Here is a 50040-nt window from a genome sequence, read left to right as displayed (position 1 = left end):
GTTTACGCAGCAAGGGAATCATCCAGCGAGCGCCTCAGATTTCACCCAGGAACGCTCTACAGCGTCGCCCGGACCCGCTGGACCGTATTTGTTGAGCAGCCCAAGAGGCTCGCGACCGCCCGGATCGACTTCCCTTCATCGAGTAGCGTCCGAATGCGCCTGTGAAGGCCCTCGTCCGTTTTCCTTCCTCGATACGCCCCATCGGCCTTGGCCTTCTCGATTCCCTGGGCCTGCCTTCTACGTCGATCTTCGTAATCTTTGCGGGCAACTGCGGCCAGCATGTCAAGTAGCATCGTATTGATAGCCGCCAGCATTCTCCCGGTGAAGTCATCCGGTGCCGCTCGGTTGGCGCTCATGGCTTGGTGGGATGTCGGCAGATCGAGTGCGACCACAAGAACGCCCTTCCCCTGGAGTTCGGCCCGCAGCTTGGACCAGTCAGATTCATTCAGGCGGGCCAGCCGATCCACTTGCTCAACCAGCAGAACATCCCCAGGTTCGCTATCAGCCAGCAGGCGGAACAACTCGGGACGCTTGAGGGTGGCCCCGGATTCATTCTCGATGTAGTAGCCAGCCACTCGATGCCCGAAGCCCTGGGCGAACTCGCGAAGCTGGTCCTTTGCACGGGTGGCGTCTTGTTCAGTAGTGGAAGCTCGGAGGTAAGCGCGGATCAGCATGGAGGGATGCCCTGTAGCGATTTGGATGTAGCTACATTATGTGCATCGAAAAGAATAGTCAACGGGCATTATCGCTACACCCAAGAGCCACGGTTTCGGTTGGGTCCCGGTGTGGCCTTTGATGTATACCGAAATCGACACCTCAGTCGTGCTTGTTCTACGCACTGTAACCACTCCACCCCTTCAGGCCTCGCTACTCGTAGATAACAACAGCTCACAGACGCTCTGCAAGACACAACCCAAGCGCAGCGCTCTTAGAGATTCGTTAGAAATAGCCGAAAATCTCCATATCTAATCAATCTCTATTGACTCTCTACGTAGAAATGCTATTGTGAGGAGGAATAAATCCATCTTAGGAGCCGAAAAAAATGAAAAGTATCACAGCCACTTCCGACGTTACCCCGTGCCTCGTCGTCTATACCTGCAGAGGAATCGAACGAATCTTGAGAGAAGGCGGCAGCCAAGCGTGGCGCATTTCGTCGAGCCATGCCGGAAAAATGCGCTATATCGTATGCATCCAGAACCGAAACCTCGATTGGGGAAATGCGTCCCACCCACACGGGTCGGCATTCCTTATCGGAAAGATATCTGAAATCCGGAAGGTCAGCGTTTCGCCAAAAGGCGTTATTAGAAAGATTGTAGAAATAAGCGAGTACGCCGAGGTTAACATCCCTTGCGGATGGCAAAACGGACGAAATCCCATTGCTTATATGAAGCTCGGCGAGCTCGGATTGACATTGGACGAACTTGAATTCAAACCGGTGTGCTCAGCGCAAGAAACCATGAGGATTGACGGCCGTTACGAAGACGATGATGAGAACGAGGCACAATTGAATGCCTTAGAAGACGATGAGGAAGGGCTGACGATTGACCAAGCCAAAAGAAGGCTGGCTATCGGCCTCGGGGTTGGCGTCGATAAAATCGAGATCCTTATTCGCGCTTGATAGTGAACACTGTATCGGCCAATGAGATAATCGTGAACGGTCACACATGAGGCTGGCTTAAGCTTACAATCCACGCCGAAACCCAGGGGACAGCTTCCTACCTCAGTGTCGGCGGTTCGATTCCGCTCTTGGCCCCGTAAGCCGGAAGCTCAAACTCCGAAGCCGAGTATAAAGCTGGTGGCCGCTTTCACACAGCACGCAGGGGGCCTCATGGTCCCTCCGTTGCTTCACCGTTCAAGGGCCGTCTCCAGCGCCTCCTTCATCTTCTCCACTCCGACCTGTTGCCCTCCTCCGTAGAGGTCAAAGGTGATCGACTGCGAGCTGTGCCCCAGGATCGCCTGGGCAATCACAGCCGAGACCCCATAAGCCTTCAGCAGTGAAGCAATGGAATGTCTCAGCGAGTGAAACGAAAGATTCCCGCGCGCTTCGTAACCGGCAGCAGACTGGAGGGCACCATTTAGGACCGCCGAGAATTGCCCTGTACCGACATTGAAAAGCCGCATCGGAACAGCCTTTGTGGTGTCGGCAGGCTCAAGTAAACCTGGGTGTGACTTGCTCTGGACAAACCCCAGGAAAGCCTCAAGGTCAAACCCAAGGGCACCGTCTACCAGCGGGACCACTCGGACCGAATGACGATTCTTGATGCTCTTTCCGTCCCCCTCGTTGATGTCAATAACCCAGGCATTGCCAACCTGCTTAACGTCACCACTGGTCAACTGGCGTAGCTCCTCAATGCGCGGCCCAGCGATAACCCCAAGAGATAGCGCCCATCGCTCCCAGGAAGCCGCTGGAAGGCCGTTCGCATAGGCCATGATCGACTGTATCTGGTCTGGGGAAAACGCCTTGCGCTTGCTCTGGGACGCCTTGCCGGTGATCTTCAAGCCCTTGTCATAAGTTCGCTCAAGGTGCCCCGTGTTGACTGCCCAAAGCAGGACAGTAGATAGGCGAGCCAGGAGCTTGTTAACCGTAGATGGCGCTCTGCCCTCCAGTAGCTTCTCCTTGAGCCCCACAAGGTCCGACCGGGTGTGAGCCTTGATGTCCAAGCTCCCCAGAGCATCCCCCAGGACGCCGCAGGACGACTTTATGTCGCGCATGGTGCTGGGCTGTAAGTTGCCAGTCTGCTCGGCGATGTAGAGCGCCGCCAGGGCCTCGAAGGTGAGTGGCTGGTGGACGGCTTGAGGTTGTCCCTGAGGTGGACTTACAGATAGGGAAACGGACGATGCTCTGGGGCTATCAGAGACTTCCTGGCTATCTATTTCGTCTATTAACTTCACCAACTGCCTTGGGTCACCTCCCAGCCTCCTCTCAGCCGCCTGCATGATCTGCCTCGCCATGGATACGCCTTTAGCCTGAGGGACAGTCAGGGCGGCAGTCGATGCGATTCGCCCCAGGTCATCATTGAGGTCCGAGTAAGTCAGGCCCATGACATCCAACAGCTCCCACTCCGTAGGAGTCGCCAGAAGGTCCTCAGCGATGGACCGGAGGTGGTCGCGTAGCTCAGGCCATGTTGAGTCGGGATTGTCGAGGTGGAAGGCCCTGAGAGCCGTCTGGAGCTGCTTACTGGTGGTCATTGCGGTAGGTCGGTCGGTAGTGCGGAGCGAGACGGTACAGGATGCCACAGAGCCCTGAGGACGGACCCGAAGGTAATACACACCGGATCGGCGGTAGTGCCACGGTTTGGCGAGGGATGTTTCTAACAGTTTTCTAACAGTAGCGGCTTCGTGTTGCTGGCTCATCGGCTGAAACCCTTGATTCCAGTGGGTTTGAGCCTCTTCGAGGGTGGTTCTACAGCAACTACAAGGTCAGCCGCGACCTGCTAGAACTGCGGAACCTGGCGCTGGTGGCGGATTTGATGATCCGCTCGGCAATGGAGCGCAAGGAAAGTCGTGGGCTGCACTACACCCTCAATTATCCCGAGCTGCTCGCCCACGCCGCAGACACTATCCTGGTACCGCCCACCTACGCCGACTGAATTTAAGACGCACCCTCAGGCGACGATGCTGATCCTGCCGCAGCGCGTCGCAGGGCACGCAGACACTGCCGGCAAAACGGCGTCCCGGCACACGAAAACGCAGCACTATGATCAGCGGCAGCGCCAGGCTGTCCGGCAGCAGTTGTATTGGCTGCCATCCCTGCCCAGCACTCCATAACTGCCAACCGTGTTCGTCGTGGCGCAGGCCACGCCAGGCCCCTTCCGCCGACAGCAAAATGGCCTTTGGCAGCACGTACCAGGCATGTACGCCGCACAACAGCCAGCAACCCAGCGACGCCCAGCCAGGCAGGCCGGACAGGGCGATGGCCATCAGTGCGAACGACTGAACAAGCAGGTAGAAGGCGAACAGCAGCCGCGACGGCCGCCAGTGACATTCGAAGTGCTGGCTACTTGGGCTGGACACGATCGAGAATCATGCGGACCATGCGACGCAGGTCCTCGTCTTCTGGTTCGCCTCGCTGCATGAACCAGCCGAACATGTCCTGGTCCTCACAACTCAACAGCTTGCGGTAGCGACGCTGATCCTCTTCATCGAGTCCCGGATAGACTTCCTTGACGAAAGGCACCAGCAGCACATCCAGCTCCAGCATGCCGCGGCGACTTTGCCAGAACAGACGATTGAGTTCGGATTGCTCGGCCATACAACGGCTCCTTTTGAGAAGGCCGGCATTATAACGGCTGTCTCGCACTCATCAGCCGCTTTTTTCACCCGCCAGCAACGGCCACTGCGCAACCGTTTTCAGCGGCCTGCTATGATGTCCGCCCGGATTCAGACGGCGACCGATCATGACCGACACTGCTTATTTCTGCGTTCTGTCGCATGAAGGCGTCCTTGCCGTGCGCGGCCCGGATGCCAGCAAATTTCTCCAGGGTCAACTGACCTGCAATCTCAACTATCTGAATGCCGAAACATCCAGCCTGGGCGCACGCTGCACTCCCAAAGGCCGGATGCAATCGAGCTTCCGCATCGTATCGGACGACGATGGCTTTCTTCTGGCCATGGCCAGCGAGCTGCTGCAGTCGCAACAGGCGGACCTGAGCAAATACGCCGTTTTCTCCAAGTCGCGACTCAGCGATGAGTCATCCCGATGGTGTCGTTACGGGCTGTTTGGAGGCGACGGTGCGCTGGTCAGCCTGGGCCTGGACTTGCCGCAAAGTCCCGACAGCGTGGTACGAGGCACCGGCCTGATCGCTATCCGACTGCATGACGGCCGTGCAGAACTCTGGGCCTCTGATGAGGCTGAACAGGTCCGGTCCCGCCTGAGTGCGCAGCTGAAAGAGGCAGCACTTGATCGCTGGCTGCTCGACCAGATTCGCGCCGGCATCGGCCAGGTCTTCGCCAGCACCCGCGACTTGTTCATCCCGCAGATGATCAACCTGCAGGCACTTGGCGGCGTGAGCTTCAAGAAAGGTTGCTATACCGGCCAAGAAATCGTGGCGCGCATGCAGTACCTCGGCAAGCTGAAGCGCCGCCTTTACCGTCTTGCGACCCGCGGCGAGCCAGACGAACTGCCAGCGCCAGGCATCGAGCTGTTCTCCCCCGTTCACGGCTCGAGCGTTGGCGAAGTGGTGCTGGCCGCCACCAGCACAGACAGAATCGAATTGCTTGCCGTAGTGCAGGAGGATGCTGTCGCGGATGGGCGGCTGTACCTCGGCTCGCCGGACGGATTGCCTTTGGAACTGCTAGAGCTTCCTTACAACCTCGATCCTGATCGGGAAATTCAGCGTTAGTGCGAACCGGAGCCGGCACGCACGAGCCAAGAGGCGCACCATAGGGACTGTATGCAGCAGTATCTGGACAAGCGCCCGAGCGACACCGACCGACACCTAAAGGAATGACATGAGCACCCTTGCAGAGAAAGTCCAGCGTGAACTGACAGATGCGATCGAGAATGATGAGCTGGTTCTGCCCACGCTCCCGGAGGTCGCGTTGCGCGTACGCGAAGCCGCGGAAGACCCGGACATCAGCATACCGGCACTGAGCAAGGTCATCGGCAACGATGCAGCGCTCACCGCGCGCATCATCAAGGTCGTCAACAGCCCGCTGTTGCGCACCAGCCGGGAAATCGACGACCTGCAGATGGCGGTCAGCCGCCTCGGCATCAACTACACCTGCAACCTGGCGACTGGCCTGGCCATGGAGCAGATGTTCCAGGCCACCACCGATATCGTCGACCGCAAGATGCGTGAGGTCTGGAACAAGAGCACCGAAGTGGCCGCCATCAGCCATGTGCTGTGCCGTCATTACACGCGCCTGATGCCAGACCAGGCGACTCTTGCGGGGCTGGTTCATCAGATTGGTATCCTGCCGATACTGACCTATGCCGAAGAGCACGGCGCACTGCTTGCCGATTCGTTCAGCCTCAACCACGTCATCGACCGGATCCACCCCCTGGTTGGCGAAAAGATCCTGCGTACCTGGGACTTCCCCGACTCGATCGCGTCGGTGGCCGGCCAGTACACCGATTTCCAACGCAACTCCGATAGCGTCGATTACGTGGACATCGTCCAGGTCGCCACCCTGCAGAGCCACCTCGGCAGCCAGCACCCCTATACCCAGCTTGACTGGAACAACATCCCCGCCTTCAGCAAGCTGGGGCTCGACCCGAATACGCTCCTCCAGGAAGACGAAGACCTGTCAGCTGCGATGGACGCAGCGATGACGATGCTTCATTAACCCGGCCCACTCGCTCACCGTTCGCCGAGCACGAGGAACCGTCCCTGTGGCGCCTAGTCACAAAAAGGGACGGCAATCTCGCCGCATCGTGCCTCGCACCCCACTGCGCCGACACGAATCAGGTAGAAAGGACGCAATGAGCAGAACAACAACCAAGACCTTCTTCTCGGGCGCCCTTGCCCTGCTGTTCGGCTTCGCCGCGAATATCGCGCTGGCTGCCGAAGGAGATAACTTCGTCGACGAGGCCTCGGCCAAGGGCATCGCCGAAATCGAAACGGCAAAGATGGCGCTGGACAAAGGCACGTCCGAGGATGTGAAGCAGTTCGCCCAGAAGATGATCGACGACCATACCCAGGCCAATCAAAAACTTGCGCAACTGGCCCAACAGAAGAACCTCGAGATGTCCGACGAGGCCACACTGATGGACAAGGCGAAGGCGATGATTCTCCAGCTGCGTGACGGCGAGAACTTCGACGAGGCTTATGCCAACAATCAGGTCGTCGCGCATGAACAAACCATTGAGCTGTACCGGGATTATGTCGAGGGCGGCGACAACCCGGACCTCAAGCAGTTCGCCCAACAGACCCTGCCCAAGCTGGAAGAACACCTCAAGCAAGCGAAGGAACTACAGGCCAAGCACGGCCAGCAGAACTGAGGCCCGAACCCGATGCCGCAAGCCGGCATCGGGTCATACCCGGTCAGGCAGTTGCCAGTCGATCGGCTCAAGACCTTGCTGTCTCAGAAACTGATTGGCACGACTGAAGTGCCCGTTACCCAGAAAACCACGATGCGCCGACAGTGGCGAAGGATGCGCCGACTTGAGCATCAAATGCCGCGTCGGATCGATCAGTCGCGCCTTCGACTGTGCGTGCGCCCCCCAGAGCATGAACACCAGATGCGGGCGACACTCGCCAACCACCTCGATCACGCGGTCGGTGAATTGCTGCCAGCCAGCCTTGGCATGGGATCCTGCCAAGCCCTGCTCCACCGTCAGCGAGGTGTTTAGCATCAGCACCCCCTGTTCCGCCCAGCGCTGCAGATAGCCGTGAGAAGGAACCGGTAGGTTGAGGTCGCGCTTGAGCTCCTTGAAGATGTTCTGCAACGACGGCGGCGGTGCCACGCCAGGCTGCACCGAGAAACACAAGCCGTGCGCCTGCCCTGGCCCGTGATAAGGGTCCTGCCCGAGGATGACCACTTTGACCTGCTCGAGGGGCGTCGAGTTGAGCGCATTGAAGATCAGCGGCCCCGGCGGGAAGATCACCTTGCCGGCAGCCTTTTCGCGACGCAGAAACGCGGCCAGTTGCTGCATGTAGGGTTTGTCGAACTCGTCGCGCAGGGCTTCTTTCCAGCCAGCCTCGAGCTTGATGCGATCATCCTGGGTCATGAGCGGTTTCTGGATAGCCAAACGGCGGAACCCTAAGGAACGCCGGGCGCCCTTGTCAACGCCGAAACGCCTCGACCATTGCGTCACCGCAATATCATCCCCCTCCTTTAGTCATAATTGCACCTGGCTCACGGACTGATGCGGACAAGGCTTCCGATGCGCACATAAAGAGTGACGCCTACCCCAGCCGCAGGGTAAAAAAGCCAACTGCCGACAAACCAATAACAAAAGCGACAACAAGGAACATGCAATGAACCGGATTACTCTTCTGGCGCTAGGGCTGGGGTTTTGTCTTACGGCTCAGGCTGCCGATCCCATCACACTCGGCCTCAATTACCCCCGCACTGGCAGCTACAAGGAAGAAGGTCTGGCGCAGATGCGGGGCGCCCTGTTGGCCATCGACGAAATCAACGAAGCAGGAGGCGTGCTCGGCCGCCCGCTGCAACTCATCAGCCGCAATACGGCCTCACGCCCCGAGAAGGCGGTCGCCAATGTCGACAAGATGGCCGACGAAGGCGTCGCGATGCTGTTCGGCGGCGTCTCCAGCGCCGTGGCTATCGCAGCGAGCAAGCGCGCCAAGGAAAGAGGGCTGCTCTACTTCGGCACGCTGACGTACTCCAACGACACGACCGGCAAAGACGGCCACCGCTACATGTTCCGCGAGTGCAACAACGCCTGGATGAGTGCGCGCGTGCTGGGGCAGTATCTGAACGAGAACCTGCCGGGCAAGAACTACTTCTATATCACTTCCGACTACACCTGGGGCCATACCAGCGAGAGCTCGTTGCGCCAGGCTACGGGCACCGTCGACCAGAACAGGCATCCAGGTATCAAAACGGCATTTCCGGGCGCTCGCCTGTCCGATTACCGGGCAGCACTGGAGAAAGCCGCCAGCAGTAACGCCGACGTCCTGGTACTGGTGCTTTTCGGCGAGGACATGGTGCGTGCCATGCGCATCGCCGATGATCTAGGCCTGAACAAGAGGATGCAGATCGCTGTTCCCAACCTGACGCTGTCGATGGTCGAACTGGCCGGCCCCGACATCATGCACGGCGTTCTTGGCACGGAGCCCTGGACCTGGCGAGTTCCAGACCTGGAGGGTTCCGAGCGCGGCAAGGCCTTCGTCCGGGATTTCGGCGAGCGCTACCAGACCCACCCGTCGAGCTCCGCTGCCTCGGCCTATAGCATCGTTCATCAATGGGCGGATGCAGCCAAACGGGCTAGGAGCATCGGCAGCGAGCAGGTCATCGCGGCGATGGAAGACCACAGCTACACCCTGCTTAAGGATCGCCAGCAATGGCGCGCGTTCGACCATCAGAACGTGCAGTCGGTCTACGCAGTGCGCGTGAAGCCGCGCGAGGAAGTTCTCAAGGACCGCTTCAAGCAGGACTATTTCGAGATCGTCCATCGTCTGTCCGGCGAGCAGGCCGCCCCTTCGCTGACCGAGTGGCAGGAAGAGCGCCGTGCCGGCGGGCAGCCGACTAGGCTACAGTGACCTGCAACGGCAGCGCCTGACGCGAGCAGGCGCTGCCAACGGGACTTTTCTGGGACCGGTGTCCACTGCAACCTCGGCGAGCTTGGGATACAGGCGCGGAGGCAGATTCAGGCGCCGGCCGGCAGCCCTGACCTGTCAAGAGGATCTCGATATGACTACCGCACTAGAACCCTATCAAGCCGGCGTCTTCGACCTGACTCACAAGCTGACCGTGGAAAAACACGGTCACACCGCCCTCATCACCATCAATCACCCACCGGCCAATACCTGGGACCGAGAGTCGCTGATCGGTCTCAAGCAAGTGGTGGAGCATCTCAACCACGACGATGATATCTATGCTCTGGTGATCTGCGGCCAGGGCGAGAAGTTCTTCAGCGCCGGCGCCGACCTCAAGCTATTCGCCGACGGCGACCGAAACCGAGCGCGGGAGATGGCCCGGCGCTTCGGCGAAGCCTTCGAAACGCTGCGCGATTTCCGCGGTGTCTCGATCGCCGCAATCAACGGTTTCGCCCTCGGTGGTGGGCTTGAGTGCGCGCTGGCTTGTGACCTGCGCATCGCTGAGCAGCAAGCGCAGCTGGGCCTGCCGGAAGCCTCGGTCGGACTATTGCCCTGCGCTGGCGGCACTCAAGCCCTGGCCTGGCTGGTCGGCGAAGGCTGGGCAAAACGCATGATCCTCTGCGGCGAGCGCATCACCGCGGAGACAGCACTACGCATCGGCCTAGTCGAGCAGGTGGTCGAACCTGGCCAGTCGCGCGGCCATGCCCTGCTCCTCGCCTCCCGCGTGGCACGCCAGAGCCCAGTGGCGGTACGCGCCATCAAACCTCTGATCGACGGAGCACGGCTACGGGTTCCCGCCACGTTCGCGGCGGCAGAGCGCGAGGCGTTCGTCGGATTGTTCGAAGCCGAAGACACGCTCGAGGGCGTCAACGCCTTTCTCGAAAAGCGCGATCCGCGCTGGCGCAACCGCTGACGCATCCGTAGCGGGACTTGTGCAGGTCGTTCAGCTGCCGATATGACGCACCTTCGGCAGCGAAGCTCGTTCCGACTGAACGACACCGGCCTTGTCTGAATAATGCGGTTTCAACGCCGGTAGGGTCGGTACTGCTGCTGGTAGCGGCCGTCCCGGTTGTAATGAGGCCGCAGCCGATGATCGCGGCCGTCGCGAATGATGTGCGGGCGTTGCTGACGATGATCCGGGGGCCAGTGCTCGCGGCGCTCGAAACCGCGGTGACGATCGTAGTACTGCGGTGGGAGCTGGCTCTGATACCGCGGCGGCAGGTTACGTGGATACTGAGGATAGTGCGAATAAGGGCTGCGCGGATCGTACTGACGGGGACGGCTGTCATGCCGATAGCCACGGTTGTAGCCCTGGCCGTAGCCGGCACTATAACCATGGTTGTAATAGCGTGGGCTTTCAGCCTGGAACACCCAGACGCCGTCTCGCCGATCCGCCTGCGCCTGCAGGCTCGCCCCCAGGCCGAGGCACAGCAGGACCAATAATGATCGAATGCTCATGGGAACACCTCCGATGGTGTCATGGACCCCAGCTCATCAGACCACAACCAGCGGCCAGCTGCTGAAACGGCGGACAACCGGCGGCCATGTAGCGTCTGGGCCTGCTCCAGATGTCGCCGGATCAGCGCGACGGGCTGCCGCAGCTTGTATGCCCGCCGCCGCTTCCCGATAATAGCGGCCCTTTAGCCCCACGGCTCTCGCAGAGCGCGACGGAACGGGAACAGACCCTAGATGACCGAACTCGCCCTGATCATGGTTAGCGCCATTCTGGTCAACAATTTCGTGCTGGTGCAGTTCCTCGGTCTATGCCCGTTCATGGGCGTGTCGAAGAAGATCGAGACGGCCATCGGCCTGTCGCTGGCGACCACCTTCGTGTTGACCTTGGCAGCGATGTGCAGCTATCTCGTTCAGCAGTACGTGCTCAAGCCGCTGGACCTGGAATTCCTGCGCACCATCAGCTTCATTCTGGTGATTGCCGTAACCGTCCAGTTCACCGAAATGGTGGTAAACAAGACCAGTCCGCTGCTCTATCGCGTGCTCGGCATCTTCCTGCCGCTGATCACCACCAACTGCATCGTCCTAGGCGTGGCCCTGCTCAACGCCAACAAGGCCGAGTTCACCTTCCTGACCGCCACCGTGAACGGCTTCGCCGCGGGGCTGGGCTTTTCCCTGGTGCTGGTGCTGTTCGCCGCCATGCGTGAGCGCATCGCCATTGCCGATGTGCCCAGATCGTTCCAGGGCGCGGCGATCGGCATGATCACCGCCGGCCTCATGTCGCTGGCCTTCATGGGCTTCACCGGACTGATCAAGCTATGAGTGCGGTTCTCATCGCAGTGCTTGCACTGCTCGCCCTGTGCCTGCTTGGCGGTGCCATCCTCGGTTTCGCCGCCGTGCGCTTTCGCGTCGAGGGCGACCCCATCGCCGAGCAGATCAATGCCCTGCTGCCGCAGACCCAGTGCGGCCAGTGCGGCTACCCGGGCTGCAAGCCCTACGCCGAGGCCATCGCCGGCGGCGACAAGATCAACAAGTGCCCGCCGGGCGGCGAAGCGACCATCCAGGCGCTGGCCGACCTGCTCGATGTCGAGCCGGAACCGCTGGATGCCGAAGGCGGCGAGAAGCCGCAGATGGTCGCCTACATCCGCGAAGCCGAGTGCATTGGTTGCACCAAGTGCATCCAGGCCTGCCCGGTGGACGCCATCGTCGGTGCCGCACGGCAGATGCATACCGTCATAATCTCCGAGTGCACCGGCTGCGACCTCTGCGTCGAGCCCTGCCCGGTGGATTGCATCGACATGATCGAGGTCGGCAGCAACCTGCAGAGCTGGAAGTGGAACCGGCCGCTGGCGCCCGGCCAGCTGATCGCGACTGACCGGGAGCAGGCGGCATGACCTCACTCAAGGTATGGGACATCCACGGCGGCATCCATCCGCCGGAGCACAAGGAGTTGTCCAACCGCACCCCGATCCAGCCTGCGCCACTGCCCAAGCGCCTGGTCCTGCCCTTGGCGCAGCACCTGGGCGCACCGGCCGAACCCTGCGTGACGCTCGGCGAACGCGTGCTCAAGGGCCAGCAGATCGCGCTCGCCAGCGGTTTCGTCAGCGCCGCGCTGCACGCGCCGACATCCGGCGTGGTCAGCTTCATCGGCCCACAACCCTACCCGCACGTCTCGGGCATGCTCGTCGACGCAATCGTCATCGACAGCGATGGTGAGGACTGCTGGCTCGAACTCGAGCCCCACCCCGATTACCGTGCGCTGGAGCGTCCGGTGTTGCTCGAACTGATTCGTCAGGCCGGAATCAGCGGCCTCGGCGGCGCCGGCTTTCCCACTGCGGTCAAACTGACCCCGCCACCGACACAGCGCATCCGCACACTGATCATCAACGGCACCGAGTGTGAGCCGTACATCACCGCCGACGACCTGCTGATGCGCGAGAAAGCCGCCGAACTAGTGGCGGGTATCGAAATCCTCGCGCACCTGATCCAACCGCAGGACGTGCTGATCGGCATCGAGGACAACAAACCCGAGGCCGTCGCCGCGGTGCGCGCCGCCATCGGAGAGCGCCCATTCGTGCTCAAGGTCTTTCCGACCAAGTACCCCTCCGGCGGCGAGAAGCAGCTGATCCAGATTCTGACTGGCGAAGAGGTGCCCAGCGGTGGCCTGCCCGCGGATATCGGCATGCTCTGCCAGAACGTCGGCACCTGCGTTGCTATCCATGACGCCGTGCTGCTCGGCAAACCGCTGATCTCGCGAATCACCACCCTCACCGGCGAAGCACTTGCGCGCCCGATGAACGTCGAGGTGCTGATCGGCACGCCAGTCGAAGAACTGCTCGCGTTCGCCGGACTCGAGCAGAGCCGGCTCAACCGCCTGATCATGGGCGGCCCGATGATGGGCTTTACCCTGCCGTCCCTCGACGTGCCGGTGATCAAGACCACCAACTGCCTGCTCGCCAGCACGCTCGAAGAACTGCCTCCGCCGCCGCCAGCGCTGCCCTGCATCCGCTGCGGCGAGTGCGCCGAGGCCTGCCCGGTCAGCCTGCTGCCGCAGCAGCTGCATTTCTTTGCCCTCGGCCAGGAGCACGAGCAGCTCAAGGCCCATAACCTGTTCGACTGCATCGAGTGCGGAGCCTGCGCCTACGTCTGCCCGTCGAGCATCCCGCTGGTGCAGTACTACCGCGCCGCCAAGGGCGAGATCCGTGAGTTGGAGCAGAAGCAGCAGAAAGCCGAGCACTCCAAGCAGCGCTTCGAACTGCGCCAGGAGCGTCTGCGCCGCGCCGAAGAACAGAAGGAAGCCGAGCGCAAGGCCCGCGCCGAGCGCGCCGCACGCGCCAAGGCGGCGCAGGGCGAAAGCGTGCAGACGGCCTCCGATAGCGCCGCTGCAACCCCGAGCTCAGCGCCCAAATCGGGGCTCTCGGAAAGCCAGAAGAAATTGAAGATCGAAGCCAGCATGGCCCAGGTCGCCCTGAAGAAGGCCGAAAAGCAGCTCGCCGCACACGACACGCCCGAACTTCAAGCCCAGGTTGCCGATCTGCGCAAAGCCGCCGAAGCGGCGCAGCAGGCACTCGATGCCGCCATGCAGGAGAGCGCCAGCGCCGCGCCTACCGCAAAGCCAGCGGACGACGAGGCGCTGAAAAAGGCCAAGATCGAAACCGCCATGCTCAAGGCGCAGATCCGCAAGCTGGAAAAGCTCGAAGCGCCGGACGACGACCAGCAGGCCGAGCTCGCGCGTCTACGTCAGCAGCTGCACGAAGCCGAACAAACCTTGGCAGCCGCGCAGAGCGCCGCGCCCGCTCCCGCCGCCAAACCAGCGGATGACGAGGCGCTGAAAAAGGCCAAGATCGAAGCCGCCATGCTCAAGGCGCAGATCCGCAAGCTGGAAAAGCTCGAAGCACCGGACGACGACCAGCAGGCCGAGCTCGCGCGTCTGCGTCAGCAGCTGCATGAAGCCGAACAAACCTTGGCAGCCACCCAGAGCGCCGCGCCCGCCCCAGTCGCCAAACCAGCGGACGACGAGGCGCTGAAGAAGGCCAAGATCGAAGCCGCCATGCTCAAGGCGCAGATCCGCAAGCTGGAAAAGCTCGAAGCGCCGGACGACGACCAGCAGGCCGAGCTCGCGCGTCTGCGTCAGCAGCTGCACGAAGCCGAACAAACCTTGGCAGCCGCGCAGAGTGCCGCCCCCGCTCCCGCCGCCAAACCAGGGGACGACGAGGCGCTGAAAAAGGCCAAGATCGAAGCCGCCATGCTCAAGGCGCAGATCCGCAAGCTGGAGAAGCTCGAAGCGCCGGACGACGACCAGCAGGCCGAGCTCGCGCGTCTGCGTCAGCAGCTGCACGAAGCTGAACAAGCCCTAGCAGCCGCCCAGAGCACCGCTCCAGCTCCCGCCGCCAAGCCGGCGAGCGACGAGGCGCTGAAAAAAGCCAAGATCGAACTGGCGATGAAACGCGCCGAACTGAAGAAAGCCGAGAAGGCCTACGCGCAAGAGGCGGAACTCAGCCGGCTGCGCGACGCGCTGCAGGCGGCCGAAAAAGCCCTGCATGCGGCCGAAGAAGCCTCGCACAAGCCTGCCCCGGAACTGGTGCGCACCAGCAAGCCCGGTGTCGATGAGCGCCAGCGCGAACTGAAGACCGAGGTTGCCTTCGCCCGCGCCGATCTGCGCAAGCTGGAGCGAGACGAACAGACCGAGCCAACGACACTGGAAGCCGCTCGCCTGCGACTCAGCGAAGCCGAACGGCAGCTGGCGGACTATCAGCAATCGTGAGAAATGACCGCTGCACCGGTGTGCTGGTGTAGTCGCTCGACAAGTCAGAGAGATTCGAGGAAGTGGCCCAGGCCACGCCCCAAGACAACACCTTCACCGGAGAGCCAATGGCCCTGCCCCGCATCACCTCGCCCCACGCCAAGGGCGCCAACCGTACCCAGCGGGTCATGCTGCTGGTGCTCGCGGCCACCCTGCCCGGAGTGGTTGTGCTGACCTGGCTCTACGGCGCCGGCACGCTGATCAACCTCGCCTGGGCATCGCTCGCCGCACTTGCCTTCGAAGCGGCGATTCTCCGCCTGCGGCAGCGGCCGGTGGGCTTCTTTCTGCGCGACGGCAGCGTGCTGGTCACCGCCCTGCTGCTGGCCTTGGCGTTGCCGCCCTACTCGCCCTGGTGGCTGACGCTGATCGCCACCGGCTGCGCTGTGGTGTTCGGCAAGCAGCTGTATGGCGGCCTGGGCCAGAACCCCTTCAACCCGGCGATGATCGGCTACGTAGTGGTACTTATCTCCTTCCCGGTGGAGATGACCACCTGGCCGGTGCCACACAGTGTCGGGCTGAGTGCCGGCCTGCAGCATATCCTCGGTATCGCTTCGCTTCCCGACGGCTGGACCCAGGCCACCGCCCTGGATGTGCTCAAGGTGAACAAGAGCCTGACCATCGACGAACTCTGGCGCAACCCGGCCTTCGGCCACTTCGGCGGCATCGGCTCGGAAGTGGTGAACCTCGCGTTTCTTGCTGGCGGCCTGTTCCTGCTACACAAGCGGCTGTTCAGCTGGCACGCGCCAGTCGGCATGCTCGGCGCGCTGATGCTGATGAGCCTGCTGTTCTGGAACGGCTCGGGTTCCGATAGCAACGGTTCGCCGCTGTTCCATCTACTCAGCGGCGCCACCATGCTCGGCGCCTTCTTCATCGTCACCGATCCGGTCAGCAGCGCCACCAGCCCACGCGGACGCCTCATTTTCGGTGCTGGTGTCGGTGTGCTGGTATACGTCATCCGCGCCTGGGGCGGCTATCCGGACGGTGTCGCCTTTGGCGTGCTGCTGATGAATCTCGCCGCTCCCACCATCGATTACTACACCCGCCCGCGCACCTACGGCCACCGCAAGGCCGAGCGCGGCTTCAAGCTGGGCGAATGACATGATAGTTCCGGAAATCAGCCGCTCGATGCTGAAGAACGCCACGGTGCTGGGCCTGTTCGCCATCGTTACCGTGGGCGCTGTGACTCTGCTGCAGCAGGGCACTGCCGAGCGCATCCAGGCCGCTGAACGCGCCGCCCAGGTACGTGCGCTGGGCGAGATCCTCCCGGCTGGTAGCTACGACAACCATCTGCTCGACGACAGCGTGCTGGTTCAGGATCGCCTGCTAGGCAACCGAAGCCCATTGCCCGCCTATGTCGCCATCAAGGATGGACGCCCCACCGCCGTGATCCTCCAGGCCATCGCTCCGGACGGCTACAGCGGCGCGATCCATCTGCTGGTGGGTATCCATGCCGACGGCCGGGTCGCTGGCGTGCGAGTCATTGGCCACCGGGAAACCCCCGGTCTCGGCGACAAGATCGAGCTCGCAAAGAGCCCCTGGATTCGAAGCTTCGAAGGCAAGTCGCTAACGAGCCCGGAGGCCGACGGCTGGGCGGTGAGGAAGGACCGCGGTGAGTTCGACCAGTTCGCGGGCGCCACCATCACACCGCGCGCTGTGGTCGGTGCGGTGCATCGTGCCCTGCAGTACTTCGATGCACACAAGGCCGAGCTACTGGCTGCCGAAGGCGCGACGACCGAGGCCGCTGGCGACGTTTTGGAAAGCCGCACCGAGCCCGCCGAAGCCACCGTCCACTCACGCGCCGGCGGTGCCGCCACACGCGACGAATTGCGCACCACCGAGCCGGCCGCCGAGCCGCAAGGGGACCAGCCATGAGCACACCCAGCTACCGCGAACTGACCGTCAACGGCCTGTGGAAGAACAACCCGGCGCTGGTGCAGCTGCTCGGTCTCTGCCCGCTGCTCGGCGTCAGCAACTCGGCGGTCAACGCACTCGGCCTCGGCCTGGCGACCATGCTGGTGCTGACCTGCTCGAACATCGGCGTATCGCTGGTGCGCGGCGTGGTCAACACTGCCGTGCGCCTGCCGGCGTTCGTGATGATCATCGCCGCGCTGACCACTTGCATCGAGCTGCTGATGCAGGCCTTCACCTACGAGCTGTATCAGATCCTCGGCATCTTCATCCCGCTGATCACCACCAACTGCGTGATCCTCGGCCGCGCCGATGGCTTCGCCGCCAAGCACAACCCGCTGATCGCCGGCTTCGACGGTCTGATCATGGGTATCGGCTTCTGCCTGGTGCTTGTGGTGCTGGGCGGCCTGCGCGAGCTGTTCGGCACCGGCGCGCTGTTCGCCAACATGCACCTGCTGTTCGGGCCGGTCGCCAGTGACTGGCAGATCACCCTGTTCAGCGACTACAAGGGCTTTCTGCTGGCCATCCTGCCGCCTGGCGCTTTCATCGTCCTAGGCCTGCTGATCGCCCTGAAGAACCGGATCGACGAACAACTCGCCGAACGTGCCCGTGCTGCCCAGCCAGCTGCGCCGGCTGCCAGCCGCCGAGTACGGGTGACCGGGGTGATCGAGTGACCCCGTTCCGATGAATGCCGAAAAACGCCGGGAGATCTTCCGCCGCTTCCATGACGACAATCCCGAGCCGAAGACCGAGCTGGCCTACAGCACACCCTTCGAGCTGCTGATCGCAGTGATCCTCTCGGCCCAGGCCACCGACGTCGGCGTGAACAAGGCCACCGCCAAGCTGTTCCCGGTGGCCAATACCCCGGAAGCCATCTATGCCCTCGGCTACGATGGCCTGTGCGAATACATCCGCACCATCGGCCTGTACCCGAGCAAGGCGAAGAATGTCATCGAAACCTGCCGCCTCCTGATCGAGCAGCATGGCAGCCAGGTACCGGACAACCGCGAGGCGTTGGAAGCATTACCCGGAGTGGGTCGCAAGACCGCCAACGTGGTGCTGAACACCGCCTTCCGCCAGTTCACCATGGCGGTGGATACGCATATCTTCCGGGTCAGCAACCGCACCGGCATCGCCCCCGGCAAGAACGTGCTGGAGGTCGAGCGCAAGCTGATCCGCTTCGTGCCAAAGGAGTATCTGCTGGACGCGCATCACTGGCTGATCCTGCATGGTCGCTATGTCTGCAAGGCGCGCAAACCGCAGTGCGGCAGCTGCCGGATCGAAGACCTCTGCGAATACAAGCACAAGACATCTGACGATTGAGCGGATAGCGAAAAAGCCAGCCGCACGATTGAAAAAAACTTTTTTACCGCCTCCAGATTTGCCGCTATAAGGTGCGCCAAGAGCGCCCCGTAGCCTTGGAGTGAACAAGTGGCCGAGAAAGAAGACATTCAGATCGAAGACGATTTCATCGCCGAAGATGACGACGAGGGCAGCGAAGCCCCAGTCGAGGTCGCCAAGACCAATCTGACCAAGCGCCGGATCATCGACAACCTGCTCGAGGAACGACGCCTGCAGAAAGAGTTGAACGACTTCGACTTCGATCTGTAAAAGAAAAAGCCCCGCAAGGGGCTTTTTCATGCCTGCCGATCAGTCGGCTCGGGACGGAGACAGGAGTTCGATCTTGTAACCATCCGGGTCCTCGACGAACGCCAGGATGCTGGAGCCATGTTTCATCGGCCCAGGCTCACGGGTGATCTTGCCGCCACGTGCGCGGATGTCTTCGCAGGCCTTGTAGACATCTTCGACTTCCAGGGCAATATGCCCGTAGCCGTTGCCCAGCTCGTACTTTTCCACGCCCCAGTTGTGGGTCAGCTCGATCACGCTGTTGTGCGCCTCGTCACCGTAGCCGACGAAGGCCAGGGTGAATTTGCCTTCCGGATAATCCTTGCGGCGCAGCAGGGTCATGCCCAGCACCTCGGTATAGAAGGCGATGGATTTGTCCATGTCGCCGACGCGCAGCATGGTATGCAGCAATCTCATGTTCGGGTTCTCCTCATCGGCAGTGCTTGTGGCCATGCAGAAAGCAAGACCCCGGCACAGGGCCGGGGTCGGTCAGGCTCGGGTACGCCAGCTTATCAGAACTGGGTACGGCCCTTGCCCGCGGCGATGCGCATGCGCAACGCATTGAGCTTGATGAAGCCGCCAGCGTCGGCCTGATCGTAGGCGCCGCCGTCTTCCTCGAAGGTCGCGATATTGGCATCGAACAGCGAATCATCGGACTTGCGGCCGACCACGATGACATTGCCCTTGTACAGCTTCAGGCGCACCACACCATTCACGTTGACCTGGGAGGCGTCGATCATCTGCTGCAGCATGCTGCGCTCCGGGCTCCACCAGTAGCCGTTGTAGATGAGGCTGGCGTACTTGGGCATCAGCTCGTCTTTCAGATGAGCCACTTCGCGGTCGAGGGTGATCGACTCGATGGCGCGGTGGGCCTTGAGCATGATCGTGCCACCGGGGGTTTCGTAGCAGCCGCGGGACTTCATGCCGACGTAGCGGTTCTCGACGATATCGAGGCGACCGATGCCGTTCTCGCCACCGATGCGGTTGAGTTCGGTGAGTACCTGAGCCGGGGTCATGTCCTTGCCGTCGATGGCAACGATGTCGCCCTTGCGGTAGGTCAGCTCGATGTAGGTCGGGGTGTCCGGTGCGGCTTCCGGGGACTTGGTCCAGCGCCACATGTCCTCTTCGTGCTCGGTCCAAGTGTCTTCCAGCACGCCGCCCTCGTAGGAGATGTGCAGCAGGTTGGCATCCATGGAGTATGGCGACTTCTTCTTGCCGTGGCGCTCGATCGGGATGGCGTGCTTCTCGGCGTAGTCCATCAGCTTCTCGCGCGACAGCAGATCCCACTCGCGCCAGGGAGCGATGACCTTGACGCCTGGCTTGAGCGCGTAGGCACCCAGCTCGAAGCGCACCTGATCGTTGCCCTTGCCGGTGGCGCCGTGGGAGATGGCGTCGGCGCCGGTCTCGTTGGCGATCTCGATCAGTCGCTTGGCGATCAACGGACGGGCGATGGAGGTACCCAGCAGATACTCGCCTTCATAGACGGTGTTGGCACGGAACATCGGGAAGACGAAATCGCGGACGAACTCTTCGCGCAGGTCATCGATGTAGATTTCCTTGACGCCCAGGGCTTGAGCCTTGGCGCGGGCCGGCTCGACCTCCTCGCCCTGGCCGAGGTCGGCGGTGAAGGTCACCACTTCGCAGTTGTAGGTGTCTTGCAGCCACTTGAGAATCACCGAGGTGTCCAGGCCACCGGAATAGGCCAGAACTACCTTCTTAACGTCCGCCATGCCATCAGCTCCACGGGTTATACGGAAAACCTGCGATTCTACCGGTCGCGGGGCTGCTTTTACAGGGGCGGCGGACGCGCAGTCAGGAAGATGGCGCACTTGCTTCGGTCGAGGCCGTAGCGGCCGCAGCTTCGCGCTGCAGACGCAGGGTAACCCGCCGGTTCTTGGCCCGATTGGCTTCACTGTTGTTGGCCACCAGGGGATAGCGTTCGCCATGGAAGCGCACGGTGATCTGCTCCTGTGGCACGCCACTGGCGACCAGGTACTCCTGCACGGCCAGCGCACGGCGTCTCGACAGATCGCGATTGACCAGTCGATTGCCGCTATTGTCGGAGTGACCGTCGAGCTCGATGCGATTCACGCTGGGGTCGGCACGCAGGTACTGCAGGATGATGTCGAGCTTGGCACGTCCCAGCGCGTCGAGTGCCACATCGCTGCTGGGAAAGCCGATCTGCGATTGGCGCACCTGATCAAAGTTGACCGGCAACAGTTTCGCCGTACAGGCGCGATAGTCCTCGTAAGCCTTGGTGAAACGTGCCGGTAGCAGGCGGATCTCCAGTGTTTCGCCGCCATGCTGCGTGCGATGGCGCACCACCGGGCTGCGCCCTTCGAGCAGTCCGCTGAGCAGGCGACCGGCCTGCGCTTGCGTGCTGTTGAACGGAACATCGCCACCACCAATCGACACCACGCCCAGGTTGATATCGCTGCGTGACGGCTGCCACGGCGCGGCGGCGGCCAGCAGCGTGGCCGAGCCCGCGCCCAGCCAGCGTTCCGGGGAATGCAGGCTGAAAATTGCCTGCTCGCCGGCCCGACGCACGAACTGGCCGCTGCCAAAACCCGCGATGGGCTGGATCAGCCGACACTCGAACTGGTCGCCCTCCACCTGCCATTGCACACGCTCCAGCCGCGTCTGAAAGGTCAGCGCGTTGGCCGGTGAAGCGAGCAGGCACATCAGTACGAGGGGGCGCAGGCGCACGGTGGGCTCCGGGAGGATGCTGGTTCCAACTAGGTATCGGTGTCCAACCAGCAAACTTGAGCACGGTGCAGTCAGCGATCCAGCTCGCAGACGAAGGCAAGATGCCGCGACCGCCCTTTTCCGGTAGCATTCGCGCACGTTTCACCCGCCTGGAAAGCCCGCATGTCCGACCGACTCACCCTGCTGCGCCCCGATGACTGGCACATTCACCTGCGTGACGGCGCCGTCCTGCCGCATACCGTCGCGGACGTTGCGCGCCAGTTCGCCCGCGCCATCATCATGCCGAACCTGGTGCCACCGGTACGTACCGCCGATGAGGCAGAGGCCTACCGTCAGCGCATTCTGGCCGCTCGCCCAGCCGGCAGCCATTTCGAGCCGCTCATGGTGCTCTACCTCACCGACAGCACTACGCCGGACGACATCCGTCGCGCCAAGGCCAGCAGCTTCGTCCATGCGGTCAAACTCTACCCGGCCGGCGCCACTACCAACTCGGCCTCCGGGGTGACCGCCATCGACAACGTCTTCGACGTGCTGGAAACCATGGCCGAAGTCGGCATGCCGCTGTTGGTTCACGGAGAGGTCACGCGCGGCGAGATCGATATTTTCGATCGAGAGAAGTACTTCATCGACGAGCAGCTGAGCCGGGTCACCGCGAAGTTCCCAACGCTGCGGGTGGTCTTCGAACACATCACCACCCGTGACGCGGTGCAGTTCGTCCAGGCAGCTGGAGCCAATGTCGGCGCCACCATCACCGCCCATCATTTGCTGTACAACCGCAACCACATGCTGGTCGGTGGCATTCGCCCACATCTGTTCTGCCTGCCGGTGCTCAAGCGCAACCTGCATCAGGAAGCCCTGCTGGACGCTGCCACCAGCGGCAACCCGAAGTTCTTCCTGGGTACCGACTCGGCGCCCCATGCCCAGCATGCCAAGGAAGCCGCTTGCGGCTGTGCCGGCTGCTACACCGCCCATGCCGCCATCGAGTTGTACGCCGAAGCCTTCGAGCAGCGTCAGGCGCTGGACAAGCTGGAACCCTTTGCCAGCCACTTCGGTCCTGATTTCTATGGCCTGCCGCGCAATACCGACCAGATCACGCTGGTACGCGAGGAGTGGGAAGTCCCAACCAGCCTGCCGTTCGGCGAGCAGCTCGTCATACCGTTGCGAGCCGGCGAACGCCTGCACTGGCGCCTGGAGACGAACGCATGAGTGAGGAGCAGTTCGAAGACGAACTCGAAGAACACCTGCCCGGCAAGTCCCGCTCGCCCATGGCACGGCGCTTCCGTGGTTTTCTTCCGGTGGTGATCGATGTCGAATGCGGTGGCTTCAACAGCGCGACCGATGCCCTGCTTGAAATCGCCGCCGTGACCATCGGCATGGACGAACAAGGTCTGCTCTACCCGCAGGACACGCTGTTCTATCGCGTCGAGCCCTTCGCCGGCGCCAACATCGAGCCTGCCGCGCTGGAATTCACCGGCATCAAGCTCGACCACCCACTGCGCATGGCCGTTCCCGAGCTGCAGGCGATGACGGACATCTGCCGCAGCGTGCGCAAGGCAGTGAAATCGGCAGGCTGCAAACGCGCGATCCTGGTCGGGCACAACAGCAGCTTCGACCTGGGCTTTCTCAACGCTGCCATCGCCCGCTGCGAGATCAAGCGCAACCCCTTCCACCCCTTCTCCAGCTTCGATACCGCCACCCTCGCCGGCCTCGCCTACGGGCAGACCGTGCTGGCCAAGGCCTGCCAGGCGGCGGGCATCGATTTCGACGGTCGCGAGGCGCATTCGGCCCGCTACGACACCGAGAAGACCGCCGAGCTGTTCTGTGGGATCGTCAATCGCTGGAAGGAAATGGGCGGCTGGGAAGAGTTCGACGAATAGCAGAGCCAGCCCGAGGAGCCGAGGTGACGCCCTGTCTCACCGCCTCCACGCCAGAACGAAAAAGGCCAGTCGCATGACTGGCCTTTTTCGTTTGACCGCAGCCTAGAGCGGCTTGCCGCGGTTGCCGTGCTGGCCGACGAAGGCCTGCACCGCTTTGAGCTCGTTCGGCAACACTGTGCAACGCTCGCTGCGCTCGAACAGATCGGCAAGGTGCGCCGGCAACGCAAGCGCCTGACCTATGCCCGCCTTCTCCACTGCATCCGGGAATTTCACCGGATGCGCAGTGCCGAGGGTCACCATCGGGATGTTCAGGCTACGACGGCATTCACGGGCCGCATGCACGCCGATGGCAGTATGCGGATCGAGCACCTCGCCGGTTTCCTTGAACACCTGGGCGATGGTCGCACAGGTTTGTTCGTCGTCCACGGCCAGCGAGTCGAAGAGCCGGCGTGCTTCGGTCCAGCGATCCTCCTCAACCGACAGCTTGCCGCTGGCACGGAAGCCATCGAGCAGATCCGCCACGGCCTTGCCATTACGCCCGTGCAGGTCGAAGAGCAAACGCTCGAAGTTCGACGACACCATGATGTCCATCGAAGGCGACAGCGACGGGTGCAGGGTGTCCTTGTCGTAGCGGTTGCCGGACATGAAGCGATGCAGGATGTCGTTGCGGTTGGTGGCGACGATCAGCTGATTGATCGGCAGCCCCATATTGCGCGCCAGGTAACCGGCAAAGATGTCGCCGAAGTTGCCGGTCGGCACCGAGAAGGCGACCGAACGCGCCGGACCGCCCAGCTGCAGCGCGGCATGGAAGTAGTAGACGATCTGGGCCATGATCCGCGCCCAGTTGATCGAGTTGACCGCTACCAGACGGGTGCCCTTGAGAAACCCCTGATCGGCGAAGCTGGCCTTGACCATCTCCTGGCAGTCATCGAAGTTGCCTTCGATGGCGATGTTGTGAATGTTGTCGCCGAGGATGGTGGTCATCTGCCGGCGCTGCACTTCCGACACACGCTGGTGCGGGTGCAGGATGAAGATGTCGACGTTCTCGCAACGGCGGCAGCCTTCGATGGCCGCCGAGCCGGTATCACCCGAGGTGGCGCCCATGATCACCACGCGCTCGCCACGCTTGGCCAGCACGTAGTCGAGCAGGCGGCCGAGCAGCTGCAGGGCGAAGTCCTTGAACGCCAGGGTCGGGCCATGGAACAGTTCGAGCACCCACTCATTGCCGTTCAGCTGGCGCAGCGGGGCGATGGCACCATGGGCGAAGACGCCGTAGGTTTCCTCGAGGATTCGCTTGAATTCCGCATCTGGAATGCTCCCAGCCACGAACGGGCGCATGACCCGGAAGGCCAGCTCGTGATACGGCAGGCCAGCCCAGGAGGCGATTTCCTCGACGGTGAACCGCGGCAGGTTCTCCGGAACATAGAGACCACCATCGGTGGCCAGACCCGCCAGCAGGACGTCTTCGAAGTTCAGGGCCGGCGCTTGGCCACGGGTGCTGATGTAACGCATGATTCAAACCTTCGGTGTTGGCTGCGGGCGACGGGCAGGCAAACCACCTGCGCCGGCCCGCCGATGCCGGATTAGTTCAGCTGTTCGACACGGATACGCACGACCTGCCCGACCACGTCCTCGAGCGCTTCCAGCGCCGCGATGGCGTCGTCGATACGCTGCTCGACCACTCGATGGGTAACGAGTATGACCGGAACCAGGCCATCCTGAACCTCGGCCTCCTTTTGCATGATCGACTCGATATTGATGCCACGCTCGGAGAGGATGGTCGCCACCTGAGCGAGAACACCCGGATGGTCCTTGGCCTGGATGCGCAGGTAGTAGGCACTTTCACAGGCGCTGATCGGCAGAATCGGGTGGTCGGACAGCGAATCAGGCTGGAACGCCAGGTGCGGCACGCGGTTGTTCGGATCGGTCGTCAGCGCCCGTGCGACGTCCACCAGATCGGCCACCACTGCCGAAGCAGTCGGCTCCATTCCGGCGCCGGCACCGTAGTAGAGTGTGCTGCCAACCGCATCGCCGTTGACCATCACGGCGTTCATCACCCCGTTGACGTTGGCGATCAGGCGATCGGCCGGAATGAGCGTGGGATGGACGCGCAACTCGATGCCGCTATCGGTGCGTCGGGCCACGCCCAGATGTTTGATGCGATAACCCAGCGCCTCGGCATAGTTCACATCGGCCGAGGTCAGGCGCGCAATACCTTCGGTATAGGCCTTGTCGAACTGCAGCGGAATTCCGAAAGCGATGGAGGCCAGGATCGTCAGCTTGTGCGCCGCGTCGATGCCTTCTACGTCGAAGGTCGGGTCGGCCTCCGCGTAGCCGAGCTCCTGGGCTTCTTTGAGCACGTCCTCGAAGGTGCGTCCCTTCTCGCGCATCTCGGTGAGGATGAAGTTGCCCGTGCCATTGATGATGCCGGCCAGCCAGTTGATTCGATTGCCGGCCAGCCCCTCGCGAATGGCCTTGATTACCGGAATCCCGCCCGCGACGGACGCCTCGAAGGCGACGATGACACCCTTCTCGCGCGCCTTGGCAAAGATCTCGTTGCCATGCACCGCGATGAGTGCCTTGTTAGCCGTGACGACGTGCTTGCCGTTCTCGATGGCTTGCAGTACCAGCTCCTTGGCAAGGGTATAACCACCGATGAGCTCGACGACGATATCGATTTCCGGGTTGTTCACGACGTCGAAGACGTCGGCGGTGATAGATGTTGCGCCAGTGTCGCACTTGGGGTTCGGATGCCGGGTGGCAATCTGCGCAACCTCGATTCCGCGCCCGGCACGGCGGGCAATCTCCTCGGCGTTGCGTTTGAGCACGTTGAAGGTACCGCCACCGACGGTCCCCAGCCCACAGATGCCAACTTTCACCGGTTTCAAGCTGAACTCCCCATTCACAGCGAAACGACCGGACCTGCCGGTCGACAAAAGAGTCGCACATTACGAAGGGAGCCGCCGTTAGTCAATCGGCCGCGGCCGCGCGGCTAAGGCGCCGACCCGCCGAGCCCGAGCCGTTGATGCCATTGCGCAAGCGATTCATCAGGGTACTCGGCGTAACAGCGATCCTGCGTCTGTATCTGCGGCTCCACCCAGCCGGCCCTGGAGTCGAGCATGAGATGCGTATGCTCGGGCGGCACGGGCAGATCGCTATCGATCGCCGAAGCGAAAGGATGGACCAGATCCGGCCAGTTCGGATCCCACAACCACAGCGCACTGGCGCAGATTCGACAGAAGTGTCGGCGGCCGTCACTGACCTTGACCTCTCCGGTTTCGGCATCGACGAGACGCGCCTGGTAGACACCCAGATGCTAGCGCCCTTCGACCGTCAGGGTTCGATAGTCGCCACCCAGATTGATGGCATAGCCGCCCCCGCCCGCAGTCTTGCGGCAGATCGAGCAGTAACAGCGCATGAACGGATATGGCTGCGCCGACTCAAGGGTGAATCGCACAGCCTGGCAATGGCAGGAACCTTTCAGCTTCATCACGACGACCTCGTTCAGAGCCCCCAAGCTTTGAACGCAGCATGCCGTCCAGTTCCTGCCTTCCCCGGCCGAGGCGGCACATTCGGACCGCCGGCCAGCCTTACTCCGCCTTGAGCGCCACGTCAGCCAGCTGCGCAGCCGGCTGATAGCCTGGGATCATCTGCCCATTGGCGAGAATAATGGCGGGAGTGCCCTGCACGCCGATCATCTGGCCGAGCTGATACTGCTTGGCGATCGGCGTCTCGCAACTGGCTGCCGGCAGCTCCTCACGGGCCTTGGCCTTGTTCATCGCATCCTGGCGATCCTTGGCACACCACACACTGGTCAGCGTATTGGCACCATGACTACCCATGCCTTGGCGCGGAAAGGCCACATAGCGCACCTCGACGCCGAGGCGGTTCAGCTGCGGCACTTCGCTGTGCAGCTTCTGGCAGTAGCCGCAGTCGGTATCGGTGAACACGGTGATATGGGTCTTCGGCTCCTTTGGCGAAAACACCACCATCTCGCTTTGCGGGATCGAGTTGATCTGCTTGGCCACCGACTTGCTCTGCGCCAACTCGGTGAGATTGACAGCCTGACCATTCTGGAACTGATAGAGATAGCCCTGAATCACGAATTGCCCGTCCGGGCTAGCATAGAGCTGGCGCCCGCCTTCCAGCTGAACCTGATAGACACCCGGCATCGGACTTTCCGCTACGGCCTCGATCGGCATGTCCGGCTGAATTTTCTGCAACGCCTGGCGAATCGCCTGATCAGGGTCGGCAGCAGTGGCAAGAGTGCTGGCCAGGCCGATAGAGGCGGCAGCGAACAAACGAATCACGCCCATGGAAACTCCTGGCAGCGGCGATCTAAGGGAAGGGGCAAAGACTACCATAGGCATCGCGCTCAAACTGCTAGCCGCTTCTCCCACCGGCCTGCCGGCAGTTGATGCAAACGAGGCACGCATCGACTGATGCGCGATCGGCGGCAGGCATGTGACCCGGCTAGCCACGTGGATGATGGGCCGCGTGCAGCTCCTGAAGCCGGGCGCGGGCGATATGGGTATAGATCTGCGTAGTGGACAGATCGCTATGCCCGAGCAACATCTGCACGGTCCGCAAATCCGCACCATGGTTGAGAAGGTGTGTGGCGAATGCGTGGCGCAGGGTATGCGGCGAGATAGAGGTAGCGATTCCGGCCGCCTTGGCGTGCAGCTTGACCCGGTGCCAGAAGGTCTGCCGCGTCATCTGATCGCCACGCTGACTGGGAAACAGCACATCGCTGGCCTTGCCGACAAGCAACAGGCCGCGCGCATCGCGCTGATAGCACTCCAACCAATGCAGCGCCTCGTCACCCAGCGGTACCAGGCGCTCCTTGTTGCCCTTGCCGAAGGTTCGTAACACGCCCTGACGCAAGCTGACCTGCTCCAGCGTCAGGCCGATCAGTTCGGTTACGCGCAACCCACACGCATACAGCACCTCGAGCATCGCCCGGTCGCGAAATCCCAGCGGATCATCGACATCGGGCGCCGCCAGAAGCGCCTCCACGTCGGCCTCAGACAGCGCCTTGGGCAAGGGACGCCCAAGGCGCGGCAGATCCACACGCAATGTCGGATCCAGCGATATGTCGCCCTCGCGCAGCAGGTAGCGATAGAAGCCGCGCAACCCGGACAGGAAGCGCGCCGTGGAACGCGCCTTGTAGCCATTGTCCAGACGCCAGGCGAGGTGATCGAGGATGACCTCACGACCCGCGGTCGCCAACCGGACGCCGCGCTCATGCAACCATGCATTAAACAGTGCCAGATCGCTGCGGTAGGCTTCCCGGCTGTTGTCGGCCAGGCCTTTTTCCAGCCACAGCGCATCGAGGTAGCGGTCGATAATGGGATCGTCGAGAGCGGACATGGCGACTTCGAGACGGAATGGGAGGTACCAGTTTTCCACACGCCACTTAGCCAGTGCCAGTGCCAGTGCCAGTGCCAGTGCCGTCGAAGGTTACCGCTCGCTGCGAGCAGACTGCGGCCTGAGGGAAGTGCGCTTAAAAAAAAAGCAGCCCGGAGGCTGCTTTTCTTCGAAGCGGGGAAAGCGGTCTTAGACCAGCTTTTCCTTGATGCGGGCGGCCTTGCCGGACAGCGCGCGGAGGTAGTACAGCTTGGCCTTGCGCACGTCACCGCGACGCTTGACGCTGATGCTGTCGACCATCGGGCTGTAGCTCTGGAAGGTACGCTCGACGCCAACGCCGTTGGAAATCTTGCGAACGGTGAAAGCGCTGTTCAGGCCGCGGTTACGCTTGCCGATCACGACGCCTTCGAAGGCCTGCAGACGCTGACGCTCGCCTTCCTTCACCTTCACCTGAACGATAACGGTGTCACCCGGCGCGAACGGCGGGATTTCCTTGGTCATCTGCTCGGCTTCGAGCTGCTGAATGATCTTGTTGGTCATGCTGTGTGCTCCTAAGGTCAACCCACCGGGTTGCCATCGATACGTTAACTATCGTTCCGCTGGCGGATGTATTCCGCCAACAGCTTTTGTTCTTCTCCAGAAAGCGAGCGGCTATCCAGAAGATCGGCGCGGCGCTCCCAGGTCCGACCAAGGGACTGCTGCAAGCGCCAGCGCCGGATGTGTTCGTGGTTGCCGCTGAGCAGCACCTCAGGAACACATTTACCCGCATACACCTCAGGTCGCGTGTAATGCGGACAGTCGAGCAGGCCGTCGGTAAACGAGTCCTCCTCGGCGGAACCAGCATGACCCAAGGCGCCCGGAAGCAACCTGGTCACGGCATCGATCAGCACCATCGCCGGCAGCTCGCCGCCGGACAGTACGTAGTCACCGATCGACCATTCCTCGTCTACGTGCGCTTCAATGAAACGCTCGTCGATACCTTCATAGCGACCGGCGATGAGAATCAACGCATCCTCATTCGCCAGCTCGCGGACATCCGCCTGTTTCAGCTGACGCCCTTGCGGCGAAAGGTAGATCACCTTCGCCTTGCCGCCCGCGGCGCGTTTGGCATCGACCAACGCCAGCTCGAGCGGTTTGATCTTCATCACCATGCCGGGGCCGCCACCGAATGGGCGGTCATCCACCGTCTGATGACGGTCTTCGGTGTAGCTCCTGGGATTCCAGCAGCTCAACTGCAACAACCCTTGCTTCACCGCACGACTGGTAATCCCATACTCGCTGATGGCTGCGAACATACCCGGGAACAGACTGATGACTTCAACGCGCAATGCGGCCATGCCGTTCAGAAGTCCGCATCCCAGTCGACCTGCATCTCGCCCGATTCCAGATCGACCTTCAAGACGCAGTGATCCGTATAGGGCAGCAGTCGCTCGCGATCATCCAGGCTTCCAGCGCAAGGCTTCACGACCAGAACATCGTTGGCTCCGGTCTCGAGCAGGTGATCGACCTGACCAAGCAACTGCCCGGCCTGATTGAGCACCTTCAAACCTTGAAGTTGATACCAGTAGTACTCACCGTCATCCAGCGCGGGCAGTTCGCTGCGTGGAACGCAAATCTCGAAGTCGGCGTAGGTACGCGCCACCTCGCGATCGGTCAGTCCTTTCAGCGAAGCCACCAGGATCTTGCCCTGGAGGCGCCCCTTGACCAACTCAACCTGCTTGACTTCGTCACCTCGCCTCAGCGTCCAGCGACGATAGTCCAGCAGATTGTCGATCGGATCGGTGAAGGAATAGACCTTCACGTCACCGCGCACGCCATGCACCGAAACGATCTTGCCGATGACGACCAGATCATCGCTCGGGGCAGACATTGCGCTCATAGACTCAGGCAGCGGCCTTGGCAGCTTCCTTCAGCAGCTGAGCAACGCGCTCAGACGGCTGTGCGCCCTGGCTCAGCCAGTAAGCAGCGCGCTCCTGATTGACAGAGAGCTTCACTTCCGCACCAGTGGCGATCGGATTGAAGAAACCGATGCGCTCGACGAAGCGACCATCACGCGGGTTGCGGCTGTTGGTCACGGTCAGGTGGTAGAAAGGGCGCTTCTTGGAGCCGCCACGGGCGAGACGAATAGTTACCATGTGAACATCGTTCCTGTAGTCGGTGCTAACTTAAGGCACACACTTAAAATGGGCCTGGGCCCGAAAGGCCGCACATTTTAAGGAATACCGGGAATTTTGCAAACTCTTTTGCTAGAGGCGCGCAGCCGTCCAGCGCGCCGGACACGGGCGTGCGCCAGCGCTGGCGCCAACCTTGCGCAATCGCAGCCACAGACCTAGAACTTGGGCATCCCGCCGCCGGGGAACATGCCGCCCATACCGCGCATCATTTTGGCCATGCCGCCCTTGCCGGTAACCTTCTTCATCATCTTCTGCATCTGCTTGTGTTGCTTGATGAGACGACCGATGTCCTGCACCTGAGTGCCGGAGCCCATGGCAATACGTCGCTTGCGCGAGCCACTGATGATGTCCGGGTTGCGCCGCTCGGCTGGCGTCATCGAGTTGATGATCGCTTCCATCTGCTTGAACTGCTTCTCCGCCGCACCTTGGGCATGCCCCATCTGTGACAGGTTGACGCCGCCGATGGAGGGCAGCTTGTCCATCAGGCCGCCCAGCCCGCCCATGTTTTTCATTTGCTGCAGCTGATCGCGGAAGTCTTCGAGATCGAAGCCCTTGCCCTTCTTCAGCTTCTTGGTGAGCTTCTCCGCCTTCTCGCGATCCAGTGTCTGCTCGGCCTGCTCGATGAGGCTGAGCACGTCGCCCATACCGAGGATGCGGGAGGCGATTCGATCTGGATGGAAGGGCTCCAGCGCGTCGCTCTTTTCACCCATGCCGAGGAACTTGATCGGCTTGCCGGTCACATGACGCACGGAAAGCGCTGCACCACCACGGGCATCGCCATCGACCTTGGTCAGCACGACACCGGTCAGCGGCAGCGCATCGCCGAACGCACGGGCGGTGTTCGCCGCGTCCTGACCGGTCATGGCGTCGACCACGAACAACGTCTCGGCCGGCTTGATCGCGGCGTGCACGGCCTGGATCTCAGCCATCATCTCGGCATCGATTGCCAGACGACCCGCGGTATCCACCAGCACCACGTCGATGAACTTGAGCTTGGCTTCGCGAATCGCCGCCTGGGCGATATCCACCGGCTTCTGGCTGGTGTCGGACGGGAAGAAGGTCACGCCGACTTCGCCCGCCAGCGTCTCGAGCTGCTTGATCGCCGCTGGGCGATAGACGTCGGCCGAGACCACCAGCACCGACTTCTTCTTGCGTTCCTTGAGGAAGCGCGCCAGCTTGCCCACTGTCGTGGTCTTGCCCGCGCCCTGAAGGCCAGCCATGAGCACCACCGCCGGCGGCGCGACATTCAACGCCAGATCCTCGTTGGCGGCGCCCATCAGTTCTTCCAGCTCGGCGCGGACAATCTTCACGAACGCCTGCCCCGGCGTCAGGCTCTTCGATACCTCGGTGCCGACCGCGCGCTCCTTGACCCGATTGACGAACTCCTTGACCACCGGCAGCGCGACGTCGGCCTCGAGCAGGGCCATCCGCACCTCACGCAGGGTGTCCTTGATGTTGTCCTCGGTCAGCTTGGCCTTGCCCGTGACATGGCGAAGCGTTTGTGAGAGGCGATCGGTTAGGTTTTCGAACATGAGCCATTCCACGCTGGATGTGCTGAAGGGCGCGATTATAGAAGGTGGAAGCATCGGGCCGGTACCCCGATCGCCGCGGTTTTCGATAATGTGGCGCCCGCCGCACCCTGCTGCGTATGACACAGTGACGCCAGCTGCGGCGATCCGTACCCCGACGCGACTTTTGTGCCCCCGACGTTTGTGCCACACTCACGACCTTTCGAGCTCGTTACCGGAACCTATGCTTCCTCTGCTACCCAGCCTCGCTGCGGCCGTTCTCTACGCTGGCGCCGCGGGTTACCAAAGTCTGCGTCTGGCGCAGCGTGCGGTCCCGGACAAACGGCTGCTGCTGGCCGCCGGCGTACTCGCCTTGCTCGCCCATAGCGTCAGCCTGTTCGTCCAGCTCATCTCCCCCAGCGGCCTGCACCTGGACTTCTTCACGGCTTCGAGCCTGATTGCCGCCGCCGTGATCCTGCTGATCCTTCTGGCTCTCCACCGGATGCCGGTGGAGAACCTGCTCCTGTTGCTGTTTCCCCTGGGTTGCCTGACCGTACTCTTTGCCCAGTTCGCGCCATCCGGCACTGCGCCAGCGATCGCCGAAGAACCGGGAATACTGGCGCACATCCTCCTTTCGATACTCGCGTACGGCATGCTGACCATTGCCGTGTTCCAGGCCTTGCTGCTGTTACTGCAGGACCACCATCTCAAGCACAAGCACCCGTCAGGACTGATCCGTAACTTCCCTCCCCTGCAGACCATGGAAAGCTTGCTGTTCGGTTTTCTATGGGCGGGCTGGGGGCTGCTGTCCGCCTCCCTGGTGTCCGGCTGGCTGTTTCTCGACGATCTTTTCGCTCAGCATCTGGTCCACAAGACACTGCTCTCGGTGGTTGCCTGGGTGGTTTTCGGGCTGCTGCTGTGGGGACGACACCAGCTCGGCTGGCGTGGCTATAAGGCGATCCGCTGGACACTGGCTGGTTTCTGCCTGCTGATGCTGGCGTATTTCGGCAGCAAGCTGGTCCGCGAATTCATCCTGCACATCTGACGAACAGGCCAACTCGTGGAAGATCTACATCCCGGCTTTCTGCTCGGCCTACTGGTATTTCTGCTGCTGTGCTCGGCGTTCTTCTCCAGCTCCGAGACCGGCATGCTCAGCCTCAACCGCTATCGACTGAGGCATCAAGCCAAGGAAGGACACAAGGGCGCACGTCGCGCCAGCAGCCTGCTGGCCCATCCAGACCGCCTGCTTGGCACCATCCTGGTCGGCAACAACTTCGTCAACATCCTCGCCTCCTCCATTGCCACCGTGCTCGCCATGCAGTTGTGGGGGGAAGCCGGCATCGCCATCGCCACCATCGGCCTGACCATCGTTCTGTTGGTGTTCGGAGAAATCACACCCAAGACCCTGGCCGCATTGCGCCCGGAGATCATCGCCTATCCGGTCAGCCTGCCGCTGCTGATGCTGCAGAAGGTCCTCTATCCGCTGGTCGCCTTGCTCGGCTGGGTAAGCAATGGACTGCTCCGGCTGCTTGGCGTAGACCTGTCCAACAAGGGCAATGACAGTCTTTCCACCGAGGAATTGCGTAGCGTGGTGCGCGAATCCGGCAGTGACCTGCCGCTGAACCGCCAGAGCATGCTGCTGGGCATTCTCGATCTGGAGCGGGTGACCGTCGACGACATCATGATCCCGCGAAACGAGGTCACCGGCATCGATCTGGACGATGATCTGGAAGCGATCATCAGCCAGCTGCGCACCACCCCACACACCCGCCTGCCGGTCTTTCGCAACGACATCAATCAGATCGAAGGCATCGTCCATATGAGGCAGATTGCTCGCCTGCTCAGTCATGATCAGCTGACCAAGGAGAGCCTGCTCGCCGCCTGCACCGAACCCTATTTCGTGCCGGAGAACACGCCGCTGTCGACTCAGCTGCTGAACTTTCAGAAACAGAAGCGACGGATCGGCATCGTCGTGGATGAGTATGGCGATGTCCGCGGCGTCGTCACGCTCGAGGACATTCTCGAAGAGATCGTCGGCGAGTTCAGCAATCAGGACGCCTTGCGCAGCCCGGACATCCATCCTCAGGATGACGGCACGCTGGTCATCGATGGCGCGGCCTACATCCGCGAGGTGAACCGAGCGCTGGATTGGCAGCTACCCTGCGACGGACCCAAGACGCTCAACGGCCTGATCACCGAAGCACTGGAACACATCCCCGACAGCGGCATCTGCCTGCAGATCGGCGACTATCGCCTGGAGATCCTCCAGGCGGCCGACAATCGGGTGAAAAGCGTGCGCGCCTGGACCATCAACGCGACGCCATCGACCGAGCAGCAAACAAACTAAGGAGGCGGCGCAAGGCCGGCTCCGCCGCACTCAGAGATCGACTTTTACCGCTGCTGCCGCGCGCAATGCCTTCTGCCGAGCCGCATCGATGGAGACGTCTCGTGCCAGCGCCACGCCCATGCGGCGCTGTCCGCTGACGCCAGGCTTGCCGAACAGACGCAGCCCGGTATCCGGCTCGGCAAGCACCGCCGCGAGGTTACCGAAGCTCACCTGAGTCGCCTCCCCTTCCACCAGCACCACAGCCGACGCTGCCGGACCCAGCTGGCGAATGACCGGAATCGGCAGGCCGAGGATCGCGCGTGCATGCAGGGCGAACTCGGACAAATCCTGCGAGACCAGCGTGACCAGCCCGGTGTCGTGAGGTCGCGGTGATATTTCACAGAACCACACCTGGTCGCCCTTGACGAACAGCTCGACACCGAAGATGCCGCGACCACCGAGCGCATCGGTCACGGCCAATGCGATGCGCTGCGCCTCGGCCAGCGCCGCCGGCGCCATGGGCTGCGGTTGCCAGGACTCCTGATAGTCGCCTTTTTCCTGTCGATGCCCGACTGGCTCGCAGAAGCTGGTGCCGCCGGCATGCCGCACCGTCAGGAGGGTGATCTCGTAATCGAAATCGATGAAACCCTCGACGATGACCCGACCGCGCCCAGCGCGACCGCCGGCCTGCGCATAGTCCCAGGCCGCCTCGATATCCTCGACACTGCGCAGCACGGACTGCCCCTTGCCCGAAGAGCTCATTACCGGCTTGATCAGGCATGGAAAGCCAAGCGCCTGCGCCGCGGCACGGCACTCATCCAGCGAGTCGGCAAAGCGATAGGGCGAGGTAGGCAGCCCCAGCTCCTCGGCGGCCAGACGACGAATCCCCTCACGGTTCATCGTCAGCTGCGCCGCCCGGGCGGTCGGGATCACCGTATAGCCTTCGCCCTCTAGCTCCACCAGCGTGGCGGTTGCGATAGCCTCGATCTCCGGCACGATGTAATGCGGCCGCTCCTGCTCGATCACGGCACGCAGCGCGGCGCCATCGAGCATGTCGATCACATGGCTGCGATGCGCAACCTGCATCGCCGGGGCATTGGCATAGCGATCCACGGCGATCACTTCAACGCCGAGACGCTGCAATTCAATGACCAGCTCCTTGCCCAACTCTCCACAGCCGCAGAGCAGGATGCGCGTGGCGCTGGGAGACAGCGGGGTGCCTATCGTTGGCATGGAGTTCCTCGTCGTTTGTGAAGGTCGATCAACGCCATCGGCGTCCTACATCAGCTGGCCACCGAGACGGGCCCGCTCGTTGCAACGGCGCAGCACCTGGCGCCGCTCTTCATTGTCCATCAGCCCCCAGCGGCGAATCTCATCGGAACTGCGCTGGCAGCCGACGCACAGATCGTCGTCATCCAGCGCACAGAGGCTGACGCAGGGGGAGGCTACCGGTTTTTCCTGAAGACTCACTCATCCGGCTCCAGATCGCGCGCGTAGCGCTGCGCGTTGTGCACGTAATGGGCGGCGCTGGCCTCGAGCATCTTCTTCTGCTCCTCGGTCAACTCCCGCACAACCTTGCCTGGTGAACCGACCACCAGCGAGCCATCGGGGATTTCCTTGCCTTCGGGAATCAGCGTGTTGGCGCCGATGATGCAATGTCTGCCGATCTTCGCCCCGTTGAGCACCACGGCGTTGATGCCGATCAGGCTGTAGTCACCCACCGTACAGCCATGCAGCATGGCGTTGTGCCCCACCGTCACGCCAGTTCCCAGCGTCAGCGGATGGCCCATGTCCGTGTGCATCACGCTGCCGTCCTGGACGTTGCTGTTTTCGCCGATGTGAATCAGCTCGTTGTCGCCGCGCAGCACCGCGCCGAACCAGACGCTGGCGCCGGCATCGAGCCGGATTTTGCCCACCAGCGTAGCGTTCGGTGCCACCCAGCTCTGCGGATGGGCATCCACACGCGACTCTCCCAGACGGTATTTCACGGCATTACCTCTCAGTCAGCTTGAATAGTCGGCCCGCACCGGGCCGGGTCAGGGTCTGCTGCGTCCGGACAGATCGACGAACGCCGCCGGCGCGCGGCGCATCTCGATACCGGCGTCGTAAACGACGTTCACCAGTTCGACGATCATGATCGCCGTCAGCCCCCAGATCTGATATTCGCCAAAACGGTAGGACGGGATGTACCAGCTCTGCCCCTGATAATCGATCCGGTGAGTGACCTCGCGCGGGTCCTGGCAGAAGAACTCCAGCGGCACCGAAAATACCGAGGCGATTTCGGCATCGTTGGCTCGATACTCGACGTAATCCGGTACCAGTCCGACATACGGCGTGACATGGATTCCATGCACCGAAACCAGACTGCTGAGTGGCCCGACCACCTCCACCATACCGGGAGCAAGCCCCACCTCCTCCTCGGCTTCGCGCAGCGCCGTCTCTAGCAGATCACGGTCCTCCGGATCACGGCGCCCGCCGGGGAATGCCACTTCACCGCCGTGGGTGGAGAGGCCTGCGGCTCGAAGCGTCAGCACAAGTTCCGGCGATTCGCTGCGAGTGATCGGCATCAACACGGCCGCCTCGGGCAGGCGGCCCTCCGGCGCCAAGAGATGCGGAGAATAGCCACGCACCCGTCGGAGTATTGTGTCCAGCATGAATAGTCTCGTTTCGTCTTTGACCGGCATCATGGCATGAAAGGCGCAACGGCCCAAGACCTCGGAAAAAGCCATGGTGCCGGACGAACAGGCTCCTGGGAGATCAGTCTCACGGTGGTTCGTGGCTTCCTTGCCGAATTACCGCGGACGGCCCAAGATTTGCCGTAATCGACAGGAATTCTTCCATGAAGTACTGCAACCAGTGTGGCAACCCGGTCCTGATCCGCGTCCCGGACGGTGACAACCGACCGCGCTTCGTCTGCGATAGTTGTCAGACCGTGCACTACCAGAATCCACGCATCGTTGCCGGTTGCGTGCCGATCTGGGACGACCAGGTGCTGCTCTGCCGGCGCGCGATCGAACCCAGACGCGGCTACTGGACGCTGCCGGCCGGCTTCATGGAAAACGGCGAAACGATGCAACAGGCTGCTGCGCGCGAAACGCTCGAGGAAGCCTGCGCAAGAGTCAGGGACCTGCAGCTGTACACCCTGTTCGATCTGCCACATATCAATCAGGTCTACATGTTCTTTCGCGCGCAGCTGGTCGATCTGGACTTCTGTGCCGGGGACGAGAGTCTCGAGGTGAAACTCTTTCATCAGCAGGACATCCCTTGGTCCGAGCTGGCTTTTCCGACCATTGGCCGTACCCTAGAATGCTTCTTCACCGACCGGGTGCAGCAGACCTTCCCGGTACGTAACGAAGCCGTCTCCGGCCTCAGGCAGCGCGACCGGGCAAGTTGATGTTCGGTACGGCATGACGGCAATACAGGTCTGATGCAGTTTTGCACGGGAAAGTTTCGATGCGCTGGCTGTTCACCCTGCTCTGCCTAGCCTTCACCGCGATGTCCTACGCCACCACGACACCCGGCCTGGGCGGCTCGTCCATTGACAAGGTGCTGGTTGTCAAATCGGAACGCCAACTTCATCTGGTCAGCGCCGGCCAGACGCTCAAGAGCTATCGCGTCTCGCTGGGCAAGCAGCCACGCGGCGCGAAGCTGCGTGAAGGCGACATGCGTACGCCCGAGGGTTTCTACTGGATCGACTGGCGCAAGACCAGCGACAAATACAACCTGTCGATGCACATCTCCTACCCCAACGCCCGCGACCTGGCACGTGCGCAGGAGGAAGGGGTGCCACCGGGCAGCATGATCATGCTGCATGGCACGCCACTCGACGAAGAGTATCCCGAGTGGTTCTTCCATACCCTTGACTGGACCGAAGGCTGCATCGCCCTGAGCAACAGGGACATGCGGGAAATCTGGTCGCTGGTTAAGGACGGCACGCTGATCGAGATACGGCCCTGACCCATCCAGGCACCATCCAATAACGGCGGGGCGCTCACCCCCTGATCAGAACTGCATATCGGACAGACGCCACACATCGAACGCGGGCGTTTCGTAGGGGTGAGCCTTTTTCATCGCCTTGACGCTGTCGTGAATCAGCTCGTCGGCGACCACCATCTCGACCTTCCATTCGGCCACGAGCTGCACTTGTCCGGTCTGTCCCAGAAAGGGCTGACTACCCTCCAGCGGCCGGTACTGCCCCTGCCCCAGCGTTTGCCAGCAGCAGCTGTCATAACCACCGATTCGACCGCCACCCACTGCGAACACTGCTTTCTTGACCGCTTCCAGATGGCTTTCCGGAACATAGAAACACAGCTTGTACATCGACCTCTCCGTGCGCATGAAGCCTGGCGCGTGGCCAGACGAGATAGATGGCAGTTTGCCGGCCACGCACCACACAAAAGGTGCTGCGCGTCATAGCTCAGACGCCGAGCAACACCCGCGGTTCATAGACATTGGTCCAAATGAAAAGCCCGCTGATCGGCGATCAGCGGGCTTGCAGGGCTCGGGTCGAAAGCGTGGTCAGTCAACCCAGACACGCGCATTGCGGAACATGCGCATCCAGCCGCCGTCCTCCTGCCATTCGTCCGGACGCCAGGAGTTGGTTACGGCGCGGAACACCCGCTCGGGGTGCGGCATCATGATGGTTACACGACCATCACGACTGCTCAGACCCGTTATGCCCCGCGGCGAGCCGCTCGGGTTGGCAGGATAGCGCTCGGTGACCTTGCCATGGTTGTCGACGTAGCGCAGCGCCACGGTACCGGAGAGATCAGCCTGCAACATGGCCTCCTCGCTTTCGAACTCCGCATGGCCTTCGCCATGAGCGATGGCGATCGGCAGGCGGGAGCCGGCCATGCCCTGCAGGAAGATCGACGGCGAGTCCTGAATCTGGACCATTGCCACGCGCGCTTCGAATTGCTCCGAGCGGTTGCGCACGAAGTGCGGCCAGTACTCGGTTCCCGGGATCAGCTCGTGCAGGTTGCTCATCATCTGGCAGCCGTTGCACACACCCAGGGCGAAGCTGTCCTTGCGTTCGAAGAAGGCTTGGAAGCCGTCGCGCGCGCGCGCATTGAACAGGACCGACTTGGCCCAGCCCTCGCCGGCACCCAGCACGTCGCCGTAGGAGAAACCGCCGCAGGCGACCAGGCCCTTGAACGCCTCGAGGCTGACGCGACCGGAGAGAATGTCGCTCATGTGCACGTCGACCGCGGCAAACCCGGCCCGGTCGAACGCCGCAGCCATCTCTACCTGACCGTTGACGCCCTGCTCGCGCAGCACCGCCACCTGCGGGCGCACACCGCGCTTGATGTAGGGCGCGGCGATGTCCTGATTGACGTCGAAGCCGACCTTGACGCTGAGGCCGGGATTGTCCTCCTCCAACAGCGCGTCGAACTCCTGGTCGGCGCACTCGGCGTTGTCCCGCAGGCGCTGGATCTGGTAGCTGGTCTCAGCCCACTGGCGCTGCAGCAGGCGACGGTCGCCGCTGAACACCTCGTTGCCGGCCAGCCTGATGGAGACATAGCCATTGTTGGCGGGCTGCCCGATGACCGCGACGCAGTCGCCGAGGCCGGCTGCGCTGAACTGCGAGAGCACGATCTCGGTGTCATCCTGGCGTACCTGAATGACTGCACCCAGCTCTTCGTTGAAGAGCACGGCAGGCACGTCATCGGCATCATCCAGCAGACCATCGAGATTCAGATTCAGACCGCAGTGACCGGCGAACGCCATTTCCAGCACGGTAGTCAGCAAGCCGCCATCGGAGCGGTCATGATAGGCCTGCAGCAGCCCATCGGCATTGAGCCCCTGAATGACGGCAAAGAATGCGCGCAGGTCTTCGGCATCGTCGAGGTCCGGTACCTGCCGCCCGAGCTTGCCGTAGACCTGGGCGAGAATCGATCCACCCAGACGGTTCTGCCCGCGACCGAGGTCGATCAGGATCAGGTCGGTGGCCCCCTTGTCCAGGCGCAGCTGTGGCGTCAACGTACGGCGGACGTCGCTGACCGGAGCAAAGCCAGACACGATGAGGGAAAGCGGCGAGGTCACGCTCTTCTCGGCGCCTTCTTCCGACCAGCGCGTCTTCATCGACATCGAGTCCTTGCCCACCGGAATGGTAATACCCAGCTGCGGGCAGAGTTCCATACCAACGGCACGCACGGTGTCGTACAGGCGTGCATCCTCCCCCGGATGCCCGGCTGCGGCCATCCAGTTGGCCGACAGCTTGATGTCGGAGATCTTGTCGATGGAAGCGGCAGCCAGGTTGGTCAGCGTCTCACCGATGGCCATGCGCCCGGAGGCCGGAGCGTCGAGCAGTGCCAGCGGGGTGCGCTCGCCCATTGCCATCGCCTCGCCGCAATTGACGTCGAAGCTGGCGGCGGTTACCGCACAGTCCGCCACGGGCACCTGCCATGGACCGACCATCTGGTCGCGGACCACCTGGCCGGTGATGCTGCGGTCACCGATGGTGATCAGAAAGCTCTTGCTGGCCACCGCAGGATGGCGCAGCACGCGGCCCACGGCTTCGTCCAGATAGACCGCAGCGGCATTGAAGTCATCGCCCAGTTCGGCTTCGCGGCTGGCGCTGCGGTGCATGCGTGGCGCCTTGCCGAGCAGCACGTTGAGCGGCATGTCCACCGGCTTGTTGCCGAAATGGCTGTCTGCGACGGTCAGATGCGCTTCCTCGGTGGCTTCGCCGACCACCGCGAACGGGCAACGCTCGCGCTCGCAGATGGCCTTGAAACGTTCGAAATCGGCCGCATCGACCGAAAGCACGTAGCGCTCCTGGGATTCGTTGCACCAGATTTCCAACGGCGCCATGCCCGGCTCGTCGTTGGGAATGTTGCGCAGCTCGAAACGGCCGCCACGACCACCATCGTTGACCAGTTCGGGGAAGGCGTTGGACAGGCCGCCGGCGCCCACGTCGTGAATGAACTTGATCGGGTTCTGCTCGCCCATCTGCCAGCAGCGATCGATGACTTCCTGGCAGCGACGCTCCATTTCCGGGTTGTCGCGCTGTACCGAGGCGAAGTCCAGATCAGCCGAGCTGGTACCGGTAGCCATCGACGATGCCGCGCCGCCACCCAGGCCGATCAGCATGGCCGGGCCGCCGAGGACGATCAGCTTGGCGCCGACCGAAATCTCGCCCTTCTGCACATGCTCTTCGCGAATGTTGCCCATGCCGCCGGCAAGCATGATCGGCTTGTGGTAGCCGCGCACTTCCTCGCCATGCGGGGTGCTGATTGCCTGCTCGAAGGTACGGAAATAGCCGGTCAGCGCCGGACGACCGAATTCGTTGTTGAACGCGGCGCCGCCCAGCGGACCCTCGATCATGATGTCCAGCGGGGTGACGATGCGCTCGGGCTTGCCGTAGGGCTTTTCCCAGGGCTGCTCGAAACCCGGGATGTTCAGGTTGGATACGGTGAAACCGGTAAGGCCGGCCTTCGGCTTGGCGCCGCGGCCAGTGGCACCCTCGTCGCGAATCTCGCCGCCCGAGCCGGTGGAAGCCCCGGGGAACGGCGCGATGGCGGTCGGGTGGTTGTGGGTTTCCACCTTCATCAGGATATGCACCGGCTCCTGGCTGGCCGCGTACTCGCGCGTCTCAGGATTCGGATAGAAGCGCCCGGCGACGTTGCCGACGATGACCGCGGCGTTGTCCTTGTACGCCGACAGCACGCCCTCGTTGTGCAGCTGGTAGGTGTTCTTGATCATGCCGAACAGGGACTTTTCCTGGCTCTCGCCATCGATGTCCCAACTGGCATTGAAGATCTTGTGCCGGCAGTGCTCGGAGTTCGCCTGGGCGAACATCATCAGCTCGATATCGTGCGGGTTGCGTCCCAGTCCGGTGAAGGCCTGCACCAGATAGTCGATTTCGTCCTCGGCCAGGGCCAGGCCCAGTTCGACGTTGGCCTTCTCCAGCGCGGCGCGGCCGCCGCCGAGTACATCCACCGCCGTCAGCGGCTTCGGCTCGGCATGGCTGAACAGGTTGGCGGCCTCCTCGAAGCGGCCCAGCACCAGCTGGGTCATGCGGTCGTGCAGCGCGGCAGCGACAAGCTTGGCGTCGCCGTCGGAGATTTCACCCTGCACGTAGTAGGCGATCCCCCGCTCCAGCCGCTGGATCTTTTCCAAGCCGCAATTGTGGGCGATGTCGCTGGCCTTGCTCGACCAAGGCGAGATGGTGCCGAAACGCGGCACCACCAGGAACAGCCGACCGGCGGGTTCCTGTACCGGCACGCTGGGTCCGTACTTCAACAGGCGGGTCAGTACATGCTGCTCATCCGCATCAAGCGTGCCGGAAACCTCGGCGAAATGGGCGAACTCGGCGTACAACCCGCTGACGGCGGGGACCTTCTCGGTCAGTTGTGCCAGGAGCTTGCCATGACGGAAGGCGGAAAGAGCGGGAGCGCCGCGCAGGATCAACATCGTCGGAACAGCCTCGGAGGGGGAGCAGTCGGGGCGCGTATTCTAGCTCATGACGATGGGCAAGGGGCAGCGACCCGCTGCAAGTCCGGAGTCGTGCTGACAGCTGGCCCCGACGACCAGCGCAAGGCCGCAACCTGCCCCGCGAGCCCGCACGCAGTGCGCCAGGACCGATGACGGAGTCGACCGCGAGCCGGCCGCTGGCTAGCGCGCGCCACCCTGAAGCCCGGCCCTCCTCCAGACGCCGTATTGGCCGACCGGCTGTTTCATCGGCAGGCGTTTCACCTCGGCCAGGGCGTGGCCATCGAGGGTGATCAGCGCTCCCTCGTCGCGCTGCAGGCTGACCAGGACATGGCGGCCATCTCGTGAGAATTCGACATGAGCCAGTGTCGCCTCCGGCTCGGCCAGGAATTCTCGCGCCACTTCCAGCGTCTCCCGGTCGATCGCCTGCAGCACCTGCCGAGAGTCGGCCGGCATCGTCGAAACGACCAAGAGATACCGGCTGTTCTCGTGAGCCGTGAGCAAGCGCCCAGGCCCCTTCAGAGCGATACGTCGTACCAGCGCGCGTTGCTGCGGATCGATCACCGCCATTTCGGGCGACACCTGACCGGTGCTGGCCATCAGCAACCTGCCGTCGCGCCGCCAGGCGACACTCGACGCCATGTCTGGGTGCCCTTGCATGGGCAACCGGCCGATCCGCCGACGCGCATCCAGATGAACGACCTCCACCTCGCCCTGGGACGACACGCCGAACAGCTCGGCCTGCTCCGGGTTGAAGAAGAAGTCATCCAACGGCCCATCCAGCTCGATCCGCCGGGGGTTGAGATAACCGGAAACGAACGTCCCCTCCCGGTACTGGAAGTCATGCACCAGACCGATCGCCATGTCCTCGGCGCCAGGGTCATAGCTGACCTCCCACAGCTCGGCGATGTCCTTCATCGCAACGATGAACGACCGACGCGCCGGCAGACCGTAGACCGCCGACACCCGCGAGCTGCGCTCGCCCTTGTGGTCGAGGGTCGGCAGGACCTTGAGTAGGTTCAGTTCTCCATCGAGCAGCACCAACGCATGGGGCCGCAGATTGGCCACGGCAATGTGGTCGCCGGCAGGGGAAATGGCGATATTGCTGCTGTCCAGACCCGCACGCACTTCGGCGACGATTGTCAGCGTCCACAGATCGTACTTGGTCACCCAGCCATCGCGGGATACGAAAAACACAAAGCGCCCATCGCGAGTGAAACAGGGGCTGCCATGCACACCTCGCGTGACAAAGTGGTGGATGGGCTCGAGCTTTTCGCCATCGAGGATGGTGACATGCGAGCCGCCGGCCTCGACCACGAGGATCAGCCCCAGCGGATCGGCTTCATAAGCGGGCGAATCAGTTGCCTCGGCCTCACGCGGCACATGACGGGAAAGCGCGATGTCCGCCGGTGTCCAGAGCGCCTCTGCCTGTGCCGAGGAGACCAGCGCGCACGCCAGCAGCCAGGCAACTGCCAGCTGTAGCGAATGAATGACACCACAGGTTCTGCGCTTCGACATGCCGACGCCCCGGAAGCGATGGGATGCGACGATTACAGGCTATCGCAGGACGTCCGCCCATGACCGATGTCAACCGGAGGTCAGGCGGGATGCCGGAACGGGGCGACTGTTTCCGCTCGGAGACCTGCCGCTCTTCAATGCAGGATCTGACTGAGGAACAGCTTGGTCCTGTCGTTCACCGGGTTGGTGAAGAACACCTCCGGCTCGGCCTGTTCGACAATCTCCCCCTTGTCCATGAAGATCACCCGGTCGGCCACGGTGCGGGCGAAGCCCATTTCATGCGTCACGCAGAGCATGGTCATGCCGCTTTCGGCGAGACCGATCATGGTGTCCAGCACTTCCTTGACCATCTCCGGGTCGAGCGCCGAAGTCGGCTCGTCGAACAGCATGATCTTCGGCTTCATGCACAGCGCCCGGGCGATCGCCACCCGCTGCTGCTGGCCGCCGGAGAGCTGACCGGGAAACTTGTTGGCCTGCTCGGGAATGCGCACGCGCTCGAGATAATGCATGGCGATCTCCTCGGCCTGCCGGCGCGGCAGCTTGCGCACCCACATCGGTGCCAGGGTGCAGTTCTGCAGCACGGTCAGGTGCGGAAACAGATTGAAGTGCTGGAAGACCATGCCGACTTCACTGCGAATCGCCTCGATCTGCTTGAGATCGCTGGTCAGCTCCACACCATTGATGACGATCCGCCCCTGCTGATGCTCCTCCAGCCGATTCAGGCAGCGGATGGTGGTGGACTTGCCCGACCCGGACGGCCCGCACAGCACGATGCGTTCGCCCTGCCGCACGGAAAGGTTGATGTCCTTGAGCACATGGAACTGGCCGAACCACTTGTGCACGCCCTGCATGCGGATGACCGGCTCGCTCGCCTGCCCGGCCTGCGCGATTGAATCATTCATATCTCACTCCTAACGCTTGTGGCCGGTGTCCAGCTTGCGCTCCAGGCGCATGGAATAGCGGGACATGCCGAAACAGAACATCCAGTACACCAGCGCGGCGAACACATAGCCTTCGGTGGACATACCCAGCCAGGCCGGGTCCGCCGTAGCGCGCTTGATGCTGTTGAGGAAGTCGAACAGGCCGATGATGATCACCAGGCTGGTGTCCTTGAACAGGGCGATGAAGGTGTTGACGATGCCCGGAATCACCAGCTTCAGCGCCTGCGGCAGGATCACCAGCAACGTGCTGCGCCAGTAGCCCAGACCCATCGCTGCGGCCGCCTCGTACTGCCCCTTGGGGATCGCCTGCAGGCCGCCGCGCACCACCTCGGCGATATAGGCAGCCTCGAAGAACACCACCATCAACATCGCACGCAACAGCTTGTCGAGGTTCATGCCTTCGGGCAGAAACAGCGGCAGCATCACCGACGACATGAACAGCACGGTGATCAGCGGTACACCGCGCCAGAACTCGATGAAGGTGACGCAGAGCACCCGGATGGCCGGCATGTCCGAACGTCGCCCGAGCGCCAGCAGGATGCCCAGCGGCAAGGCGCCGGCAATGCCCACCGCGGCGATCACCACGGTCAGCATCAGCCCACCCCACTGACTGGTCGGCACCGTCTGCAGCCCGAAGAATCCGCCATGCAGCAGCCAGTAGGCCAGCAGCGGATAGGCCAGCAGATAGCCCAGGCCGTAGCGCAGCTTGTGCGGCATCTGCCGCAGGAACAGCGGCGCCGCGCCGATGATCGCCAGCCAGGCTGCCGCATCGACGCGCCAGCGCAGCTCCACGGGGTAGAAGCCGTACATGAACTGGCCGAAGCGAGCCTGCACGAACACCCAGCAGGCGCCCTCGCGGCTGCAATCGGCGCGGGTTTCGCCGGTCCAGTCAGCCTTGAAGATCGCCCATTCGAGCACCGGCGGCACGATCAGCCACAGCAGATACAGACCGACCAGCGTCAGCAATGTGTTGAGCCAGCTGGAGAACAGATTGGCCCGCAACCAGCCGAACGCACCGATGCTGATGGTCGGTGGCGGCAGGTCAGGCTTGAAGGTATGAATGGTCATGCGCTCACCGCTCGATCAGCGCAATGCGCTTGTTGTACCAGTTCATCAGCAGCGAAATGCTGATGCTGATGGCCAGATAGACGCTCATGGTGATGGCCATGGTCTCGATCGCCTGCCCGGTCTGGTTGAGCACCGTGCCGGCGAACAGCGAGACCATGTCCGGATAGCCGATCGCCGCCGCGAGCGATGAGTTCTTTGCCAGGTTCAGGTACTGACTGGTCAAGGGCGGCACGATGACCCGCAGCGCCTGCGGCACGATGACCAGCCGCAGCACCTGTCCCGGGCGCAGGCCGAGGGACGCGGCGGCCTCGGTCTGGCCATGGCTGACCGATTGAATGCCCGCGCGCACGGTTTCGCCGATGAATGCAGCGGTATAGACCGACAGCGCCACGACGATCGAGACCAACTCGGGAATCACCACCCAGCCACCGCGGATATTGAAGCGCTGCAACTCGGGCACTTCCCAGCTGAACGGCGCCCCGGCAACGAGCGTCACCAGCCAGGGAATGGCGATGAACAGCCCGAAGCTGGTCCAGAACACCGGAAACGTACGGCCCGTAGCATGGCGTCGGGCGCGGGCCCAACGGCTGAGCATGACCACCGAGGCCAACGCCACCAACAACGCCAGCCAGAATGCCCAGAAACCCTCGGCGGCGCTGGGTGCCGGCATCTGCACGCCACGGTTGTTGACGAATACGGCGTCCCACAGGCTCAGGCTGTTGCGTGGCCCAGGCAATGGGCTGATCACTGCGAAATAGACGAAGAAGATCAACAACAATGGCGGGATATTGCGGAATACCTCGATGTAGAGCGTCGCCAGCTGGCGGATCAGCCAGTTGCTCGAGAGCCGCCCCACGCCGAGGATGAAGCCCATGATCGTGGCCAGGAATATCCCGATCACGCTGACCAGCAGGGTGTTGAGCAGCCCGACCCAGAATACGCGACCGTAGCTGTCGCTCTCGCTGTAGTCGATCAGGTGCTGGGAAATGCCGAAGCCGGCGGCGTTGTCGAGAAAGCCGAAGCCGGAGGTGATGCCGCGATGGGCGAGATTGGTCTGGGTGTTATGGAAAAGGTACCAACCGAATGCCACCACGGCGATGACGGCCAGAATCTGAAATAGCCAGGCCCGAGCTCGCGGATCATGCAGAAGCGATCCGCCCGCCGGGCGGGGATTGTCGATGGTTCGCATCGAATGTCCTCATACCGCATCACCGGCGCGTTGTGCGCACCGGTGATACTTCTCCCTCTGGTAACGGAGCCGGTATAGCCGGCCCCGCTCGCTCAACGTACCGGCGGGGCGTACTGCACGCCGCCGTTGTTCCACAGGGCATTGAGGCCGCGTTCGATCTTCAGCTCGCTGCCGGCACCGACGTTGCGATCGAAGATCTCGCCATAGTTACCGACCTGCTTGATGATCTGTACCGCCCAGTCCTTCGGAAGCTTCAGGTCCTTGCCATATTCACCTTCGGCACCCAGCAGGCGGGCAACGTCCGGATTCTTGGTGCTTTTGGCCTTCTCCTCGACGTTTGCCGAAGTGACCCCCAGTTCCTCGGCATTGAGCATGGCGAACAGCGTCCAGCGCACGATATCGAACCACTCCTCATCGCCCTGACGAACCGCCGGGCCGAGGGGCTCCTTGGATATCACCTCAGGCAATACGACATAGTCATCAGGCTTCGCCAGCTTGATGCGCTGGGCATAGAGCTGGGACTGGTCAGAGGTCAGCACGTCGCAGCGCCCGGACTCCAGCGACTTGGCGCTTTCATCAGAGGTGTCGTAGGTGATGGGGGTGTAGTTGTGGCCGTTGGCGCGGAAATAGTCGGAGAGATTCAGCTCCGTGGTGGTGCCGGCCTGGATGCATACCGTGGCCCCATCAAGCTCCTTGGCACTCTTGACGCCGAGCTCCTTGTTTACCAGGAAGCCCTGCCCGTCGTAGTAGGTCACGCCGGTAAAATTCAACCCCATCGCTGCATCTCGCGAGCTGGTCCAGGTGGTGTTGCGCGACAGCATGTCCACCTCGCCCGACTGCAGCGCGGTGAAGCGCTCCTTGGCGGTCAGTGGGCTGTACTTGACCTTGCTCGCGTCGCCGAACAGCGCGGCGGCGACTGCTCGACAGACATCAACGTCGAGCCCCTGGTACTGGCCCTTGGCGTCGGCGAACGAAAACCCTGGCAGGCCATCGCTGATGCCGCACTGCACGAATCCCTTCTTCTGCACCGCATCGAGGGTCGCCCCTGCCTGCGCCAACCCGCTCATACCAAGCAGTGACGCAGCACCCAGCGCAGCCAGTGTGGATTTCACCCTAATCATCGAAACCTCCAGTTTGCTTTCTTATTCTCGGGTTCGGGCCATGAACCACTTCGATGTACCGACGGGCCAAACGAAGCGGTGCCAGCCTGACCTGAGTCTAGTCGCCCATGGATGAACGGCAACGTTGTTTGTCATTGCCTCGACTCGCCCCTGCAGGCCGATCCCTTGAGAGCAGGCAGCACAAAGCAAGCGGCGTACCAGATCGCCGGGAACGCCCGCCGACGTACCACCGCGGGTTCTATCGTCACGCCGTAGCGGGTAACCTCGCGCTATTTCCTCACTGGCGGCGGACAGAGCGCCCCAAGAAGAGGCAACCGTACCCAGACCGGAGCCGATCCATGACTACCCCGCTGATTCTCGAGCCGTCCAACAGCGCCGACGCCTGCGTCATCTGGCTGCACGGCCTGGGCGCTGACCGTTACGACTTCCTGCCGGTTGCCGAAGCCCTGCAACAACGGCTGCTTAGCACGCGCTTCGTCCTGCCACAGGCGCCGACGCGTCCGGTGACCATCAACGGTGGTTGGAGCATGCCAAGCTGGTACGACATCCTTGCCATGAGCCCGGCCCGCGCGATCAACCGTGACCAGCTGGAAGCTTCAGCACAACAGGTCATCTCGTTGCTCGAGGCGCAACGCGATACCGGGATCGATCCGGCACGCATCTTCCTTGCCGGCTTCTCCCAAGGCGGTGCGGTCGTCCTGCACACAGCGTTTCTACGCTGGCAGGGACCGCTGGGCGGCGTCATCGCGCTTTCGACCTACGCGCCCACCTTTACCGAGCCGTCGGCGTTCGCCCCGGCCGCACTGCAGTATCCGGTACTGTGCCTGCACGGCAGCCGCGACGATGTCGTGCCTATGGCGATGGGCCGCGCCGCGTTTCAAACCCTCCAGGACGCAGGCGTCACCGCGGCGTGGCACGACTATCCGATGGGCCATGAAGTGCTGCCGGAGGAAATTCGCGACATCGGCGCCTGGCTCTCTGAACGTCTTGGCTGACCAGGCGCATCAGAGGAAGCTGGACGTGCGACTATCCGTGGCAGCGCGCCGCTTCTCACCTGCCATCGTCCGGCCGTCTACCACGTCGGCCGCCCGTACCGGGCGGGAGGCTTCGCCACATTTGCGTCTTGCATTACACTGACGCGCGATTCTTTCCCATTTCGACGACGAGAAGACCGTGCTCAAAGCACTCAAGAAAATCTTTGGCAAGGCCCCGGACGAGCGGGCCGCCACAACGACTGGCGCCGCATCTGCCAGCCACGAACGGCAAACCGCCCCCGTGACCCAGCAGGTCGCGACGAAC

General features: G+C 62.4%; 51 protein-coding genes and 2 pseudogenes (1 of these 53 cut by a window edge). 23 read left to right on the top strand and 30 right to left on the bottom strand.

The features are described 5' to 3' along the window. Positions 1 to 56: 56 nt before the first annotated feature. Positions 57 to 674, bottom strand: coding sequence for a recombinase family protein (locus HZR81_RS07550; RefSeq protein WP_278361836.1), 618 nt, complete (start codon positions 672 to 674; stop codon positions 57 to 59). 368 nt (positions 675 to 1042) lie between these two features. On the opposite strand from HZR81_RS07550, the gene HZR81_RS07545 reads away from it, so the two are divergent. Then, a complete protein-coding gene (locus tag HZR81_RS07545; RefSeq protein WP_278361835.1) occupies positions 1043 to 1618 on the top strand; it encodes a hypothetical protein in 576 nt (191 codons plus the stop codon). A gap of 227 nt (positions 1619 to 1845) precedes the next feature. Here HZR81_RS07545 and HZR81_RS07540 read toward each other — a convergent pair whose 3' ends face one another. After that, positions 1846 to 3189, bottom strand: coding sequence for a tyrosine-type recombinase/integrase (locus tag HZR81_RS07540; protein ID WP_500127721.1), 1344 nt, complete (start codon positions 3187 to 3189; stop codon positions 1846 to 1848). A gap of 212 nt (positions 3190 to 3401) precedes the next feature. Here HZR81_RS07540 and HZR81_RS07535 point away from each other — a divergent pair. Beyond that, positions 3402 to 3590, top strand: a pseudogene (locus tag HZR81_RS07535) (L-aspartate oxidase); the annotation flags it as partial. Here HZR81_RS07535 and HZR81_RS07530 read toward each other — a convergent pair. Together HZR81_RS07530 and HZR81_RS07525 are read right to left on the bottom strand one after the other, a co-directional pair. Next, positions 3559 to 4014: a protein YgfX gene (locus HZR81_RS07530; protein ID WP_125868368.1), complete on the bottom strand. Its 456-nt coding sequence runs from the start codon at positions 4012 to 4014 to the stop codon at positions 3559 to 3561. The pseudogene HZR81_RS07535 and the gene HZR81_RS07530 overlap by 32 nt on opposite strands. Continuing rightward, a complete protein-coding gene (locus HZR81_RS07525) occupies positions 3998 to 4252 on the bottom strand; it encodes an FAD assembly factor SdhE (protein ID WP_003293594.1) in 255 nt (84 codons plus the stop codon). The genes HZR81_RS07530 and HZR81_RS07525 overlap by 17 nt, the downstream gene beginning before the upstream one ends. 145 nt (positions 4253 to 4397) lie before the next feature. Between HZR81_RS07525 and ygfZ the strand changes: the two genes are divergently transcribed. The 3 genes from ygfZ (at position 4398) to HZR81_RS07510 (ending at position 6943) form a co-directional block, all read left to right on the top strand. Then, positions 4398 to 5342 (top strand): CAF17-like 4Fe-4S cluster assembly/insertion protein YgfZ, encoded by a 945-nt coding sequence (gene ygfZ / locus HZR81_RS07520; protein WP_316959199.1) that lies wholly within the window; start codon positions 4398 to 4400, stop codon positions 5340 to 5342. Positions 5343 to 5451: 109 nt separating this feature from the next. Then, the gene (locus tag HZR81_RS07515; RefSeq protein WP_125868366.1) at positions 5452 to 6288 is read left to right on the top strand and encodes an HDOD domain-containing protein; all 837 of its coding nucleotides are present in this window, start codon (positions 5452 to 5454) and stop codon (positions 6286 to 6288) included. Between the two features lie 136 nt (positions 6289 to 6424). Beyond that, positions 6425 to 6943, top strand: a complete 519-nt coding sequence (locus HZR81_RS07510; RefSeq protein WP_063544747.1) for a DUF4142 domain-containing protein — start codon at positions 6425 to 6427, stop codon at positions 6941 to 6943. Between the two features lie 33 nt (positions 6944 to 6976). Here HZR81_RS07510 and ung read toward each other — a convergent pair whose 3' ends face one another. After that, on the bottom strand, positions 6977 to 7672 hold the full coding sequence (ung, locus tag HZR81_RS07505) for a uracil-DNA glycosylase (protein WP_063544745.1): 696 nt from the start codon (positions 7670 to 7672) through the stop codon (positions 6977 to 6979). Between the two features lie 250 nt (positions 7673 to 7922). Between ung and HZR81_RS07500 the strand changes: the two genes are divergently transcribed. Continuing rightward, entirely contained in the window at positions 7923 to 9167 is a 1245-nt protein-coding gene (locus HZR81_RS07500) for an ABC transporter substrate-binding protein (protein ID WP_063544743.1), read from the top strand. A gap of 151 nt (positions 9168 to 9318) precedes the next feature. After that, entirely contained in the window at positions 9319 to 10137 is an 819-nt protein-coding gene (locus HZR81_RS07495; protein WP_102840686.1) for an enoyl-CoA hydratase, read from the top strand. Between the two features lie 110 nt (positions 10138 to 10247). On the opposite strand, the gene HZR81_RS07490 is transcribed toward HZR81_RS07495, so the two are convergent. Further along, positions 10248 to 10682 (bottom strand): hypothetical protein, encoded by a 435-nt coding sequence (locus tag HZR81_RS07490; protein WP_500127720.1) that lies wholly within the window; start codon positions 10680 to 10682, stop codon positions 10248 to 10250. Positions 10683 to 10913: 231 nt separating this feature from the next. On the opposite strand from HZR81_RS07490, the gene rsxA reads away from it, so the two are divergent. The 8 genes from rsxA to HZR81_RS07450 all read left to right on the top strand — a co-directional run bounded on the left by rsxA (position 10914) and on the right by HZR81_RS07450 (position 18498). Beyond that, positions 10914 to 11498, top strand: coding sequence for an electron transport complex subunit RsxA (rsxA, locus tag HZR81_RS07485; RefSeq protein WP_011912394.1), 585 nt, complete (start codon positions 10914 to 10916; stop codon positions 11496 to 11498). After that, a complete protein-coding gene (gene rsxB / locus HZR81_RS07480) occupies positions 11495 to 12070 on the top strand; it encodes an electron transport complex subunit RsxB (protein WP_011912393.1) in 576 nt (191 codons plus the stop codon). The genes rsxA and rsxB overlap by 4 nt, the downstream gene beginning before the upstream one ends. Continuing rightward, on the top strand, positions 12067 to 14940 hold the full coding sequence (gene rsxC / locus HZR81_RS07475; RefSeq protein ID WP_500127719.1) for an electron transport complex subunit RsxC: 2874 nt from the start codon (positions 12067 to 12069) through the stop codon (positions 14938 to 14940). The genes rsxB and rsxC overlap by 4 nt, the downstream gene beginning before the upstream one ends. A 107-nt stretch (positions 14941 to 15047) precedes the next feature. After that, positions 15048 to 16076 (top strand): RnfABCDGE type electron transport complex subunit D, encoded by a 1029-nt coding sequence (locus tag HZR81_RS07470; protein ID WP_500127718.1) that lies wholly within the window; start codon positions 15048 to 15050, stop codon positions 16074 to 16076. Between the two features lies 1 nt (position 16077). Further along, positions 16078 to 16851: an electron transport complex subunit RsxG gene (gene rsxG / locus HZR81_RS07465; RefSeq protein ID WP_500127717.1), complete on the top strand. Its 774-nt coding sequence runs from the start codon at positions 16078 to 16080 to the stop codon at positions 16849 to 16851. Next, positions 16848 to 17561 carry an electron transport complex subunit E gene (locus HZR81_RS07460; protein ID WP_200594560.1) on the top strand — a complete coding sequence of 238 codons (714 nt, stop codon included), beginning with the start codon at positions 16848 to 16850 and terminating at the stop codon, positions 17559 to 17561. The genes rsxG and HZR81_RS07460 overlap by 4 nt, the downstream gene beginning before the upstream one ends. 10 nt (positions 17562 to 17571) lie before the next feature. Beyond that, a complete protein-coding gene (gene nth, locus HZR81_RS07455) occupies positions 17572 to 18210 on the top strand; it encodes an endonuclease III (protein WP_500127716.1) in 639 nt (212 codons plus the stop codon). 108 nt (positions 18211 to 18318) lie between these two features. Continuing rightward, positions 18319 to 18498 (top strand): PA3496 family putative envelope integrity protein, encoded by a 180-nt coding sequence (locus HZR81_RS07450; protein WP_106442912.1) that lies wholly within the window; start codon positions 18319 to 18321, stop codon positions 18496 to 18498. Positions 18499 to 18537: 39 nt separating this feature from the next. Here the strand turns inward: HZR81_RS07450 and gloA are convergent, their stop codons facing one another. The 3 genes from gloA to HZR81_RS07435 form a co-directional block, all read right to left on the bottom strand. Then, positions 18538 to 18930 carry a lactoylglutathione lyase gene (gene gloA, locus HZR81_RS07445; protein WP_500127715.1) on the bottom strand — a complete coding sequence of 131 codons (393 nt, stop codon included), beginning with the start codon at positions 18928 to 18930 and terminating at the stop codon, positions 18538 to 18540. 95 nt (positions 18931 to 19025) lie between these two features. Next, positions 19026 to 20243: an argininosuccinate synthase gene (locus HZR81_RS07440; RefSeq protein WP_102840679.1), complete on the bottom strand. Its 1218-nt coding sequence runs from the start codon at positions 20241 to 20243 to the stop codon at positions 19026 to 19028. A gap of 82 nt (positions 20244 to 20325) precedes the next feature. Beyond that, a complete protein-coding gene (locus HZR81_RS07435) occupies positions 20326 to 21219 on the bottom strand; it encodes a flagellar protein MotY (RefSeq protein WP_200600018.1) in 894 nt (297 codons plus the stop codon). Between the two features lie 162 nt (positions 21220 to 21381). Between HZR81_RS07435 and pyrC the strand changes: the two genes are divergently transcribed. Beyond that, a complete protein-coding gene (gene pyrC, locus HZR81_RS07430; protein WP_270052548.1) occupies positions 21382 to 22425 on the top strand; it encodes a dihydroorotase in 1044 nt (347 codons plus the stop codon). Next, entirely contained in the window at positions 22422 to 23096 is a 675-nt protein-coding gene (gene rnt / locus HZR81_RS07425; protein WP_500127714.1) for a ribonuclease T, read from the top strand. The genes pyrC and rnt overlap by 4 nt, the downstream gene beginning before the upstream one ends. Positions 23097 to 23198: 102 nt before the next feature. Here the strand turns inward: rnt and thrC are convergent, their stop codons facing one another. The 10 genes and pseudogenes from thrC to ffh all read right to left on the bottom strand — a co-directional run bounded on the left by thrC (position 23199) and on the right by ffh (position 32169). Further along, a complete protein-coding gene (gene thrC / locus HZR81_RS07420; protein WP_500127713.1) occupies positions 23199 to 24608 on the bottom strand; it encodes a threonine synthase in 1410 nt (469 codons plus the stop codon). A gap of 71 nt (positions 24609 to 24679) precedes the next feature. Then, positions 24680 to 25984, bottom strand: coding sequence for a homoserine dehydrogenase (locus tag HZR81_RS07415; protein WP_500127712.1), 1305 nt, complete (start codon positions 25982 to 25984; stop codon positions 24680 to 24682). 104 nt (positions 25985 to 26088) lie between these two features. Further along, a pseudogene (locus tag HZR81_RS07410) lies at positions 26089 to 26586 on the bottom strand (GFA family protein). A gap of 100 nt (positions 26587 to 26686) precedes the next feature. Beyond that, positions 26687 to 27412, bottom strand: a complete 726-nt coding sequence (locus HZR81_RS07405; protein ID WP_125868354.1) for a thioredoxin fold domain-containing protein — start codon at positions 27410 to 27412, stop codon at positions 26687 to 26689. Positions 27413 to 27569: 157 nt separating this feature from the next. After that, on the bottom strand, positions 27570 to 28466 hold the full coding sequence (gene xerD / locus HZR81_RS07400) for a site-specific tyrosine recombinase XerD (RefSeq protein ID WP_500127711.1): 897 nt from the start codon (positions 28464 to 28466) through the stop codon (positions 27570 to 27572). 186 nt (positions 28467 to 28652) lie between these two features. Continuing rightward, positions 28653 to 29003 (bottom strand): 50S ribosomal protein L19, encoded by a 351-nt coding sequence (gene rplS, locus HZR81_RS07395; protein WP_015277862.1) that lies wholly within the window; start codon positions 29001 to 29003, stop codon positions 28653 to 28655. Positions 29004 to 29047: 44 nt separating this feature from the next. Next, positions 29048 to 29800 (bottom strand): tRNA (guanosine(37)-N1)-methyltransferase TrmD, encoded by a 753-nt coding sequence (gene trmD, locus HZR81_RS07390; protein ID WP_133456082.1) that lies wholly within the window; start codon positions 29798 to 29800, stop codon positions 29048 to 29050. 5 nt (positions 29801 to 29805) lie between these two features. Beyond that, positions 29806 to 30333 (bottom strand): ribosome maturation factor RimM, encoded by a 528-nt coding sequence (gene rimM, locus HZR81_RS07385; RefSeq protein ID WP_166082495.1) that lies wholly within the window; start codon positions 30331 to 30333, stop codon positions 29806 to 29808. Positions 30334 to 30346: 13 nt separating this feature from the next. Beyond that, positions 30347 to 30598, bottom strand: a complete 252-nt coding sequence (rpsP, locus tag HZR81_RS07380) for a 30S ribosomal protein S16 (protein WP_011912373.1) — start codon at positions 30596 to 30598, stop codon at positions 30347 to 30349. A 194-nt stretch (positions 30599 to 30792) separates the two neighbouring features. Continuing rightward, entirely contained in the window at positions 30793 to 32169 is a 1377-nt protein-coding gene (gene ffh / locus HZR81_RS07375) for a signal recognition particle protein (protein WP_102840672.1), read from the bottom strand. 220 nt (positions 32170 to 32389) lie between these two features. On the opposite strand from ffh, the gene HZR81_RS07370 reads away from it, so the two are divergent. Both HZR81_RS07370 and HZR81_RS07365 read left to right on the top strand, forming a co-directional pair. Beyond that, positions 32390 to 33190, top strand: coding sequence for a cytochrome C assembly family protein (locus HZR81_RS07370; RefSeq protein ID WP_063544701.1), 801 nt, complete (start codon positions 32390 to 32392; stop codon positions 33188 to 33190). 15 nt (positions 33191 to 33205) lie between these two features. After that, positions 33206 to 34492, top strand: a complete 1287-nt coding sequence (locus HZR81_RS07365) for an HlyC/CorC family transporter (RefSeq protein WP_500127710.1) — start codon at positions 33206 to 33208, stop codon at positions 34490 to 34492. 30 nt (positions 34493 to 34522) lie between these two features. Here HZR81_RS07365 and purT read toward each other — a convergent pair whose 3' ends face one another. Genes purT through HZR81_RS07345 form a run of 4 tightly spaced genes read right to left on the bottom strand, consistent with a single transcriptional unit; the run spans position 34523 to position 37125 of the window. Further along, the gene (purT, locus tag HZR81_RS07360) at positions 34523 to 35704 is read right to left on the bottom strand and encodes a formate-dependent phosphoribosylglycinamide formyltransferase (RefSeq protein ID WP_500127709.1); all 1182 of its coding nucleotides are present in this window, start codon (positions 35702 to 35704) and stop codon (positions 34523 to 34525) included. A 45-nt stretch (positions 35705 to 35749) separates the two neighbouring features. Beyond that, entirely contained in the window at positions 35750 to 35941 is a 192-nt protein-coding gene (locus tag HZR81_RS07355; RefSeq protein WP_063544695.1) for a DUF1289 domain-containing protein, read from the bottom strand. Further along, on the bottom strand, positions 35938 to 36459 hold the full coding sequence (locus HZR81_RS07350) for a gamma carbonic anhydrase family protein (protein ID WP_063544693.1): 522 nt from the start codon (positions 36457 to 36459) through the stop codon (positions 35938 to 35940). The genes HZR81_RS07355 and HZR81_RS07350 overlap by 4 nt, the downstream gene beginning before the upstream one ends. Positions 36460 to 36507: 48 nt before the next feature. Continuing rightward, on the bottom strand, positions 36508 to 37125 hold the full coding sequence (locus HZR81_RS07345) for a CoA pyrophosphatase (protein WP_063544691.1): 618 nt from the start codon (positions 37123 to 37125) through the stop codon (positions 36508 to 36510). Positions 37126 to 37310: 185 nt separating this feature from the next. Here HZR81_RS07345 and HZR81_RS07340 point away from each other — a divergent pair, with 185 nt between their 5' ends. Together HZR81_RS07340 and HZR81_RS07335 are read left to right on the top strand one after the other, a co-directional pair. Continuing rightward, positions 37311 to 37865, top strand: a complete 555-nt coding sequence (locus HZR81_RS07340) for an NUDIX hydrolase (RefSeq protein ID WP_125868348.1) — start codon at positions 37311 to 37313, stop codon at positions 37863 to 37865. Positions 37866 to 37924: 59 nt separating this feature from the next. After that, positions 37925 to 38428: a L,D-transpeptidase family protein gene (locus HZR81_RS07335; RefSeq protein WP_230725134.1), complete on the top strand. Its 504-nt coding sequence runs from the start codon at positions 37925 to 37927 to the stop codon at positions 38426 to 38428. 45 nt (positions 38429 to 38473) lie between these two features. Here the strand turns inward: HZR81_RS07335 and HZR81_RS07330 are convergent, their stop codons facing one another. The 7 genes from HZR81_RS07330 to HZR81_RS07300 all read right to left on the bottom strand — a co-directional run bounded on the left by HZR81_RS07330 (position 38474) and on the right by HZR81_RS07300 (position 48741). After that, the gene (locus tag HZR81_RS07330; protein ID WP_500127708.1) at positions 38474 to 38791 is read right to left on the bottom strand and encodes an NGG1p interacting factor NIF3; all 318 of its coding nucleotides are present in this window, start codon (positions 38789 to 38791) and stop codon (positions 38474 to 38476) included. A 198-nt stretch (positions 38792 to 38989) separates the two neighbouring features. Continuing rightward, positions 38990 to 42886, bottom strand: coding sequence for a phosphoribosylformylglycinamidine synthase (gene purL / locus HZR81_RS07325; RefSeq protein ID WP_500127707.1), 3897 nt, complete (start codon positions 42884 to 42886; stop codon positions 38990 to 38992). A gap of 201 nt (positions 42887 to 43087) precedes the next feature. Continuing rightward, on the bottom strand, positions 43088 to 44422 hold the full coding sequence (locus tag HZR81_RS07320) for a cytochrome D1 domain-containing protein (protein ID WP_500127706.1): 1335 nt from the start codon (positions 44420 to 44422) through the stop codon (positions 43088 to 43090). Positions 44423 to 44556: 134 nt separating this feature from the next. Beyond that, positions 44557 to 45324: an amino acid ABC transporter ATP-binding protein gene (locus tag HZR81_RS07315; protein ID WP_102840664.1), complete on the bottom strand. Its 768-nt coding sequence runs from the start codon at positions 45322 to 45324 to the stop codon at positions 44557 to 44559. A gap of 9 nt (positions 45325 to 45333) precedes the next feature. Beyond that, positions 45334 to 46431: an amino acid ABC transporter permease gene (locus tag HZR81_RS07310; RefSeq protein ID WP_500127705.1), complete on the bottom strand. Its 1098-nt coding sequence runs from the start codon at positions 46429 to 46431 to the stop codon at positions 45334 to 45336. A gap of 4 nt (positions 46432 to 46435) precedes the next feature. After that, a complete protein-coding gene (locus tag HZR81_RS07305) occupies positions 46436 to 47620 on the bottom strand; it encodes an amino acid ABC transporter permease (protein WP_500127704.1) in 1185 nt (394 codons plus the stop codon). A gap of 92 nt (positions 47621 to 47712) precedes the next feature. Further along, the gene (locus HZR81_RS07300) at positions 47713 to 48741 is read right to left on the bottom strand and encodes an amino acid ABC transporter substrate-binding protein (protein WP_063544673.1); all 1029 of its coding nucleotides are present in this window, start codon (positions 48739 to 48741) and stop codon (positions 47713 to 47715) included. A 338-nt stretch (positions 48742 to 49079) separates the two neighbouring features. On the opposite strand from HZR81_RS07300, the gene HZR81_RS07295 reads away from it, so the two are divergent. Then, entirely contained in the window at positions 49080 to 49736 is a 657-nt protein-coding gene (locus tag HZR81_RS07295) for an alpha/beta hydrolase (RefSeq protein WP_500127703.1), read from the top strand. Between the two features lie 178 nt (positions 49737 to 49914). Then, positions 49915 to 50040 carry the 5' portion of an ATP-dependent RNA helicase RhlB gene (rhlB, locus tag HZR81_RS07290; protein ID WP_500127702.1) on the top strand. Its footprint extends 1305 nt past the window's final position, so 126 of the gene's 1431 nt are visible here — the first part of the coding sequence; its start codon is at positions 49915 to 49917; its stop codon lies beyond the right edge, outside the window.

Source organism: Pseudomonas sp. LM13, from assembly GCF_041381355.1.
Taxonomy (GTDB): Bacteria; Pseudomonadota; Gammaproteobacteria; order Pseudomonadales; family Pseudomonadaceae; genus Stutzerimonas; species Stutzerimonas frequens.
The sequence above is the reverse complement of the archived record's forward strand: the minus strand, read 5'-3'. Positions and strand labels throughout refer to the sequence as shown.

Coding starts and splice junctions, on each gene's coding strand:
- HZR81_RS07550 (WP_278361836.1), bottom strand. CDS start 674: ATGCTGATCCGCGCTTACCTCCGAGCTTCCACTACTGAACAAGACGCC.
- HZR81_RS07545 (WP_278361835.1), top strand. CDS start 1,043: ATGAAAAGTATCACAGCCACTTCCGACGTTACCCCGTGCCTCGTCGTC.
- HZR81_RS07540 (WP_500127721.1), bottom strand. CDS start 3,189: ATGACCACCAGTAAGCAGCTCCAGACGGCTCTCAGGGCCTTCCACCTC.
- HZR81_RS07525 (WP_003293594.1), bottom strand. CDS start 4,252: ATGGCCGAGCAATCCGAACTCAATCGTCTGTTCTGGCAAAGTCGCCGC.
- ygfZ (WP_316959199.1), top strand. CDS start 4,398: ATGACCGACACTGCTTATTTCTGCGTTCTGTCGCATGAAGGCGTCCTT.
- HZR81_RS07515 (WP_125868366.1), top strand. CDS start 5,452: ATGAGCACCCTTGCAGAGAAAGTCCAGCGTGAACTGACAGATGCGATC.
- HZR81_RS07510 (WP_063544747.1), top strand. CDS start 6,425: ATGAGCAGAACAACAACCAAGACCTTCTTCTCGGGCGCCCTTGCCCTG.
- ung (WP_063544745.1), bottom strand. CDS start 7,672: ATGACCCAGGATGATCGCATCAAGCTCGAGGCTGGCTGGAAAGAAGCC.
- HZR81_RS07500 (WP_063544743.1), top strand. CDS start 7,923: ATGAACCGGATTACTCTTCTGGCGCTAGGGCTGGGGTTTTGTCTTACG.
- HZR81_RS07495 (WP_102840686.1), top strand. CDS start 9,319: ATGACTACCGCACTAGAACCCTATCAAGCCGGCGTCTTCGACCTGACT.
- HZR81_RS07490 (WP_500127720.1), bottom strand. CDS start 10,682: ATGAGCATTCGATCATTATTGGTCCTGCTGTGCCTCGGCCTGGGGGCG.
- rsxA (WP_011912394.1), top strand. CDS start 10,914: ATGACCGAACTCGCCCTGATCATGGTTAGCGCCATTCTGGTCAACAAT.
- rsxB (WP_011912393.1), top strand. CDS start 11,495: ATGAGTGCGGTTCTCATCGCAGTGCTTGCACTGCTCGCCCTGTGCCTG.
- rsxC (WP_500127719.1), top strand. CDS start 12,067: ATGACCTCACTCAAGGTATGGGACATCCACGGCGGCATCCATCCGCCG.
- HZR81_RS07470 (WP_500127718.1), top strand. CDS start 15,048: ATGGCCCTGCCCCGCATCACCTCGCCCCACGCCAAGGGCGCCAACCGT.
- rsxG (WP_500127717.1), top strand. CDS start 16,078: ATGATAGTTCCGGAAATCAGCCGCTCGATGCTGAAGAACGCCACGGTG.
- HZR81_RS07460 (WP_200594560.1), top strand. CDS start 16,848: ATGAGCACACCCAGCTACCGCGAACTGACCGTCAACGGCCTGTGGAAG.
- nth (WP_500127716.1), top strand. CDS start 17,572: ATGAATGCCGAAAAACGCCGGGAGATCTTCCGCCGCTTCCATGACGAC.
- gloA (WP_500127715.1), bottom strand. CDS start 18,930: ATGAGATTGCTGCATACCATGCTGCGCGTCGGCGACATGGACAAATCC.
- HZR81_RS07440 (WP_102840679.1), bottom strand. CDS start 20,243: ATGGCGGACGTTAAGAAGGTAGTTCTGGCCTATTCCGGTGGCCTGGAC.
- pyrC (WP_270052548.1), top strand. CDS start 21,382: ATGTCCGACCGACTCACCCTGCTGCGCCCCGATGACTGGCACATTCAC.
- rnt (WP_500127714.1), top strand. CDS start 22,422: ATGAGTGAGGAGCAGTTCGAAGACGAACTCGAAGAACACCTGCCCGGC.
- thrC (WP_500127713.1), bottom strand. CDS start 24,608: ATGCGTTACATCAGCACCCGTGGCCAAGCGCCGGCCCTGAACTTCGAA.
- HZR81_RS07405 (WP_125868354.1), bottom strand. CDS start 27,412: ATGGGCGTGATTCGTTTGTTCGCTGCCGCCTCTATCGGCCTGGCCAGC.
- xerD (WP_500127711.1), bottom strand. CDS start 28,466: ATGTCCGCTCTCGACGATCCCATTATCGACCGCTACCTCGATGCGCTG.
- rplS (WP_015277862.1), bottom strand. CDS start 29,003: ATGACCAACAAGATCATTCAGCAGCTCGAAGCCGAGCAGATGACCAAG.
- trmD (WP_133456082.1), bottom strand. CDS start 29,800: ATGGCCGCATTGCGCGTTGAAGTCATCAGTCTGTTCCCGGGTATGTTC.
- rimM (WP_166082495.1), bottom strand. CDS start 30,333: ATGTCTGCCCCGAGCGATGATCTGGTCGTCATCGGCAAGATCGTTTCG.
- rpsP (WP_011912373.1), bottom strand. CDS start 30,598: ATGGTAACTATTCGTCTCGCCCGTGGCGGCTCCAAGAAGCGCCCTTTC.
- ffh (WP_102840672.1), bottom strand. CDS start 32,169: ATGTTCGAAAACCTAACCGATCGCCTCTCACAAACGCTTCGCCATGTC.
- HZR81_RS07370 (WP_063544701.1), top strand. CDS start 32,390: ATGCTTCCTCTGCTACCCAGCCTCGCTGCGGCCGTTCTCTACGCTGGC.
- purT (WP_500127709.1), bottom strand. CDS start 35,704: ATGCCAACGATAGGCACCCCGCTGTCTCCCAGCGCCACGCGCATCCTG.
- HZR81_RS07345 (WP_063544691.1), bottom strand. CDS start 37,125: ATGCTGGACACAATACTCCGACGGGTGCGTGGCTATTCTCCGCATCTC.
- HZR81_RS07340 (WP_125868348.1), top strand. CDS start 37,311: ATGAAGTACTGCAACCAGTGTGGCAACCCGGTCCTGATCCGCGTCCCG.
- HZR81_RS07335 (WP_230725134.1), top strand. CDS start 37,925: ATGCGCTGGCTGTTCACCCTGCTCTGCCTAGCCTTCACCGCGATGTCC.
- HZR81_RS07330 (WP_500127708.1), bottom strand. CDS start 38,791: ATGTACAAGCTGTGTTTCTATGTTCCGGAAAGCCATCTGGAAGCGGTC.
- purL (WP_500127707.1), bottom strand. CDS start 42,886: ATGTTGATCCTGCGCGGCGCTCCCGCTCTTTCCGCCTTCCGTCATGGC.
- HZR81_RS07320 (WP_500127706.1), bottom strand. CDS start 44,422: ATGTCGAAGCGCAGAACCTGTGGTGTCATTCATTCGCTACAGCTGGCA.
- HZR81_RS07315 (WP_102840664.1), bottom strand. CDS start 45,324: ATGAATGATTCAATCGCGCAGGCCGGGCAGGCGAGCGAGCCGGTCATC.
- HZR81_RS07310 (WP_500127705.1), bottom strand. CDS start 46,431: ATGACCATTCATACCTTCAAGCCTGACCTGCCGCCACCGACCATCAGC.
- HZR81_RS07305 (WP_500127704.1), bottom strand. CDS start 47,620: ATGCGAACCATCGACAATCCCCGCCCGGCGGGCGGATCGCTTCTGCAT.
- HZR81_RS07300 (WP_063544673.1), bottom strand. CDS start 48,741: ATGATTAGGGTGAAATCCACACTGGCTGCGCTGGGTGCTGCGTCACTG.
- HZR81_RS07295 (WP_500127703.1), top strand. CDS start 49,080: ATGACTACCCCGCTGATTCTCGAGCCGTCCAACAGCGCCGACGCCTGC.